The sequence below is a fragment of the Methylobacterium nigriterrae genome, from assembly GCF_037106235.1.
Classification (GTDB): Bacteria; Pseudomonadota; Alphaproteobacteria; order Rhizobiales; family Beijerinckiaceae; genus Methylobacterium; species Methylobacterium nigriterrae.
On record NZ_JBAWTG010000040.1, the window covers coordinates 1 to 51,673 of the forward strand.

49 protein-coding genes and 1 tRNA gene are annotated in these 51,673 nt (G+C 71.2%); 32 read left to right on the forward strand and 18 right to left on the reverse strand.

What is annotated here, in order from left to right; genetic code table 11:
* Window positions 1–67 precede the first annotated feature (67 nt).
* The 4 genes from WDW90_RS41245 to dinB form a co-directional block, all read right to left on the reverse strand.
* The gene (locus WDW90_RS41245) at window positions 68–373 is read right to left on the reverse strand and encodes a hypothetical protein (RefSeq protein ID WP_488803312.1); all 306 of its coding nucleotides are present in this window, start codon (window positions 371–373) and stop codon (window positions 68–70) included.
* A complete protein-coding gene (locus WDW90_RS19815) occupies window positions 370–1,266 on the reverse strand; it encodes a HamA C-terminal domain-containing protein (protein ID WP_336489178.1) in 897 nt (298 codons plus the stop codon). Before WDW90_RS19815 ends, WDW90_RS41245 begins: the two co-directional genes overlap by 4 nt.
* Before the next feature lie 479 nt (window positions 1,267–1,745).
* Entirely contained in the window at window positions 1,746–2,030 is a 285-nt protein-coding gene (locus WDW90_RS19820) for a hypothetical protein (RefSeq protein WP_336489179.1), read from the reverse strand.
* 102 nt (window positions 2,031–2,132) lie between these two features.
* Window positions 2,133–3,251 (reverse strand): DNA polymerase IV, encoded by a 1,119-nt coding sequence (gene dinB / locus WDW90_RS19825; protein WP_336489180.1) that lies wholly within the window; start codon window positions 3,249–3,251, stop codon window positions 2,133–2,135.
* 180 nt (window positions 3,252–3,431) lie between these two features.
* On the opposite strand from dinB, the gene WDW90_RS19830 reads away from it, so the two are divergent.
* From WDW90_RS19830 to WDW90_RS19845, 4 genes are all read left to right on the forward strand, one after another.
* A complete protein-coding gene (locus tag WDW90_RS19830) occupies window positions 3,432–4,595 on the forward strand; it encodes a dimethylmenaquinone methyltransferase (RefSeq protein ID WP_336489182.1) in 1,164 nt (387 codons plus the stop codon).
* Window positions 4,596–4,789: 194 nt separating this feature from the next.
* A complete protein-coding gene (locus WDW90_RS19835; RefSeq protein ID WP_336489183.1) occupies window positions 4,790–5,047 on the forward strand; it encodes a DUF6489 family protein in 258 nt (85 codons plus the stop codon).
* A gap of 394 nt (window positions 5,048–5,441) precedes the next feature.
* Window positions 5,442–5,702, forward strand: a complete 261-nt coding sequence (locus WDW90_RS19840) for a DUF6894 family protein (RefSeq protein WP_336489184.1) — start codon at window positions 5,442–5,444, stop codon at window positions 5,700–5,702.
* 157 nt (window positions 5,703–5,859) lie between these two features.
* A complete protein-coding gene (locus WDW90_RS19845) occupies window positions 5,860–6,201 on the forward strand; it encodes a hypothetical protein (RefSeq protein ID WP_336489185.1) in 342 nt (113 codons plus the stop codon).
* A 116-nt stretch (window positions 6,202–6,317) separates the two neighbouring features.
* Here the strand turns inward: WDW90_RS19845 and WDW90_RS19850 are convergent, their stop codons facing one another.
* Window positions 6,318–6,593, reverse strand: coding sequence for a hypothetical protein (locus WDW90_RS19850; RefSeq protein ID WP_336489186.1), 276 nt, complete (start codon window positions 6,591–6,593; stop codon window positions 6,318–6,320).
* A 103-nt stretch (window positions 6,594–6,696) separates the two neighbouring features.
* Entirely contained in the window at window positions 6,697–7,395 is a 699-nt protein-coding gene (locus tag WDW90_RS19855; protein ID WP_336489187.1) for a DJ-1/PfpI family protein, read from the reverse strand.
* Window positions 7,396–7,451: 56 nt separating this feature from the next.
* On the opposite strand from WDW90_RS19855, the gene WDW90_RS19860 reads away from it, so the two are divergent.
* The 3 genes from WDW90_RS19860 (at window position 7,452) to WDW90_RS19870 (ending at window position 10,932) form a co-directional block, all read left to right on the forward strand.
* Window positions 7,452–8,471: a GlxA family transcriptional regulator gene (locus WDW90_RS19860; RefSeq protein WP_336489188.1), complete on the forward strand. Its 1,020-nt coding sequence runs from the start codon at window positions 7,452–7,454 to the stop codon at window positions 8,469–8,471.
* A gap of 193 nt (window positions 8,472–8,664) precedes the next feature.
* The gene (locus WDW90_RS19865; protein ID WP_336489190.1) at window positions 8,665–9,540 is read left to right on the forward strand and encodes a trypsin-like serine peptidase; all 876 of its coding nucleotides are present in this window, start codon (window positions 8,665–8,667) and stop codon (window positions 9,538–9,540) included.
* Between the two features lie 738 nt (window positions 9,541–10,278).
* Window positions 10,279–10,932, forward strand: coding sequence for a cell wall hydrolase (locus WDW90_RS19870; RefSeq protein WP_336489192.1), 654 nt, complete (start codon window positions 10,279–10,281; stop codon window positions 10,930–10,932).
* A 42-nt stretch (window positions 10,933–10,974) separates the two neighbouring features.
* Here the strand turns inward: WDW90_RS19870 and WDW90_RS19875 are convergent, their stop codons facing one another.
* Window positions 10,975–11,277 (reverse strand): hypothetical protein, encoded by a 303-nt coding sequence (locus WDW90_RS19875; RefSeq protein ID WP_336489193.1) that lies wholly within the window; start codon window positions 11,275–11,277, stop codon window positions 10,975–10,977.
* Window positions 11,278–11,395: 118 nt separating this feature from the next.
* Complete coding sequence (locus WDW90_RS19880) at window positions 11,396–11,896, reverse strand: PRC-barrel domain-containing protein (RefSeq protein ID WP_336489194.1); 501 nt, start codon at window positions 11,894–11,896, stop codon at window positions 11,396–11,398.
* Window positions 11,897–12,174: 278 nt separating this feature from the next.
* On the opposite strand from WDW90_RS19880, the gene WDW90_RS19885 reads away from it, so the two are divergent.
* The 3 genes from WDW90_RS19885 (at window position 12,175) to WDW90_RS19895 (ending at window position 14,059) form a co-directional block, all read left to right on the forward strand.
* Window positions 12,175–12,465 (forward strand): GlsB/YeaQ/YmgE family stress response membrane protein, encoded by a 291-nt coding sequence (locus WDW90_RS19885; RefSeq protein ID WP_336489195.1) that lies wholly within the window; start codon window positions 12,175–12,177, stop codon window positions 12,463–12,465.
* A gap of 125 nt (window positions 12,466–12,590) precedes the next feature.
* On the forward strand, window positions 12,591–13,580 hold the full coding sequence (gene lipA, locus WDW90_RS19890) for a lipoyl synthase (protein ID WP_336489196.1): 990 nt from the start codon (window positions 12,591–12,593) through the stop codon (window positions 13,578–13,580).
* A 14-nt stretch (window positions 13,581–13,594) separates the two neighbouring features.
* Window positions 13,595–14,059, forward strand: a complete 465-nt coding sequence (locus WDW90_RS19895; RefSeq protein WP_336489198.1) for a type II toxin-antitoxin system RatA family toxin — start codon at window positions 13,595–13,597, stop codon at window positions 14,057–14,059.
* On the opposite strand, the gene WDW90_RS19900 is transcribed toward WDW90_RS19895, so the two are convergent.
* From WDW90_RS19900 to WDW90_RS19910, 3 genes are all read right to left on the reverse strand, one after another.
* Window positions 14,038–15,282 (reverse strand): FAD-dependent oxidoreductase, encoded by a 1,245-nt coding sequence (locus tag WDW90_RS19900; protein WP_336489199.1) that lies wholly within the window; start codon window positions 15,280–15,282, stop codon window positions 14,038–14,040. The genes WDW90_RS19895 and WDW90_RS19900 overlap by 22 nt on opposite strands.
* Before the next feature lie 114 nt (window positions 15,283–15,396).
* Window positions 15,397–15,897, reverse strand: a complete 501-nt coding sequence (locus WDW90_RS19905; protein ID WP_336489200.1) for a CinA family protein — start codon at window positions 15,895–15,897, stop codon at window positions 15,397–15,399.
* A gap of 22 nt (window positions 15,898–15,919) precedes the next feature.
* A complete protein-coding gene (locus WDW90_RS19910; RefSeq protein WP_336489201.1) occupies window positions 15,920–17,206 on the reverse strand; it encodes a bifunctional 2-C-methyl-D-erythritol 4-phosphate cytidylyltransferase/2-C-methyl-D-erythritol 2,4-cyclodiphosphate synthase in 1,287 nt (428 codons plus the stop codon).
* A 215-nt stretch (window positions 17,207–17,421) separates the two neighbouring features.
* Here WDW90_RS19910 and dusB point away from each other — a divergent pair, with 215 nt between their 5' ends.
* From dusB to ntrC, 3 genes are read left to right on the forward strand one after another with little or no spacing between them, the layout of a single operon-like run.
* Window positions 17,422–18,471 (forward strand): tRNA dihydrouridine synthase DusB, encoded by a 1,050-nt coding sequence (gene dusB, locus WDW90_RS19915; protein ID WP_336489202.1) that lies wholly within the window; start codon window positions 17,422–17,424, stop codon window positions 18,469–18,471.
* Complete coding sequence (locus WDW90_RS19920; protein WP_336489203.1) at window positions 18,468–19,622, forward strand: two-component system sensor histidine kinase NtrB; 1,155 nt, start codon at window positions 18,468–18,470, stop codon at window positions 19,620–19,622. The genes dusB and WDW90_RS19920 overlap by 4 nt, the downstream gene beginning before the upstream one ends.
* A 4-nt stretch (window positions 19,623–19,626) precedes the next feature.
* Window positions 19,627–21,093: a nitrogen regulation protein NR(I) gene (ntrC, locus tag WDW90_RS19925; RefSeq protein ID WP_336489204.1), complete on the forward strand. Its 1,467-nt coding sequence runs from the start codon at window positions 19,627–19,629 to the stop codon at window positions 21,091–21,093.
* A 27-nt stretch (window positions 21,094–21,120) separates the two neighbouring features.
* Here ntrC and WDW90_RS19930 read toward each other — a convergent pair whose 3' ends face one another.
* The gene (locus tag WDW90_RS19930) at window positions 21,121–21,699 is read right to left on the reverse strand and encodes a diguanylate cyclase (RefSeq protein ID WP_336489205.1); all 579 of its coding nucleotides are present in this window, start codon (window positions 21,697–21,699) and stop codon (window positions 21,121–21,123) included.
* Between the two features lie 490 nt (window positions 21,700–22,189).
* On the opposite strand from WDW90_RS19930, the gene WDW90_RS19935 reads away from it, so the two are divergent.
* From WDW90_RS19935 to WDW90_RS20000, 14 genes are all read left to right on the forward strand, one after another.
* Window positions 22,190–22,828: a division plane positioning ATPase MipZ gene (locus tag WDW90_RS19935; protein WP_336489206.1), complete on the forward strand. Its 639-nt coding sequence runs from the start codon at window positions 22,190–22,192 to the stop codon at window positions 22,826–22,828.
* On the forward strand, window positions 22,812–23,153 hold the full coding sequence (locus WDW90_RS19940; RefSeq protein WP_336489207.1) for a ribbon-helix-helix domain-containing protein: 342 nt from the start codon (window positions 22,812–22,814) through the stop codon (window positions 23,151–23,153). The genes WDW90_RS19935 and WDW90_RS19940 overlap by 17 nt, the downstream gene beginning before the upstream one ends.
* Window positions 23,154–23,574: 421 nt before the next feature.
* Window positions 23,575–24,906 (forward strand): septal ring lytic transglycosylase RlpA family protein, encoded by a 1,332-nt coding sequence (locus WDW90_RS19945; RefSeq protein ID WP_336489208.1) that lies wholly within the window; start codon window positions 23,575–23,577, stop codon window positions 24,904–24,906.
* Between the two features lie 222 nt (window positions 24,907–25,128).
* On the forward strand, window positions 25,129–26,331 hold the full coding sequence (locus WDW90_RS19950) for a D-alanyl-D-alanine carboxypeptidase family protein (RefSeq protein WP_336489209.1): 1,203 nt from the start codon (window positions 25,129–25,131) through the stop codon (window positions 26,329–26,331).
* Window positions 26,332–26,342: 11 nt separating this feature from the next.
* Entirely contained in the window at window positions 26,343–27,035 is a 693-nt protein-coding gene (tmk, locus tag WDW90_RS19955) for a dTMP kinase (protein ID WP_336489210.1), read from the forward strand.
* Entirely contained in the window at window positions 27,025–28,095 is a 1,071-nt protein-coding gene (locus WDW90_RS19960; RefSeq protein ID WP_336489211.1) for a DNA polymerase III subunit delta', read from the forward strand. Before tmk ends, WDW90_RS19960 begins: the two co-directional genes overlap by 11 nt.
* Before the next feature lie 83 nt (window positions 28,096–28,178).
* Window positions 28,179–29,750 (forward strand): methionine--tRNA ligase, encoded by a 1,572-nt coding sequence (gene metG / locus WDW90_RS19965; protein WP_336489212.1) that lies wholly within the window; start codon window positions 28,179–28,181, stop codon window positions 29,748–29,750.
* A gap of 187 nt (window positions 29,751–29,937) precedes the next feature.
* Complete coding sequence (locus tag WDW90_RS19970; protein WP_336489213.1) at window positions 29,938–30,726, forward strand: TatD family hydrolase; 789 nt, start codon at window positions 29,938–29,940, stop codon at window positions 30,724–30,726.
* 43 nt (window positions 30,727–30,769) lie between these two features.
* Window positions 30,770–31,579, forward strand: a complete 810-nt coding sequence (locus WDW90_RS19975) for an MBL fold metallo-hydrolase (RefSeq protein ID WP_336489214.1) — start codon at window positions 30,770–30,772, stop codon at window positions 31,577–31,579.
* A gap of 304 nt (window positions 31,580–31,883) precedes the next feature.
* A complete protein-coding gene (locus tag WDW90_RS19980; protein WP_336489215.1) occupies window positions 31,884–34,334 on the forward strand; it encodes a sensor histidine kinase in 2,451 nt (816 codons plus the stop codon).
* Window positions 34,331–35,701 carry a nitrogen assimilation response regulator NtrX gene (gene ntrX, locus WDW90_RS19985; protein WP_336489216.1) on the forward strand — a complete coding sequence of 457 codons (1,371 nt, stop codon included), beginning with the start codon at window positions 34,331–34,333 and terminating at the stop codon, window positions 35,699–35,701. Before WDW90_RS19980 ends, ntrX begins: the two co-directional genes overlap by 4 nt.
* A gap of 219 nt (window positions 35,702–35,920) precedes the next feature.
* Entirely contained in the window at window positions 35,921–36,175 is a 255-nt protein-coding gene (gene hfq / locus WDW90_RS19990; protein WP_336489218.1) for an RNA chaperone Hfq, read from the forward strand.
* Between the two features lie 105 nt (window positions 36,176–36,280).
* Window positions 36,281–37,705 (forward strand): GTPase HflX, encoded by a 1,425-nt coding sequence (hflX, locus tag WDW90_RS19995; protein ID WP_336489220.1) that lies wholly within the window; start codon window positions 36,281–36,283, stop codon window positions 37,703–37,705.
* A gap of 98 nt (window positions 37,706–37,803) precedes the next feature.
* Window positions 37,804–38,994: an adenylate/guanylate cyclase domain-containing protein gene (locus tag WDW90_RS20000; RefSeq protein ID WP_336489222.1), complete on the forward strand. Its 1,191-nt coding sequence runs from the start codon at window positions 37,804–37,806 to the stop codon at window positions 38,992–38,994.
* 37 nt (window positions 38,995–39,031) lie between these two features.
* Here WDW90_RS20000 and WDW90_RS20005 read toward each other — a convergent pair whose 3' ends face one another.
* Genes WDW90_RS20005 through WDW90_RS20015 form a run of 3 tightly spaced genes read right to left on the reverse strand, consistent with a single transcriptional unit; the run spans window position 39,032 to window position 42,841 of the window.
* Window positions 39,032–41,260, reverse strand: coding sequence for a xanthine dehydrogenase family protein molybdopterin-binding subunit (locus tag WDW90_RS20005; RefSeq protein ID WP_336489223.1), 2,229 nt, complete (start codon window positions 41,258–41,260; stop codon window positions 39,032–39,034).
* Window positions 41,253–42,350: an FAD binding domain-containing protein gene (locus tag WDW90_RS20010; protein ID WP_336489224.1), complete on the reverse strand. Its 1,098-nt coding sequence runs from the start codon at window positions 42,348–42,350 to the stop codon at window positions 41,253–41,255. Before WDW90_RS20010 ends, WDW90_RS20005 begins: the two co-directional genes overlap by 8 nt.
* Complete coding sequence (locus WDW90_RS20015; RefSeq protein ID WP_336489226.1) at window positions 42,347–42,841, reverse strand: (2Fe-2S)-binding protein; 495 nt, start codon at window positions 42,839–42,841, stop codon at window positions 42,347–42,349. Before WDW90_RS20015 ends, WDW90_RS20010 begins: the two co-directional genes overlap by 4 nt.
* A gap of 260 nt (window positions 42,842–43,101) precedes the next feature.
* On the opposite strand from WDW90_RS20015, the gene WDW90_RS20020 reads away from it, so the two are divergent.
* The 4 genes from WDW90_RS20020 (at window position 43,102) to WDW90_RS20035 (ending at window position 49,218) form a co-directional block, all read left to right on the forward strand.
* The gene (locus WDW90_RS20020; protein ID WP_336489228.1) at window positions 43,102–44,256 is read left to right on the forward strand and encodes a sensor histidine kinase; all 1,155 of its coding nucleotides are present in this window, start codon (window positions 43,102–43,104) and stop codon (window positions 44,254–44,256) included.
* A gap of 168 nt (window positions 44,257–44,424) precedes the next feature.
* Window positions 44,425–45,504 (forward strand): efflux RND transporter periplasmic adaptor subunit, encoded by a 1,080-nt coding sequence (locus tag WDW90_RS20025; protein ID WP_431311082.1) that lies wholly within the window; start codon window positions 44,425–44,427, stop codon window positions 45,502–45,504.
* Window position 45,505: 1 nt separating this feature from the next.
* Complete coding sequence (locus tag WDW90_RS20030) at window positions 45,506–48,691, forward strand: efflux RND transporter permease subunit (protein ID WP_336489229.1); 3,186 nt, start codon at window positions 45,506–45,508, stop codon at window positions 48,689–48,691.
* 56 nt (window positions 48,692–48,747) lie between these two features.
* The gene (locus WDW90_RS20035) at window positions 48,748–49,218 is read left to right on the forward strand and encodes a hypothetical protein (RefSeq protein ID WP_336489231.1); all 471 of its coding nucleotides are present in this window, start codon (window positions 48,748–48,750) and stop codon (window positions 49,216–49,218) included.
* A gap of 330 nt (window positions 49,219–49,548) precedes the next feature.
* Here the strand turns inward: WDW90_RS20035 and WDW90_RS20040 are convergent, their stop codons facing one another.
* Window positions 49,549–49,713 (reverse strand): hypothetical protein, encoded by a 165-nt coding sequence (locus WDW90_RS20040; RefSeq protein WP_336489232.1) that lies wholly within the window; start codon window positions 49,711–49,713, stop codon window positions 49,549–49,551.
* Between the two features lie 389 nt (window positions 49,714–50,102).
* Here WDW90_RS20040 and WDW90_RS20045 point away from each other — a divergent pair, with 389 nt between their 5' ends.
* Window positions 50,103–50,489, forward strand: a complete 387-nt coding sequence (locus WDW90_RS20045) for a group III truncated hemoglobin (RefSeq protein WP_336489233.1) — start codon at window positions 50,103–50,105, stop codon at window positions 50,487–50,489.
* A gap of 242 nt (window positions 50,490–50,731) precedes the next feature.
* Here WDW90_RS20045 and cobF read toward each other — a convergent pair whose 3' ends face one another.
* Together cobF and WDW90_RS20055 are read right to left on the reverse strand one after the other, a co-directional pair.
* Complete coding sequence (gene cobF, locus WDW90_RS20050) at window positions 50,732–51,490, reverse strand: precorrin-6A synthase (deacetylating) (RefSeq protein ID WP_336489234.1); 759 nt, start codon at window positions 51,488–51,490, stop codon at window positions 50,732–50,734.
* Between the two features lie 87 nt (window positions 51,491–51,577).
* Window positions 51,578–51,654 (reverse strand) — tRNA-Met (locus tag WDW90_RS20055).
* Window positions 51,655–51,673: the final 19 nt, after the last annotated feature.

A 51,673-nucleotide genomic window follows, 5' to 3' on the forward strand; every position in this document is an offset into this window, starting at 1 on the left:
CCGTCATCGACACCGCCCGCCTCGCGGGGGCCGACACCTTCGCCACCATCCTCAAAACCATCCGCGCCTAATCCCGCCGACAAAGGCGTGGGTAATTACGAGCAAGCTCGTCTCGCCAATTGTCGGGCTCCTGCATATAGGGGTGAAGGCCGGCCTCTCTTGCCATTGCATCGATCATTCGTCCGATGCCACGAAGAGCTTTCTCAAACTCCCTTCGACGATCCACTAACCGAATTATAAGGTCGCGTCCTTCCACTATCTCTGTTGAAGGATTCTGATAAAAGTTGGCAATCGATCTGACAAGCTTGAAGATATCATCGCCTTTCTGTAAGTCAACTTCAGTAATTCGGTCCCGCATCTCGTGGTAGTTCATAGAAAAGCTTGCACCTTGTTATTAACGGCTTGCTCGACTTTTTCCTTATCGTCCATAGGAACAAATATACATACGACTTTAACATTGATTGGAATACGAGATCGAAAGTATGATTGCAAGCTTATTAGCTCTCTATTAATTTCCGAAATATAGGATTCAGTTCTGGAATTCGTTCTAAACGTCGCTGGATAGTCACAAGCAATGCAAATCGGGATAACTAATCTCTCAACGATGCGATCGAGCGAAGTTTCGTCCGCAAAAAGCCACGTAAGCGCTTCCGCATAACTTTCGGTTGCCTCAATCTTAGGCCCTACCAGCGCTTTCATTTCTTGAAGAAAGTCATCGCTCCAAAGTGGCTCAATGCTCTTTAAGGCTTTATAGCGAGCGTCATTTAGATCGGAATAGAGCTTCGCCTCTCCCAGCCATAACTCCAACTCGTCAGAATGCTCATTATGCAATATATGAACAACGTCAACGCTTGTGACACTGTCGTTAGTTCTCATCTTATAAAATAAGCGAGCGACTATCGGTGTCGTATTAAATTCTTGCCTGCAAACTGCGTGAAGTAATATTTCGCCTACTTCTCCTCGCTTGTCCGGTTCACCCGTATCAAAGAGTCTCCTACAAGATTGCGCAAGCGTCTTATGAGGCTCGTGGAGCATTGCAAGCCGCTCTTTAGGCCGCAGAGCAACATCTGGAAGCCAATCGAACACGTGATCAGCAAGACGCTTGTAGCGCCAGTTTCCCCGCTCAAAATCGGGGCACAAGGCGATCGCGACGGGGTCGGAGTCTGAACCGCAAATCCGTTGCAGAAGGCGGGTCGGTATTGGGATGCTTTCCGGGACGGGTGCCACTGCTTTTGGGCCATTCCTCTGGGGTTTACGCAGCGTCACGACAATGGCGTCGCAGGCACAGGTTGTAAAGCTTTCGGGCTGGTGAGGCGTTTCTCCAACACACCGCGAAGCCGTATTTAATGGGAGAGAGTCAGGGGAGACACTGACCGGTTATAGCGCTCACACCATCTGGCGCCTCTTTCTCAGACGGCTGCGCTACCGGCGACTGCCCCATCAGGGTGCACCGTGGGGTGACGCTCCAATGTGACAACCTTGTGCGTAACAGCAGAGGGGATTTCCCCGCCATGTTACGCTGGTCTCAAAGGGTCTTGGACCTTGGAGTGAAACACGGAAAGGTGATCCACACCTGAGGCCCGCGGCGACGGGAGGGCCGCGGGCCCTCCCGGGCGGGGACCCGCCGAGCCTTCGGAGCATGCTGCGCGACAGCGGCAACGGCTTTTCGCTCCAAGCATGCTCTCGCTCGCTCGATCGATCATGTTGTCTGCGTTCTGACCGATCCGGTCGAGACGCAGCCTGATCTAGTGCGCGCCGGAGCCGTGGCCCTTGCCCTTGGCGCCCGGCGAGGCGCCCGAGCCCGCGTCGGTCGCGCCGGTGCTGTTGGCGGTGCCCGAGCGGCTCATCCCGCCGGTCGAGGGGCCGCTGCCGGCAGCGCCCGGCGAGGAGCCCGAGCCCGCATCGTTCGGGCCGGTGCTGTTGACGGTGCCGGAGCGGCTCGTGCCGGATCCGGAGGATCCGCCCTCGGCCGCGAGGGCGGCCGTGCCGAGGACGAGGGTGCCGGCGAGGGCGAGGGTCAGGGCCTTCATGGTGGCTCTCCTTGGTGGCTCTTCTGGCATGTCCCCCCTCATGGACCACGCCAACGCGGGCCTTCCGGGCGCCGTTCCGCCGCCCGCCGCGATCGCGCGCCGTCAGATCGCCAGCCCGAGCTGCCGCGGCGCCTCGGCCGGGCCGTGATGCAGCGCCGAGAGCGAGATCCCGATGAGGCGCACGCTCCGGCGCAGGGGAAAGACGTCGCGCAGGATCGCGAGGCCGATCCGCTCCAGGCCGTCGCGGTCGGCGACCGGGGCGGTGAGGGAGCGGGCCCGGGTGATCTGCTCGAAATCCGAGAACTTCACCTTGAGGGTCACGGTGCGCCCGCTCATCTCCCGGGCGAGGCAGGCCGCCCAGACCTTGTCGAGCAGGGGCGAGAGGCGCGCGGCCAGGGTCTCGTAGTCGGTCGCGTCGTCCGCGAAGGTGGTCTCGGCGCCGATCGACTTGCGGACCCGGTGGGCCCGCACCGGGCGCTCGTCGATGCCGCGGGCGACCGCGTGGTAATAGGCGCCCGCGCTCCCGAAATGGGCGGCGAGCTCCTCGAGCGAGCGCGCCTTGAGGTCGCGGCCCGTGAGGATGCCGAGCCCCTTCATCCGCGCCTCGGTGACCGGGCCGACCCCGTGGAAGCGGCCGATCGCCAGCGCCTCCACGAAGGCCGGGCCCATCGCCGGGGTGATCACGAAGAGCGCGTCGGGCTTGCGGAAGTCGGACGCCACCTTGGCCAGGAACTTGTTGTAGGAGACCCCCGCCGAGGCCACGAGCCCCGTGCGCGCCCGGATGGCGGCCCGGATGGCCCGGGCCACCGCGGTGGCGGTGGGAAGCCCCTGCAGGTTCTCGGTGACGTCGAGATAGGCCTCGTCGAGGGCGACCGGCTCGATCACCTCGGTATGCTCGGCGAAAACCGCCCGGATCTCCTCCGAGATCGCCCGGTAGACGTCGAAGCGGGGCTTCACGAAGACGAGGTCGGGGCAGAGCCGGCGGGCGGTGAGGGAGGGCATGGCCGAGCGCACCCCGTAGGCCCGCGCCTCGTAGCTCGCCGCCGCCACCACGCCGCGCTCGCGCGAGCCGCCGACCGCGATCGGCCGGCCGCGCAACCCTGGGTCGTCCCGCTGCTCGACCGAGGCGTAGAACGCGTCCATGTCGATATGGATGACCTTGCGGAGAAGCGCGGCCGGGGCGCGGCCGGGGGGTGGGTCCGGAGGTTGGTCCGGTGTCATGGCGCGCCCTGCCGTATCATGCCTTCGCGTTCATGGAATGTTCCGACATTCAACCTCCCGAGGCGGCGGTCAACCCCGCCCGGCCGGCGATCCACCGCCGTTCCGCCGGCCGCCCGGACTCGCCGTCGGGAGCGGGCTGCCCCATAAGGCCCCGGCCCCCGACCCCCCGAGGACCCAATCGTGATCGTCACCCAGCTCACCCACCACGACCTCGACGGCTACGGCGCCTCGACCGTCGTCGGCGCCTTCACGGAGGTCGCCCGGATCATCCACATCCCGCGCTACTCCGATGTCGGCCCGCTGGTCGAGGCGGAGCTGAAGCGCCTCGACCGGGCCCGCGAGCCGGAGGCGCTGATCATGACCGATCTCGGGCTCGAGGCGGTTTCCGTGAAGTTCATCAAGAGCTTCGCCGCCCTGAACCGCCGCCGGGAGGCGGGCGCGCGCCATCGCCTGATCGTGCTCGACCACCACGCCTCCTCGATCGATCAGCTCGGCGTGCAGGGCCTCGAACCCTCGCCCGATGCCGGGATCGCCGGCCTGCGCCGCTTCGATCTCGGGGATGCCGACATCACCGTGCTGATCGACCAGGACCGCTGCGCGACCCGGATGGCCTACGAGCACCGGGCGCTGTTCGCGACGCGCGAGGCCGGGGCCGATCTCGACCGCGACCTGCGGACCCTCGTCGGGGCGGTCGACGCCCTCGACCTCTGGAAGAAGGAGCGGGACGCCTTCGCGGGGGGCCTCGCCCTCGACGAGGTGTTCTGGGACAACGTCGCCACCCTCGTCCCCCTCGGCCATCCCTGGCACGACCGCTTCGTCGGCGATCTCCTGGTGGCGGTCGCCGCGCTCCTGCGCGAGGGCGCGACGCCGGCGGCGGTCGAGGCGCGGGTCGGCGCCATCCGGCTCGGCCTCGTCGACGCGCTGATGGCGGGCGATCCCGAGGACGACCCGGCGCTCACGACCCGCATGCGGGTCGCCCGGGCGCTCGCCCGCTCGGACGACCTGTTCCATCGGCTCTCGGACGGGACGCTCCTGTCGTTCGGGCTCGATTCCGGCACCTTCCAGCGGGTGTCGGACCTCGTCATGGCGGGCGGCCGGGCGCGTCGCGTCGTCAACGTGCAGCGGGTCGGCACGCTCTCCTTCCGGTCGAATGACGAGACGGCCCTCGAGGGCGCCCGCCGCTTCCGCGGCGGCGGCCACAAGGACGCGGCCGGCGGCAAGCTGCCCGGCGGCTCGGCCGTCTCGCTCGCCGACGCCGTCGCGCAGGTCGAGCCGGTCCTGAACCCGCCACCGCCGGACCCGGCCGCCAGCCCCTTCGCGGCCCTGAAGAACTGGAAGGGATAGGGCCGCGGCGACCGAGGCGACCGGCCGGCCGCATCCGCGCGGCGTTTGCCGGGGAGGGGGCCTTCCCGAGGGCTGCGCACCCCGCTCCCTTGACGCGGCCGCAGCCCTTCTCCAGCAGATCAGAGCCCGGAACGGCCGGACCGGGCAGGCGGCGCTGCCGAGAGCGCATCACGGCCGCAGGGAGGTCCATTGCCATGAAGGTCACCGTGGAAGTCGACTGCACGCCCCTGGAGGCGCGGCAGTTCTTCGGTCTCCCGGACGTCCAGCCGATGCAGGCGGCCGTTCTGGCGGAGATGGAGCGGCGCATGCTCGCCGACCTCGATCGCTTCTCGCCCGAGGCCCTTCTCAAGAGCTGGATGTCCCTGACACCGCGCGGCGCGGAGCAGGCGCAGGAACTGTTCCTGAACCTGTTCCGTCAGGGCTTCGGGGGCGGAAAGCCGCCGGGCCAGTAAGGCGCCGCGCGTCGTGCGGGCCGCTTCGCAGAAATACAACCAGAAGGGGATTTTCCTAAAAGCATCTCGTTATAGGCGAGTGCGCTGAGACACACGGCAGGCTTCGATGTCGCGGGCAACATGTACTTTGGTACAGGCCGAGGGCGTCTTCCGGCGGGTGCCGTGCCGCGACGTGCCGGCTAAACGACTGGCAGCGCTGAGCAAAAGAGAGTAGTCGTGCCTATGCTCAAAATTGCAGGCGATACTCGCAGGCTCGGGACCGTACTAACGCGTACGTTGTATAGTCGTTGATTTATTGTGTCCTGCTGCTTACCTAGCCGGGCTGCGAGGTGATTCTTGGGGCGTTCGCAGGCCGTCAATTCCTCAGCTTTAACTGTTCTTAGGGTTTTATTCGATGGCGCGGTACTTCTTTGACGTGCATGATCCTCGGCTGTCCGCTTATGACGGCGAGGGGGTGGATTGTGCCGATCGGGCAGCGATTTCCGACGAGGCGCTCCGGGCGCTGTGCGAGATCGCGGCCGATCAGCCCCAGCGCTACGTCGGCCAGAAGCTCCGCATCATCGTGCGCGACGACGAGGACCGGGTCGTCATGACGGCCTCGCTCGGCCTCACGACGGCGTGGCATGCCGGGGAGGGACAGGCCGAGGCCGCCTAAGGGCCCGTCGCCGAACGTCCGATGACGCGAGGCCTTGCCCGGCTGAGGCGGTACGGCGGGCGCTTCGAGACAGGCTCGGAATCGGCGTCGACATCCGCCCGCACCGCGCGCTAAGTCGTCCGGATCGATGCTCCCCGTCCGCCGGATGACGTGAACCTTGGCCGAGCCTGTCCCCAACGATTGGGCGTCCGTCTTCCACAGGGTCGTCGTCTCGCTGATCCTGGGACTGCCCTTCGGCGGCCTCCTGTTCGCCGCGACCGGGCTTGTCCTCGCGATCTGGTCGGGCGACCCGATCCTGCAGCATCCCCTCGCCCTCGCCCTGCGCACGGCTCTCGCCGCCGTCGCCTACACCCTGCTTGGCGGCTTCGCCTGGACGCCGGAGACCGGCTACCACAGCCTGCATGCGTGGTACGCGGCCGGGATCGTCCTCACCTTCGTCCTGCTGAGCAAGCCCTGGCGGCGAGGCGCCGACGCGCGTCGCCCGCGCCCGACCGCCTAGATCATGCTGCGTTTAGACCGAATCGGTCCAAACGCAGAAAACATGATCGATTCGATCAGTTAGAGCATGCTTCGAGCGAAAAGCCGTTGCCACTTTTTCGCGGCATGCTCTAGCGCCTACTCGATCCCGAGGCTCGAGAACATCAGCACCTTCCGTTCCAGGTCGAAGGTGGTGTGCCGGCTGATCTTGAACAGCTTCAGGAGCGGCTCGAGATCCTCGGCGTCCGGCTCCATGATGTACTCCTCGACCCCGTTGTCGAGGATGAGCTGCAGCGTGAACAGACCCTCCTCGCCGCGCTGCCGCTCCTGCCACGACGCCTGAATGTTGGTGACCTGCCGCACCTGGAAGCCGCGGCCCTGCATCCCCGCCTGAGGCTGACCCTGATCGGCCATGATCCCACTCCCTGATTGCTCCGCCCGGATGCGCCCCGGGCCGTCCGCCCGGGAACCCGGCCCTTGCCCTTCACGGGGGCAACCCGACGCCGAGGGCCGCAGTTCAACCGCGCGCGTCGCTGTGCGGATCGTGGCGGGCGATCTCCGCCAGGATCGCCTCGCGTGCCCGCCGGCCGGGTGCCAGCCGTGCGCGGGCCGCGGCCAGGACGGGGGCGGAGGCGTGCTCGGGCCGCCCGGAGCCGAAGGGCGGGGCGGGCGCGTATTCGAGAGCGAGGCCCGCCGCCTCGGCCTCGACCGGTCCGACGAGCTCGACAGCGAGCGCGAGGGCGAAGTCGATGCCGGCGGTGACGCCGCCGCCGGTGACGAGGTTGCCGTCTCGCACCAGGCGACCCTGCGTCGGGATCGCCCCGAAGGCCGGCAGGAGATCGTGGACGCCCCAGTGGGTCGTGGCGCGGCGTCCCCGCAGGAGGCCGGCCGCGCCGAGCACCAGTGCGCCCGTGCAGACCGAGGTGACGAGGCGCGCCTGTGCCGCCTGCGCGCGCACGAAGGCGAGGGTCGGGGCATGCGTCAGGAGCGCGTCGACGCCCCTCCCGCCCGGAACGCAGAGCACGTCGAGGGCGGGGCAATCCGCGAAGGTCACGGTCGGGGCGAGCGTCAGGCCGGTCGAGGCGATGACGGGCCCGGGGCGCTCCGCCGCGAGGTGGAGGCGCGTGCCGGGCAGCGAGGCGAATACCTCGTAGGGACCCGTCAGGTCGAGCTGCTGCACGTCGGGGAAGAGAAGGAAGCCGATATCGAGGGTCATGCCGTCACCATTCGCGGTTGGACAGCCCGAACGTATCGGCACACAATCCGGCCGAGATGCCATCGACCCCTCGCTTTCGGCCAAATGCGCCGCGCTCCGTCGAGATCCTGGCCTTCCCCGACGTGCAACTCCTCGACGTCGCGGGCCCGCTGCAGGTCTTTGCCACCGCCAACGACCTCGCGGGACGCGGCGGGACCCGGCCCTACGAGACTCGGGTCGTCGCCGAGGCCGGCATCGGCGTCACCGCCTCGGCCGGCCTCGGCCTCGGCGCGGAGCCCCTCACAGCGCCCGACGCGCCTCTCGACACCCTACTGGTCCCGGGCGGTCCCGGCATCGACGCGGCGGCGCGGGCGAGCGTCCTGCGGGACTGGGTGCGGCGGCGCGCCGCGTCCGCCCGGCGGGTCGTCTCGGTCTGCACCGGCGCCTTCCTGCTCGCCGAGACGGGCCTCCTCGACGGGCGGCGGGCCGTGACCCACTGGACCCGCTGCGCGGCCCTGGCCGAGCGCTACCCCGCCGTCACCGTCGAGGCGGATCCGATCTTCGTACGGGACGGGCCGGTCTGGACCTCGGCCGGGGTCACGGCCGGCATCGATCTGGCCCTCGCCCTGGTGGAGGAGGATCTCGGCCGGGCGGCGGCGCTCGCGGTGGCGCGCCATCTCGTCGTCTTTCTCAAGCGGCCCGGCGGCCAGGCCCAGTTCTCGACCGCGCTGGCGCTGCAGGAGCCCCGGGGGCCGGCTGAGGACCGGCCGGAGGATCGCTTCGCGCGTCTCAACGCCTGGATCACGGACCATCTCGCGGGAGACCTCTCCGTGCCGGCGCTGGCCGCCGAGGCCGGCCTGAGCCTGCGCAGCTTCAGCCGGCATTACCGCACATCGACGGGACTCACGCCGGCCGAGGCCGTCGAGCGGCTGCGCGTCGAGGCTGCGCGGCGCTTCCTCTGCGACACGCGGCTGCCCCTGAAGCGGATCGCCGCGCGCTGCGGCTTCGGCTCGGAGGAGACGATGCGGCGCAGCTTCCTGCGCCTGCTCGGCGTGACCCCCCAGGATTATCGCGCCCGGTTCTCGGCCGGGTCGTGAGATTCCGCCCCCCGGCTCATTCGGGTTAGCGACCCGGAACGGCGGCGAGCATGCCTTGCCAAGGGCTCGGCCCGGGACACATGGTCCCGCATCCGGGCCGCCGAGAGGGCGGATTTTCGCCCTCCTGCCCGGGCAGAGAGGCTGGGCCAAGGTTCGCGCACGCCCAGCGGCCCGCGCGTAGGAAGGACAGGGGATGCGGCCTTTCCGGAACGATCCCAGAGCGCGCCGCGCCGTCGCGGAGTGCCTGCGCGCGGCCTTGCTCGCGGCGCTCGCCGCGCTGCCGGCCGCCGCCCGCGCCGAGGAGATGCGTTTCGACCCCGCGCAATGGCCGTTCACCGCCATCGGCAAGCTCAACGTGGTCACCGGCCCGGGCAGCCGGCAATTCTGCACCGCGACGCTGATCGGCCGGCGCCTCGTGCTCACCGCCGCCCATTGCCTGTGGGACCGGGCCCGGCAGCGCTGGGTCGAGCCGGAATCCGTGCACTTCGTGGCGGGCTACGCGGAGGGCGAGTACCTCGCCCACTCGGTCGGCAGCGCGGTGCGCAAGCCGGCCGACTACGCCTATGCCTATGGCACGAGCCGGCCGAACATGCCGGGGGATTGGGCGCTGATCGAGCTCGCGAGCCCGATCGCCATACGGCCCCTCGACCTCGAGCACCTCGCCGCGCCGGACGATCCGCGCAAGCTGCGGCTCGACATCCGGCGGGCAGGCTACCGCCGGGACAATTCCCAGATGATGAGCGCGCAGGACAGGTGCGCGGCGCGCCTCACCGAGGGTGGCGCTCCCCTCCTCGTCCACGATTGCCGGGCGATACCGGGCGAATCCGGCTCTGCCCTGATGCAGGTCGAGGACGGCAGCCCGAAGGTGATCGGCGTCCTCGTGGCGGGCCCGCGGCCCGGCACTCCGGCAGGACCCTCCTTCGCGGTGCCGACGAGCGCCTTCCTGGCCGCCGCCGAGGACATCCTGCAGCGCCAGGGCGAGGCCCCCCGGACGAAAGGCGGCGCGAGCGCGGCCAAGGCGGTCGAGAAGCGTGCCGACGGGAGCAGCGACGGGACGGTCCGTCGCTGAGGTCGGCCGAGGCCTCAGCCGCTCGCGAGGGGCGAGGGCGCTTTCGGCCTGGTGCAGATCAGGACCAGCGACAGCACGAAGTCGACCCCCCTTCGCGGTCACCGTGCGCAGCATCACCCCGGTGCGCCGGTTGAGACGCAGGGTCTCGTCGGGGCGCCTGCAGGCGGCCGAACCCGGGCGTTGCCCGTCCGGCCGACAGGCGAAGCGCGACACCGCGCTGTTCGACTCGTTGATCAGGACGAGGCTCGATCCCTTCGGGTCGAGGGTGACCGAGACGACCTTGCCCTCGACCGCGTCGACCGCTTCGGGGCTGCCGTCCTTCAGGACCGTGGTGGCGCCCTTGGTGACGCAGCGGAAGCTTTCCGCCCCGGCCGGGACGGGAGCGAGAAGCGGGAGAGCCCCGGCCAGGGCGGCCGCGAGGATTGCGGGGGGAATGGCTCGGTGGTGCAAGCGAAGGCCCCTGATTCGCCGGGCGCCCGCGGGTGCGGGCAAGGCCGGGCGATAGACACGATCTCCCCGCCCCCTGCTAGAACAGAATGGCAACACCGCGGTCCCCCGTGCTCGCAAAGCACCGGCGCGTCAGGCTGTTAGCGCTCTTTGGCTCAGTGCTTTGGGCAGCACCGTAGTGATTCTGAAAGTCTTACCCCGTACCACGCAGGCTATTGCCGATTTGCCATCAAGCTTGGCTTGAGGCATCAAGGCCATAACGACGCGAAGTGCGTGACAAAGTGGGGCTGCATGCCGGGCATTCTGGGCAAGGGCACGATTGCTGTTCTGAGTCTGATCATCATTTTGCCCGAATTGGGCGCTTGCGGCCTGCGCTCCAATACTGACCTGACCACGGGATCGATCGGCCACAAGGCGTTGGCCAGCGCCACGCCGGCCGACCGCGAATGCCTCGCCCGCGCCATGTATTTCGAGTCGAACCGCACGGACGAGGACGGTCTCCTGGCGGTCGGTACCGTCGTGATGAACCGCCTGGAGGCGGCGGCCTACCCGGACCGGATCTGCGACGTGGTGGGCCAGCCCCGGCAATTCGCGACCGGCGTGCTCACGAAGCCGCTGCGTGCGCAGGACCGCCCGCGGGTCGAGCAGATGGCCGACGCGGTGCTGGCGGGCGAGCGCCACGCGAAGGTCGGCCGCGCGATGTTCTTCCACACCGCCGGCCGCCGCTATCCCTACGGCAACATGCACTACGTGGCGCTGGCCGGCGGCAACGCCTTCTACGAGAAGCGCGGGCAGGGCGCACCGGAGGCGGCACCTGTCATGACGGTGGCCGCGCCGACGGCGCTCGCGACGCCCGAGATCACGGCCAGGCAGACGGTCCTCAACGAGCCCGCCCGCAACATCTGCCGGGTTGCGGCGGCGCCCGGGCTCAGCCGCGGCGGCTGAGCCGGAGGCGGGGCGGGCAGCCAGCACCCGCCCGGTCGAGCCTCAATCGCCCGGCCGCTCCCCCTCCGCTCCGGCCGGCTGCTGCAGGCTGTTGCGCCGGGCCGCCTGCGCCATCCGGATCAGCTCGCGGGCGGTGAGGCCGCGCGGCGGCTGAGGCGTGGGATCCGGTCGTGCCGTGGCCGGCGCCCGGGCTGATCCGCTCGTGCCGATGCGCAGGTCCCGGCCACGCATGGCCTGCCGCAACCGAACCGCCTTCCGCAACGCCGTGACCATCACCGCTCCCGTGCAAATCAGTGAGCGCCAGGGTAGCCAAGCGTGGCCGTTCGGGAAATTCTTGAAGAGCATCGGCGCCGCCCTAGCGCCGGCATCCCGGGATCCGATGATGCCGGGCTCCGGCATCGACAACGAGGCCCGCGCGGGCAGGGCTTGCGCGCGGGCCGTGGCGAGATCCGGACCGGATGCGTCAGGACTTCTTCTTCGAGTACTCGAAGGCGGGTGCGCTCTTCAGCTCCTCCTTCGAGGTGTTGAGGAGGGCGCGCAGCTTGTCGTCCTTCTTGGAGAGGGTGATGCTCGCCGGGCTCACCGCCACGTAGCGCTCGCCGATGCCCAGGAAGCCGCCGACGCCGATGATCACGGCGTGGATGGTCTTGCCGTCGAGGATGACGAAATCCTCGATCTCGCCCACCGACTCGTTGTTGTTGTTCGAGACGTTGAGGCCGATGAGCTTCGAGGTCAGGGTGTCGGCGGGCTGGGTCGTGATGAACTGCACCTTGGCGGTGGCGGTGTCGGCCATCTTCATGCCGCCCTCGCTCACGGCGGCGGCGGAGGAGGAGTTCGGCGAGGGCGAGGCGGTCGCCGAGGGCGCGGCCGGAGGCGTGGCGGCGGGCTTCGTTCCCTCCTGGGCCAGAGTGAGGCTCGGGATGCCGATGACGAGCGCGGCGGCGAGGATGGATCTGATGGTCAAGGGCCTGTCCCTCTCGTGATGCCTGCGGCGCCGGCCATCCGGCGCCCGAATGCCGCTTGTAACGGCAGCCGTCGCGGCAGGGTTCCGACCGCCCTGCCCGCGCTCCAGGCAACCTGCGCGCGCTCGAGGCACCGGCGCGGAATTCGTCGTCCGCCCTCGGCTCCGGGCCCTTGGCTCCGGGCCCTTGGCTCCGGGCCCTTGGCTCCTGGCCCTGGCGCGATACCTTACCGCCCCGCACGCGCCGCCTGTCGCGGCCGGACGGGAGAGGGGGGCAAGGCATGGACGGTCAGGTCTACGGTGCGCTCGGGCAGCCGGGCGTGGGATTCCTCATGGCGATCGTCATCGGAGCTCTGGCGGGCTGGCTCGCCGAGAAGTTCACCTCCGCCGACATGGGGTTGCTCGCCAACATCGTCATGGGCATCCTCGGCGGCCTGCTGGGCAACTTCCTGGCCGCCAAGCTCGCGATTCCCGTCTACGGATTCTGGCGCAACCTGATCTCGGCCACCGTCGGGGCGATCATCATCATCACGATCTACCGGGCGATCCGCGGCCGCAGCCTGCGTTACTGACGCGGCCTTTCGTGTCGCGACCCGCGGTCACGCCGGTTTGCGGGGAGCGAGCCGAGGGCTTAAGTCAGGCCTCGTGCGCGCCGCTGCCGGCGGGCGCTCCTTCCGCTTCGTCGCACCGGTGTGGCATGGCCGTCGTCCTCGATCTCCTGAAGAACGATCCCCGGCCGGCCGGCCCGGTCCGCCTGCGCCATCCCGAGAAGGCGCACCGGCCGGACCAGCCCGTCCAGGCCAGGAAGCCCGACTGGATCCGCGTCAAGGCGCCGGGCTCGCCGGCCTACGCCGAGACCCGCGCCATCGTGCGCGAGCACGGCCTCGTCACGGTCTGCGAGGAGGCCGGCTGCCCCAATATCGGCGAGTGCTGGGAGAAGCGGCACGCCACCTTCATGATCATGGGCGACACCTGCACGCGGGCCTGCGCCTTCTGCAACGTGCGCACCGGCCTGCCCGGCGCCCTCGATCCGGACGAACCGGAGAACATCGCCGACTCGGTGGCCAAGCTCGGCCTGCACCACGTCGTCGTCACCTCGGTCGACCGGGACGACCTCGCCGACGGCGGCGCCGAGCACTTCGCCCGGACGATCCGCGCGATCCGGCGCCGGAGTCCCGGCACCACGGTCGAGATCCTCACCCCCGACTTCCTGCGCAAGGACGGGGCGCTCGAGGCCGTGGTGGCGGCCAAGCCCGACGTGTTCAACCACAACCTCGAGACGGTGCCGGGCAACTATCTCACCGTGCGCCCGGGCGCGCGCTACTTCCACTCGGTGCGCCTGCTGCAGCGGGTGAAGGAACTCGATCCGGCGATCTTCACCAAGTCGGGCATCATGGTGGGCCTCGGCGAGGAGCGGAACGAGGTGGTGCAGCTGATGGACGACCTGCGCTCGGCCGACGTCGACTTCCTCACCGTCGGCCAATACCTGCAGCCGACGAAGAAGCACCACGCGGTGGTGCGCTTCATCCCCCCCGACGAGTTCAAGGCCTACGAGACCACCGCCTACGCCAAGGGCTTCCTCCTCGTCTCGGCGACGCCGCTCACCCGCTCCTCGCATCACGCGGGCGAGGATTTCGCCCGGTTGAAGGCGGCGCGGCTCGCCCGTCTCGCCCCGACCCACGCCTGAGACGAACCCTCCCGATGCCGTCCTTCCGGATCACCCGCGCGGTGCGCCACAGCCCCGAGCAGATGTACGACCTCGTCGCCGACGTGGAGCGCTACCCCGAATTCCTGCCCCTCTGCGAGTCGCTGCGGATCCTGCGCCGCCAGGACGGGCCGGCCGAGGACACCCAGATTCTCGTGGCCGAGATGGGGGTCGGCTACAAGGCAATCCGCGAGCGCTTCACCACCCGGGTCAGCCTCGACCGGCCGAAGCTGCGCATCACGGCCGAGTATATCGACGGGCCGTTCCGCCACCTGGAGAACCGCTGGGCGTTCAAGCCGGGCGCGCAGGGCGGCTGCAATGTCGAGTTCTTCATCACCTACGAGTTCAAGAGCTTCGCCCTCGGGCTCCTGATGGGGAAGATGTTCGACAAGGCGTTTCGCAAGTTCACCGATGCCTTCGAGAGCCGGGCCGACCGCGTCTACGGCGGCGCCACCGCCTGAGGCAGGGGCACCTCCGCCACGGCGACGTGCTCGGGGCGGAAGCCGAGGCCGACGAGCCGGGCCGGCAGGCGCTGCAGAGGCGGGACGCGGTCGAGCAAGCGCAGGGCGAGCGGCGGCCTGAGCGGGGTGCCCGCCGTGTCGAGCACCCGGGCGATGACCCGGTTCTGCACGAGGCGCTGCAACCCTTGCGTCCATCGGGTCGGCGGCATCCGGCGCGCCTGCACGCGGGCGAGGTCGGCCTCCGCCGGGCGCCCGGCCTTGAGCGGCGCGGTGAGGAGGTTCGCGGCCGCGACGGCATCCTGGATCGCGAGGTTGATGCCCACGCCCCCGAGAGGCGACATGGCGTGGGCCGCATCCCCGATGCAGAGCAGGCCCGGCCGATGCCAGCGCTTCAGCCGGTCGACCCGCACGGTCAGGAGCTTGACGCAATCCCAGTCCCGGATCTCCCCGACCCGGTCGCGCAGGAACGGCGCGAGCGAGGCCACCGCCTCGCGGAACTGCGCCAGCCCGAGCGCCCGAAGGGCCGCGTCGCCGCCCTTCGGGACGACGAAGGCGCATTGCCAGTAATCGCCCCGGTCCAGGGTGACGAGGATGCGCCCGCGCCCGAAGCGCCCGGCCGTGGCGTCCGTGTCGCGCGGATGCCGGGGAAGGCTGAACCAGAGCACGTCCATCGGCGCGCCGTAATCCTGCGGCTCGAAGCCGGACCGGGCACGGACCAGGGAATGGCGCCCGTCCGCACCGATCACGAGATCGGCGCTCACCTCGAGAAGGCCGCCGGGCGTGCGCGCCCGCACCCCCGTAACCCTGGCGCCCGCCTCGATCAGCTCGATCGCCTCCGCCTCCATGAGCAGGCGGAAGCCCGGATAGCGGCGCCCGCGCTCGGCCAGGAAGTCGAGGAAATCCCATTGCGGCATCAGGGCGATGAAGCGGTTCCGGGTCGGCAGGTGCCGGAAGTCGGCCACCCGGAAGCTCTCCGTGCCGACGACCGCGCTCAGCGTCGCGACCTTGCGGTGGGGCAGGGCCAGGAAGGCGCGGCGCAGGCCGAGCTCCTCCATCACGTCGAGGGTGGAAGGATGGATGGTGTCGCCGCGGAAGTCGCGCAGGAAGTCGGCGTGCTTCTCCAGCACCGCCACGGTGAGGCCGGCGCGGGCGAAGAGCAGGCCGGCCATCATCCCGGCCGGTCCGCCGCCGACGATGCAGGCCTGCACGGAGAGCCTGTCCATGGTCCGGCCTCCCGATCGGGACGCGCAGTCTACACCGCGCGAGCCCCGATTGGGCACCCCCGGGCGCGTCGGCGGGCGTACGCAAGACGCGCCGGACCCCGCGCCCGGGAGGGCCTACCCGGCCCGTAGAGCGGCTTCGAGCAGCCCGAGCGCGTCTGCCACGGCCCGGGCGCGGATCTCCGACCGGCCGAGATCGCCGTAGCGGCGCTCCAGGTGCCGGACCGGCGCATCGCGCGAGGCGAGGCCGAAATGCACGAGGCCGACGGGCTTCTGCGCGCTGCCGCCGCCGGGACCCGCGATGCCGGTGACGGCGACCGCGACGTCGGCGCGGGACGCCGCGAGCGCGCCGCCCGCCATCGCGCGGGCGACCAGCTCGCTCACCGCGCCGTGCGCCGCGACGAGACCGGCCGGCACACCGATCGCCTCGCTCTTGGCCTCGTTCGAGTAGGTGACGAAGCCCCGCTCCAGCACGGCGGACGAGCCCGGCACCGCGGTGATCAGGCCGGCGACGAGGCCGCCGGTGCAGGATTCGGCCGTGGCGAGCCTGCGTCCCGCCGCGGCGTAGGCCGCGACGAGCGCCTCGGCGCGGGCGAGAAGGGCGGGATCGTCGATCATCGGCCCGTCATGGATTCCGGCCTCAGCCCTGCCGCATGGCCGTCTCGGCCTGCGCGTCGAGCGGGGTGGCGCTCTCCTCCTCGGGCAGCCGGACCGTGGCGGCGGCCTGCGCGGCGAGCCCCTCGGCGCGGCCGACGAAGCCGAGCTTCTCCGTCGTGGTCGCCTTGATCGAGACGCAGGAGAGCGGCACGCCCGCGATCTCGGCGATGCGCGCCCGGATCGCCTCCCGGTGCTGGCCGATGCGGGGGGCCTCCGCCAGCACCGTGACGTCGAGATGGTCGATGCGTCCGCCCCGCGCCCGCACCAGCGAGACGGCATGCGCCAGGAACTGGTCGGAGGCGGCCCCGCGCCACCGCTCGTCGCTCGGCGGGAAATGCGTGCCGATGTCGCCGTCCGCGATGGCGCCGAGCAGCGCGTCGGTCAGGGCGTGGAGCGCCACGTCGCCGTCCGAATGCGCGAGCACGCCCCGGTCGGCCGGAATGCGCACGCCGCCGAGCCAGATATGGTCGCCCGTCGTGAAGGCGTGCACGTCGAAGCCGGTGCCGAGGCGGGTGACGTACTGGGTCATGGCGGGACTCCGGGTGGCCGGCCCGAAGGCGCGATCCGCCTCGATCAGGTCGGCAGGCTGGGTGATCTTGCGATTGCGCGGGCAGCCCTCGAAGGTCACGACGGACAGGCCCGCCCATTCGGCGAGGGCGCCGTCGTCGGTGAAGCCGTGGAGGTCGGCCTGCGCCGCCGCCCGGTGCGCCGCGAGGAGGGCGGGGAAGGCGAAGGATTGCGGGGTCTGCACGGCGCGGAGCGCCTCCCGCGGCGGGGTCTCGCGCACGCGGCCGATGCCGGGCGCCTCCTCCTCCACGATTTTGATCGTGTCGCTGACCGCGATCCCCGGCACGGCGGCGCCGTAGTCGCGGCCGGCCGCGATGGCGCGGTCGATCAGGCCGAAATCCACGAAGGGCCGGGCGGCGTCGTGCACGAGGACGAGATCCGGGGCGCCCGCGCGGTCGAGAGCCTCGATGCCCGCATGCACCGATTGCTGGCGGGTCGACCCGCCCGTCACCGGCTCGGCGAGCTTGGCGCTGACCCGGGGGTCGAGGTCGGCGAGGCATTCGGCGTAGAAGGCGGCCGCGTCGGGCGCGATCACGGGCTGGATCCGGGCGATCGCGCCGTGCGCGCCGAGCGCGGCCAGCGTGCGCGTCAGGACGGCCTGCCCACCGACGCGGCGATACTGCTTGGGCATGCCGCCGCCGATGCGGATGCCGCGACCCGCCGCGACGATCACCGCGGCAACGCTCAACGCGGTGCTGGACATGGAACTCTCGGACCCGCACGTCTCGCGGCATCCCGGGAGCGGATGCCGTCTTTACGCCGGGCAAGGGTGCGACGGTTTCGGAAATCCTGGCGAATCGCCGCGGCCCGCCGCACCTGACCGCCCGGGAACGCCCGTCGTTTAAGCGGGGCATGAACCGAAATCAAATCGCGCGGGCGGCTTGCGTCCGGCCCGCTTTTGTCTATTTGTTGGGCAGAATGATGACTGACCATTATTTGAGCGTTGCGCGCTCGGGGGCGGCGGGGGCCGTTGCGGAGGATGCCGGCCCGCCGGTGCTGCTCGCGCCGCTGTCCGGGGTCACCGACCTGCACATGCGCCGGATCGCCCGCCGCCTCGGGGCGAGCGCCGTGGTCTCCGAGATGGTGGCCGCGGCCGAGTTCGCCCGCGGCGAGAACGAGGCGCGCCTGCGCGCCGAGGGCAGCGGCGTGCATCCCCACGTGGTCCAGCTCGCCGGCTGCGCCCCGGCGCCCATGGCGGAGGCGGCGCGTCTGTGCGAGGCGGCCGGCGCCGACATCATCGACATCAATATGGGCTGCCCGGCCAAGAAGGTGACCGGCGGCGAGGCGGGTTCGGCGCTGATGCGCGACCTCGACCACGCCACTCGGATCCTCGCTGCCGTGCGGGACGCGGTGCGGGTGCCCGTCACCCTCAAGATGCGCCTCGGCTGGGATCACGCCAGCCTCAACGCCCCGGATCTGGCCCGGCGGGCGCAGGCGCTCGGCTTGTCCGCCGTGACGGTGCACGGCCGCACCCGGCAGCAATTCTACACGGGCAGCGCCGACTGGCCGGCGATCCGATCGGTCGTCGAGGCGGTCGCGATCCCGGTCATCGCCAACGGCGATATCGGCAGCTTCGACGAGGCGCGGGCCTGCCTCGCCGCCTCGGGCGCCGCCGGCGTGATGGTCGGGCGCGCCGCCATCGGCCGGCCCTGGCTCGTCGGGCAGATCGCGGACGGACTCGCCGGCCGCCCGGTGCGGTCGCTCGCGCGGGCCGAGCGGGCCGCGATCGCGGCCGAGCATTACGAGGGGCTGATCGATCTCTACGGCGCCGCCATGGGCGTGCGCCACGCCCGCAAGCACCTCGCGGCCTACGTGGACGAGGCAGGGCGGATCCGCCCCGCCCTGAATGCCGCCGACCGCACGCGGCTTCTCACCACGCACGACCCGGGCACGGCGCTGGCCCTGCTGCGGCGCGCCTTTCTCGAGCCCGCGGGCGGCTCCGCGGCACCGATCGAGGAGGCGGCATGAGCGGCGAGGGGGGGATGGGCCGCGAGTCCAACGGGCGGGGGAGGGGAGCGCCGACCTCCGAGGCCGTCATCAACGCCCTGCCGCTGCCCGTGCTGACCATCGGGGCGGACGAGCGCATCCTGCACTGCAACCACGCCGCCGAGAGCTTCTTCGACCATTCCGCCCGGCTGATGCAGCGGCGGCGCCTGCGCGACATCATCCCGTTCGCCTCGCCGATCATCGCGCTGGTGGCTGAGGTGCGGCGCCGGCGGGCGAGCGTCAGCGAGTACCGGGTGGAGCTGACGCAGCCCCGCTCCGGCCAGGAGCGCAGCGTCGACGTGTTCGCGACCCCGCTCGGGGACGAGGGCGAGGCGGTGGTGCTGATGCTTCAGGAGCGCACCATCGCCGACAAGATGAACCGCCAGCTCACCCACCGGGGCGCGGCGCGCTCGATGATCGCGCTCGGCGCGATGCTCGCCCACGAGATCAAGAACCCGCTGGCCGGCATCCGCGGCGCCGCGCAGCTCCTCGAGCAGTCCGGCGCCGAGGAGGACCGGGTGCTGACCCGCCTCATCTGCGACGAGTCCGACCGCATCGTGCGCATCGTCGAGCGGATGGAGCTGTTCGGCGACGAGCGGCCCGTCGAGCGCGGTCCGGTCAACGTCCACGGCGTACTCGACCAGGTGAAGCGATCCGCGCAGTCGGGCTTTGCCCGTCACATCCGCTTCGTGGAGAACTACGATCCTTCCCTGCCCCCGGTCCTCGGCAACCGCGACCAGCTCATCCAGGTGATTCTCAACCTCGTGAAGAACGCGGCCGAGGCGATCGGGGCCGATACGGTCGACGGCGAGATCACGCTCTCGACCGCTTTCCGCACGGGGCTGCGCCTGCAGATCCCGGGCTCGCGCGAGCGCGTGAGCCTCCCCATCGAGGTGGCGGTGCGCGACAACGGCCCGGGCGTCACCGCAGAACTTCTGCCCGACCTGTTCGACCCTTTCGTGACCACCAAGACGCAAGGGTCCGGCCTCGGTCTTGCATTGGTCGCCAAGATCGTCGGCGATCATGGGGGCATCGTCGAGTGCGATCCCGTGCCCCGCCGCACCACCTTCCGCCTTCTCCTGCCCATGTCGAGCGCCCGGGACGGGCGCGAATCGGTCGTGGAGGCCGAGTAAGTTCATGCCCAACGGCCACATCATCGTCGCGGACGACGACGCCGCGATCCGCACCGTCCTCAACCAGGCCCTGTCGCGGGCGGGCTACGAGGTCCGCTCCACCGGCAATTGCGCGACCCTCTGGCGCTGGGTGGCGCAGGGGGAGGGCGACCTCGTCATCACCGACGTGGTGATGCCCGACGAGAACGTGTTCGACCTCCTGCCCCGCATCAAGCGCGTGCGGCCGGAGCTGCCGATCATCGTGATGAGCGCGCAGAACACCTTCATGACGGCGATCCGGGCCTCGGAGCGAGGCGCCTACGAGTACCTGCCCAAGCCCTTCGACCTGAAGGAGCTGATCGCGATCGTGGGCCGCGCGCTCTCTCGGCCGCGTGGGGCGCCGGCGCCCGGCGCGGGCCCCGAGAACGAGGATATCCCCCTGGTCGGGCGCTCGCCCGCCATGCAGGAGATCTACCGCGCGCTCGCGCGCCTGATGCCGACCGACCTCACGGTGATGATCACCGGCGAGTCCGGCACCGGCAAGGAGCTCGTCGCCCGGGCGCTGCACGATTACGGCCGCCGCCGCACCGGGCCGTTCGTGCCCGTCAACATGGCGGCGATCCCGCGCGATCTCATCGAGTCGGAGCTGTTCGGCCACGAGAAGGGGGCCTTCACGGGCGCGCTCTCGCGCTCGGCGGGCCGCTTCGAGCAGGCGGAGGGCGGCACCCTCTTCCTCGACGAGATCGGTGACATGCCGATGGAGGCGCAGACACGCCTGCTGCGCGTCCTGCAGCAGGGCGAGTACACGACGGTCGGCGGGCGCGTGCCGATCAAGACGAACGTCCGCATCATCGCGGCGACGAACAAGGACCTGCGGGTCTCGATCCAGCAGGGCATCTTCCGCGAGGACCTGTTCTTCCGCCTCAACGTCGTGCCGCTGCGCCTGCCGGCCTTGCGCGAGCGCGCCGAGGACGTGCCAGACCTCGTGCGGCACTTCTTCGTCCTCGTCGAGCGCGAGGGCCTGACCCGCAAGACCCTCGACGCGGACGCCATGGAGCGGCTCAAGCGCTACCGGTGGCCCGGCAACGTGCGCGAGCTCGAGAACCTCGTGCGGCGGCTGGCCGCGCTCTACCCGCAGGAGACGATCACCGGCCCGGTCATCGAGGCCGAGCTCGACACGCTGCCGCTCGCCCAGTCCGCGCCGGCCCAGCCGGGCCACGCCGCCCGCAGGGGAGGCGGCGAGAGCGAGACCCTGTCGGGCGCCGTCGAGCGGCACCTCTCGGAGTATTTCTCGGGCTATCGCGACACCCTGCCGCCGCCCGGCCTCTACCATCGCATCCTGCGCGAGATCGAGGGGCCGCTGATCGGCGCGGCGCTGGCCGCGACCCGCGGCAACCAGATCCGTGCCGCGGAACTCCTCGGGGTCAACCGCAACACCCTGCGCAAGAAGGTGCGCGACCTCGACCTGCAGGTGTTCCGCACCGCCCGCTGAAGGCGGGCGGACCGCCCGCCGGGCGCCTCAATGCCGGCGCGCGGCCCGGCCCGTGCGCAGGTGCTCGGCGAGCTCGAACCCGATCGCGATCATCAGCCCGTCGACGAGCTTCGTCAGCGCCGGCCGGTTGAGGCCGTCGGCGAGGCCCCGCATCGCGATGGCGTGCTCGGCCATGCGATTCACGAGGCGCTCGGCCTGCTGCAGGTTGGCGGTCCGGGCCTCGGTGAGATCGAGGGCGATGCCGCAGCCCCGCACCGCCCGCCCCGAGGCGTCGTGCGCGATGCGCCCGCGCATGAGCAGGCTGCGCCTGTCCCTGCGCGTGCCCAGGGTCCGGAACTCCGCCTCGAAGGGGCCGCCGGTCTCGCCGGCCGCGTGGAGATGGCCCTCGATCCGGCCGCGGTCGCCCGGATCCATCCGCTCGAGCAGGGCGGCCAGCGGGATTCCGGACGATGCCCGCTCCGGGTCGATCCCGAGCAGCCGCGCAAGGGGAGCCGTGAGGGTGAGACGGTCCGCCCAGAGATCGTGCATCCAGGCGCCCACGAAGCCGGACGCCTCGAGAGCAGCCTGGAGTTCGGCGAGAGCGCGCGGGATCGGGGCATCATCCATGGGAACCCTCGAGCAGCGCCGGAGACGACCCGCGCCCGATCGGGTTGTTAATCTGAGGTTGCGGCAACGCTCTCAAACGCCGGACTTGCCGCGGCAGAATTAGAGGAAGGCGCCGTAGAAGGAAAGGGCAATACTGAATTCGGATCGAATTCTGGCAACCTAAGATCTATCTATCGGCGGATGCGCGGGAAGCGAACCTCGCGCCGCCGCGACAAGGGACCCGCCGAGTCACGCCCTGATCGGGCCCGAGCGGCCCGTCACGGGATCCGGGCATGCCGCGATCCCGGGCTTAACGCCTCGTTAACCATGATCGGCGAAACCGGGATCGCAGCATCCTTGGGTCACAGGACGAGGGCATCCCGTCGTCCCGGGATCCTGGGACAGGACGGTCGCGGCCTCGCCGACGCTCCGGCCGTTTTGTAACCCTAAGTTGATCATCCAACCGTCGCCGCAGCGGTGGTTGCATGAGTCGCCAGCAAGGGACGCCAGGATGAAAGCCATCACGTTCGTCACCCAGAAGGGGGGCAGCGGCAAGAGCACGCTCTGCATCTCGCTCGCCGTCGCCGCGCAGGAGGCAGGCCGCTCGGTCTGCATACTGGAGATGGACCGGCAGGCCACGATCAGCGACTGGCTCGACCACCGCACCGCCGAGGGGCCCGAGGTGGCCCAGATCGACGCCACCCAGATCGACGCCGTGATGGCGCAGCTTCGCGACTCGGCCTACGACTACGTCTTCATCGACACGCCGGGCGTCGATTCCACCGGCACCCTCTCGGCGATCCGCGCGGCCGATCTCTGCATCATCCCGTGCCGGCCGACACCCGCGGACCTGCGGGCCTTCAAGCCGACGCTCGCCGCCATCTACCGGCTGGAGAAGAAATTCGCCTTCGTGCTGAACCAGACGCCGCCGCGCTCCTACCGCATCCGCGACGCGGCCGACGGCCTCGCGGTTCTCGGCGTGCTGCCGGACGTCAACATCGTGGCCCGCACCGACCACCAGGACGCGATCGGCCTCGGCCAGGGCGTCACCGAGTTCAACCCCAAGGGTCAGGCCGCCGCCGAGGTGCGCAAGCTCTGGACCTGGATCGAGAAGCGGACACAGGTGGCCAAGCATGTCAAAGCCGCCTAAGCTCAGCCTCGCCTCGATCGTCGCGGCGGCCTCCCCGGCCAAGCCAGCCCCGGCCAGGCCGGCCGCCTTGCAGGGGCCGCCGACAGCCGAGATCGTGCAGCTCGACCTCGCCCCGGTGCCCGCGCGCCGGCCGAGCGCCACCCTCAAGCAGCGCGCCCGGCAGATGTCGGTCTACCTGGAGCCGCCGGTCTACGACCAGTTGCGCGACCTCGCCTATGCCGAGCGCACCAAGATGCATGCGCTCATGCTCGAGGCCCTGGACCTCCTGTTCAAGCAGCGGGGCGCCAAGTCCATCGAGCAGCTGAACGAGGCCGACCCGCGCTGACGCGGGATGGACGCGCGGAAGCGCCGGTGCCGCCGGTTGCAGAAAATGCGTTTCGAGAGAATGAGTTGCGGCCCTGAGCTGAGAAACCTCCTGAGACGATCGGAGCTCGCCTGACGCGGCGGTCGCGGCCGGGCGCGGCCCGCCGCGCCCGGGCCGCTCGTCAGCGGCATTTTTCGATTTTTGCCAAAGGCGTTGGGGACCGTCCTTTATCCTCCTCCGCAATCGCTCCGGCGCCCCGGAAGCGCAGGATCGGCGCGTCCCGTCGTCCTTCGTTCAGGCTTCCTTTACGTCGTCGCGACAATTCTCGGGCCTCCCGCTCCGGGGCGCCCGCTCGGCGTTCCGTATCCGCGGGATCCGCCCGGCCGTGCTCACCCGCGCCGGGGCCGGTCTGTGGCGTACGCGGTGGGCCCGAGTGGTTGGAATGGCGCGTTCGACGAAGGCCGGGATACCGCACCTGCGCGCGCTCCCGCTCCGGCGCATCCTGGCGGTCTCGGCGATCGCGCTGGCGACCGCCAATTGCAGCACCGGCCCGCAGAAATTCGCCGGTTCGTCCTCCGGCAACGGCATCGATCCGAAATACGGGGTTAGGGCGAGCCCGCGCCTCTACAACGAGGGCGACGTGATTCCCAAGGGCGGCGGCCGCCGCTTCTCGGGCAAGCCCTACGTGGTGGCCGGGCGCACCTACGTGCCCCGCGAGGATGCGCGCGGCTACGTCCGTGAGGGCCTCGCCTCCTGGTACGGCAGCGCCTTCCACGGCCGCCAGACCGCCAACGGCGAGGTCTTCGACCGGCACTCGATCGCGGCCGCCCACCCGACCCTGCCGCTGCCGAGCTACGCCCGCGTCACCAACACGGCGAACGGGCGCTCGATGATCGTGCGCGTCAACGACCGCGGCCCCTATCACGCCGACCGGGTCATGGATGTCTCGGAGGCGGTGGCCGAGGCGCTGGAGTTCCACCGTCGCGGCACGACGCGGGTGCGGGTCGAGTATGTCGGCAGGGCCTCGGTCGCCGGCAGCGACGACCGCAAGCTGATGGCGACCTTGCGCACGGACGGTCGCCCGGCCGCGATCGGCGGGCGCAGCCCGATCATGCTCGCCGATCTCGGCCCCGACGCGCAGGAGAGCGCCGAGCCGCTGTCCCGCGCGCGGGCGCCGCTCGCCTTCCGGCCGCGCGAGGAGGCGCCCGAGGAGGTCCCGGCGCCCCGCCAGCCGCATCCCGCTCCCGTCTTGGTGGCGAGCGCCGCCGTCGCGGTGCCGGCCGCACTCCAGCCCACCGCGCAGCGCGGTGCTCCCTTCCGGCCGGCGCCGCTCGCACAGGCGCATCCCGGCGGCCCGGCCCAGGTCGCGGCGGCCAAGCTCGCGCCGTCGCGAAGCGAGCCGCTCAGCCTTGCGCCCCCGACGCGGGTCGCGGGCCTCAACCCGGTCCGCGCCGCGCCGCTCCGCGCCGACCCGCGACAGGCGTTCGCGACGGCGTCGGGCACGGTCCCGGCAGGAATGCGCTCTCCGGGCCGCGCCGCTCCGATCATGGCCGCCGCGCAATCATCGGTGCCGGCGGTCAAGGGTGGCCCCGGGCCGGGACCGAAGGGTGCCGCGCCGGTCCCCGCCATGATGCCCGCTTCCGCCAAGCTCGCCATGGCGCGTCTTGCCGGCGCGCCGGCAGCTGCCGGCAAGGCGCCCGGTCCTTCCGCGCACCCGGCCTCCGCGCCCGCCAAGCCGTCCCGGCCGCGCTCGCGCCTCGCCGAGGTCAACTGAGTCCACGGCCGCGTCCCCGACGTTGCCGCGTCCGCGGGGGGCAGCCTCCGCGGTCCGGCGCGGGCCGTCACGCCACGCTGTCGCGACGTGCGGCCCGGCGCGGCGAACTTGCATTCGATCTGGCGGGCAAAGCGCTGTAGGGTCTCGCTTTGCGGGGCGTTCAGGGACGGGCGCCGCCAGGCTCAGCAGGCCGAGGCGGACCGGCGGTTTTCGAGGGTGACGATGCGTGTGAGATCCATCCGGACGGCCGTCGCGGTCCTGTCCTGCCTCGGCCTCTTCGCGCTGCCGGCCGCCCGGCCCGCGCGGGCCCAGAATTTCCAGACCTCCGCGCCCCACGCCATCCTGATCGACGCGGATTCGGGCTCGGTGCTGTTCGAGAAGGCGGCCGACGAGCCCTTCTCGCCGGCCAGCATGGCCAAGCTGATGACGACCGAGATCGTGTTCGATGCTCTGAAGTCCGGCCGCCTCACCATGGATTCCGAGTTCACGGTGACCGAGGACGCGTGGCGCCGGGGCGGGGCGGGGGGCGGCGGCTCCTCGATGTTCGCCCAGGTCAACAGCCGCATCAAGCTGTCGGACCTGCTGCGCGGCCTCATCGTGCAGTCGGGCAACGACGCCGCGATCACCATCGCGGAGAACATGGCGGGCTCGGAAGAGGCCTTCGCCGGCATCATGAACCAGAAGGCCAGGGAGCTCGGCCTGACGAAGTCGGTCTTCCGCAACGCGACGGGCTATTCCGCCCCCGACCAGAAGGTGAGCGCGCGCGACCTCGCCAAGCTGTCGATTCACCTGATCGAGACCTACCCGGACCTCTACAAGATCTTCGCCGAGCGCGAGTTCACCTGGAACAAGATCAAGCAGCAGAACCGCAACCCGCTGCTCGCCCTCGACATCGGGGCGGACGGGCTCAAGACCGGCTATCTCGAGGAATCGGGCTACGGCCTGACGGGCTCGGCCGTCCAGAACGGCCAGCGCCTCGTGATGGTGGTGAGCGGCCTCAAGACGGCGCGCGACCGCGCCTCCGAGGCGCGCAAGCTGATGGAATGGGGCTTCCGCGCCTTCGAGCCGCGCCAGGTCTTCGCGGCCGGCGAGACCGTGGCGGAGGCGTCGGTCTTCGGCGGCGAGAAGGGCAGCGTGCCGCTCGTGGCGCGCAAGCCCGTGCGCCTTCTTCTGCCGCGCGGCTCCGGTGAGCGCATCAGCGCGCGCGCCGTCTACCAGGGCCCGCTGGCGGCCCCGGTCGAGCAGGGCCGTGAGATCGGCCGGCTGCGCATCATGCGCGGCGACGCGGTCGCCCTCGACCAGCCCCTCTACGCGGGCGAGGCGGTCGGGGCCGGCACGATCCCGCAGCGCGCCCTCGACGCCGCTCTCGAAGTCGGCACCGGCCTGTTCCGGCGCGCCTTCAGCAAGGCCGGCAATCCCTCGTGAGGCAATCCCTCGTGAGGCCTGCCCCGCCGCGCGGCGTCTTCATCACCTTCGAGGGCGGGGAGGGCGCCGGCAAGTCGACCCAGCTCGGCCGCCTCGCCCGGCACCTGCAGGAGCGGACCGGCCGCACGGTCGTGACCACCCGCGAGCCCGGCGGCTCGCCCCGCGCCGAGGAGATCCGCACGGCGCTGCTCGCGGGCGTCGCCAAGCGCTACGGATCCTTCGCCGAGGCACTGCTGTTCACGGCGGCCCGGATCGATCACCTCGACCGGCTGATCCGCCCGGCGCTGCGGCGCGGCGAGATCGTGATCTGCGACCGCTTCGCGGATTCGACCCGCGCCTACCAGGGGGCGGCGGGCGGGCTCGAGGCCCGGACCGTGCGGGCGCTCGAGCGCGTTGCGGTCGGTGAGACGCGGCCCGACCTCACCCTGATCCTCGACCTTCCGCCCGAGACCGGCCTCGCCCGCGCGCGCGCGCGATCCAGCGAGACGGGGCCCGACCGGTTCGAGGCCGAGGCCCTCGACTTCCACGCCCGGCTGCGCGCGGGCTTCCGGGCGATCGCCGAGGCCGAGCCGGAGCGCTGCGCCGTGATCGACGCCGACCGCGGCGCCGACGCGGTCGAGGCCGAGATCCGCGCCGTCGTGGCGGCGCGCCTGCCGGACCTTGTCCCGGCGGAGCCGGGGGAGGGCCGCCACAATGCCGCCTGAGCGGGCGCCCGACGATGTCGAGCCGGGGGACCTCGCCGAGGTACCGCGGCCCCGCGAGGCGTTCCGCCTCGTCGGCCACGCCGCCGCCGAGGCGGCCTTCCTCTCCGCGCTCGGCGCCGGGCGCCTGCACCATGCCTGGCTGATCGGCGGGCCGCAGGGCATCGGCAAGGCGACCCTGGCCTACCGGGTGGCGCGCTGGCTGCTGGCCAATCCCGACCTGCCGGCGCCGGGCGCGCTCCCGGAGCGTCTCGACGTCGACCCGGGCCATCCCGCCGCCCGCAAGGTCGCGGCCCTCTCGCACCCGAACCTCGTGGCCCTGCGCCGGCACCGGATGCCCGGCGCCAAGACCCTGCCGACCCGAATCCCGGTCGACGCCGCCCGTCGCGCCCTCGACCTGTTCGGCGCGACCGCCGGCAACGCGGGCTACCGGATCTGCATCGTCGACAGCGCCGAGGACCTGAACCCGAACAGCGCCAACGCCCTCCTGAAGATGCTGGAGGAGCCGCCGCCGCGCTCGCTCTTCCTCATCGTCAGCCATGCGCCGGGCCGCCTCCTGCCGACGATCCGCTCGCGCTGCCGGGCGCTCACCCTGCGGCCCCTGAGCGAGGGGGAGGTGGCCGCGGTGGTCTCGGGCTTCCCGGCCCCGTTCCGCGCGCCCGACGCGGAGGCGCTCGCGCGGGCGGCGAGCCTCGCCGAGGGCTCGGTGGCACGGGCCGTGGCGATGCTCGATCCCGTCACCCTCCGGCTCGTCGGCGAGGTCGAGGCGCTCCTCGCCCGCCTCGACGCGCCGGATTGGCGGCGCATCCTGGCGCTCGCCGAGACGCTCTCGGCCCGCGAGGCGGACGCCCTGTTCGAAGCGAGCCTCGACACCGTGTTCCGCTTCGCCTCGGCCGAGCTCGACCGGCGCCGGGCCGAGCCGCCCGCTCGCCTTGCGGCCCTGGTCGAGGTGTGTGACAAGCTCGCCCGCGCCGCCCGGGAGGCCGCGACCTACAATCTCGACCGCCGGCCCCTCGTCCTGTCCCTGTTCGGGGACCTTGCGGGCGCCGTGCGGGCGGCCTGAGATCCGACAAACCTCCGATCCTGTGATCCCGTCATCCCGGGATCGGGGGCGCCCATGAACCGCGTATCCGGGGAACTTCCACCGTGACGGCCCACAATCCGGCGCAAGGCCGATTCAGCCTCACCACCGCGATCTCCTACCCGAACGGCGCGCCCCATATCGGCCACGCCTACGAGGTGATCGCCACCGACGCCATCGCCCGCTTCAAGCGCCTGGACGGCTGCGACGTGCTGTTCTCGACGGGCACGGACGAGCACGGCCTCAAGATCCAGCAGACGGCGGCGCGCCAGGGCACCACGCCGCGCGCGCTCGTCGACGAGATGTCGCAGAAGTTCCGCCTGATGGCCGAGGCGCTGAACTGCAGCCACGACCGCTTCATCCGCACCACCGAGCCCGAGCACTACGCCGCCGCGCAGGCGATCTGGCGGCGGATGCGGGAGAACGGCGACATCTACCTGTCGAAATACATCGGCTGGTACTCGGTGCGCGACGAGGCGTGGTACGGCGAGGACGAGACCGAGCTCGGCCCCGACGGGACGCGGCGCGCCCGGGCGACCCAGACCCCCGTCGAGTGGACCGAGGAGGAGAACTACCTGTTCCGCCTCTCGGCCTACGGCGACAAGCTGCTGGCCCTCTACGAGTCCCAACCCGACTTCATCGGCCCCGAGACGCGCCGCAACGAGGTCGCGAGCTTCGTGCGCCAGGGCCTCAAGGACCTCTCGATCAGCCGCACCACCTTCGACTGGGGGGTGCCGGTGCCCGACGCGGACGGCCACGTCATGTATGTCTGGGTCGACGCGCTGACGAACTACCTGACCGTCTGCGGCTTCCCCGACGAGTCCGACCCGCGCTGGCGCCACTGGCCGGTCGACCTCCACGTCATCGGCAAGGACATCGTCCGCTTCCACGCGGTCTACTGGCCGGCCTTCCTGATGTCGGCGGGGTTGCCGCTGCCGCGGCGCGTGTTCGGCCACGGCTTCCTGCTCTCGAAGGGCGAGAAGATGTCGAAGTCGCTCGGCAACGTGGTCGACCCGATGGACCTGATCACCACCTACGGCGTCGATCAGCTCCGCTACTTCGTGCTGCGCGAGGTGCCCTTCGGCGGCGACGGCAATTACAGCCACGAGGCGATCATCGGGCGCATCAACGCGGACCTCGCCAACGACCTCGGCAACCTCGCCCAGCGCTCGCTCTCGATGGTGGCCAAGAACTGCGACGGGGCGGTGCCGCGGCCGGGCTCCCTGACGGAGGCCGACCGGGCGCTCCTCGCCTCGGCGGACGCGCTGCCGGAGCGGGCGCGGGCCGCCATGCGGGACCTCGCGCTCCACACGGTGCTGGGCGAGATCTGGGCCGTCGTCGGGGACGCGAACCGCTACTTCGCGGGCGAGGAACCGTGGAAGCTCCGCAAGACCGATCCCGAGCGGATGGGGACGGTCCTGTACGTCACGCTCGAGACCCTGCGGGCGGTGGGCATCCTCGTGCAGCCCTTCGTGCCGACGGCGGGCGCGGCGCTGCTCGATCTGCTCGCCGTCCCGCCGGATGCCCGCATGCTCGGATCCGTCGGCGCGGCGAACCGCCTCGCGCCCGGCACGAGCCTGCCCGCGCCGGCCCCGATCTTCCCCCGCTTCGTGGAGCCGGAAGCGCCGCCCGCCTGAGACAGTCGTTCCCTGCCCCCTGCAGGGAGGGGAGGGATGGTGCCGGAGGCACCGCCCGGGATCCATCCGGCCCCCAGCCCCGGTCCCTCCCGCAAGGGAGAGGACGGCCCTCACAGACCGACAATCCATCCTGATCGCCATCCTGATCGCCATCCTGATCGCCATCCTGATCGCCATCCTGATCGCCATGCTGATCGACAGCCACTGCCATCTCGACTTCCCGGACTTCGCCGCCGACATCGCGGGCGTCGTCGCGCGCGCGGAGGCCGCGGGGGTCGCGCGCATGCTCACGATCTCGACGCGCGTCGCCAAGGCCGACACCTATCGGGCGATCGCGGAGGCGCATCCGCAGGTCTGGTACACGGTGGGCACCCACCCGCACGGGGCGGCCGAGGAGCCGGACGTGCCGGCCGGGACCATCGCGGCGCTGACCCGTCATCCCCGCTGCATCGGCATCGGCGAGGCGGGGCTCGACTACCATTACGACGACGCGGCCCCGGAGGCCGTGCAGGAGCGGGTCCTGCGCGCCCATATCGAGGCCGCCCGGGCCACGGGCCTGCCCCTCGTGATCCATTCCCGCGACGCCGACGAGCACATGGAGGCGGTGCTCGCCGACGAGATGCGCAGGAGCCCCTTCACGGGCGTGCTGCACTGCTTCTCCTCGGGCCGCCGCCTCGCCGAGGCCGGGGTCGAGCTCGGCCTGTACGTGTCCTTCTCCGGCATCGTCACCTTCCGGCGCTCGCACGATCTGCGCGACATCGCCCGCGCCGTGCCCCGCACGCGCATCCTGGTGGAGACCGACGCGCCCTTCCTGGCCCCGGAGCCGCACCGGGGCCGGACCAACGAGCCCGCCTACACGGCCGATACGGCCCGCTCGCTCGCAGCGACGCTCGAACTGCCCGTCGCGGATCTCGCCGCGCTCACGACCGCGAATTTCCACCGCCTCTTCACCAAGGCGGAGGCCGGGAGAGCATGACAGGACCGGCCGCGGTCGGCTACCAACCGGGCGGGAGGTCCGGATGGCGACGCTGACCCTGCGCATCCTCGGCTGCGGCTCGTCCGGCGGCGTGCCGCGCGTCGCCTATGGCTGGGGCGCCTGCGATCCGGGCGAGCCGCGAAACCGCCGCCGCCGCTGCTCGATCCTGGCCGAGCGGCGGGACGGCGCGGGAGACGGGACGACCACGCTCCTCGTCGACACGTCGCCGGACCTGCGCGAGCAGCTCATCGATGCGGGCGTCGACCGCCTCGATGCGGTGCTGTTCACCCACGCCCACGCCGACCACACCCACGGCATCGACGACGTCCGGCCCCTCGTGATCCACATGCGGCGGCGCATCCCGGTCTATGCCGATGCCCTCACCCGCAACCTGCTCGAGGCCCGCTTCGGCTACTGCTTCGCCACGCCCCCCGGCAGCGCCTACCCGCCGATCCTCGACATGAACGACCTCCTCGCGGGCGAGACGGTGACGATCGACGGGCCGGGTGGTCCGCTCGCGGCGCAGCCCTTCGCCATGGAGCACGGCAACGAGGCGGCCCTCGGCTTCCGATTCGGCCAGGCCGCCTACGCGCCCGATGTCAGCGTGATGCCGGAGACGAGCAAGGCGCAGCTGCGCGGCCTCGATCTCCTGATCATCGACGCGCTGCGCGAGACCCCGCACCCGACCCATTACTCGGTCTCGGACGCGCTCGCTCTCATCGAGGAGGTGACGCCGCGGCGCGCCGTCCTGACGAACCTCCACACCGATCTCGACTACGCGACGCTCGCCCGCAGATTGCCCGCGCATGTCGTGCCGGCCCATGACGGCCTGAGCCTCACCGTGGACCTCTGAAGGAGGCCCGGCCAGCGCCCCCTCCAGGTGTCCCCTACGCCCCTCGGCGCCGAGGGTGCGTGCGGAGGAAGGGGCTCCCGCTGATCGAGCGGTCTGTGAGGCGCTCCCAGCAGACCGTCGGGCGATCCGGCCCGTCCACGGATCCGCCCCTGACCGGGCGCCGCAACGGCCGAGGATCGAGCTCCGCCGTATCCGGTCCGCCGGCTCGCGCGGGCTCTCAATCCTGCAATTGCCGGTCGCATTTTCCGCCCCGCGGGCCCGATTCGTATTAATTTCGCCACACTGTTGTGGCCCTGCATCAGGCATGCCGTTTTTGCGACGCTCACGGACAACGGGCACCCTGCCGGAGGGCTCCGGCAGGACCGCCGCTCCCCTGGACGGACCGTCGGTGGCCGACGGCCTCGCGCCGAACGATCCGGTCGCGGAAGCGATCCGGCCCGGGCCGCGCGGCCCGGGCTGGATCGGCGCGGCCGTGGTGGCCACCGCCCTCGTCTCGGCCATCGCCACCTTCCTGATCCTGGCCGGCGTGATCCGGGTGACGCCGACGCCGGGGATCGGCGTGATGCTGCTCGCCATCAACGTCTTCCTGGTCCTCAGCCTCGTCGTGGTCATCGCCTGGGAGGCGAGGGTCTTCCTGCATGCCCGCCGCGCCAACGCCGCGGTGGCGCGGCTGCACACCCGTATCGTCGGGTTGTTCAGCCTGATCGCGATCCTGCCGACGATCCTGCTCGCCGTCGTCGCCTCGGTGACGATCGATCGCGGCCTGTCGCTCGGCTTCACCGACCGGGTCCGCGACGTGGTGCTGAAATCCGTGGAGGTGGCCGACGCCTACCAGGAGAACCAGTGCCAGAGCCTCGCCCGCGAGATCCGCATCCTCAACGACGACCTGACCCGCGCCCGGCCGAATTTCGATGTGAACCGCGACTGGTTCGAGAGCTTCCTGACCACCCGGGCGACCAATCTGGGGCTGCCGGTCGCGCAGATCATGCGCGGGCCCAACGAGGTCGTGGCGCGCGCCAAGATCGACATCCTGAAACAGACGCGCCTGCCCTCGGCGGCCGCCTTCGAGGACGCCGCGAAGTCGAACGACCCGATCTGCCTGCTGCCGACGGAGGGCCGCGTCTTCGCCGCGCTCCTGCGCATGCCGGCCTACGACGACGCGGTGCTCCTCGTGCAACGCGAGGTGAGCCAACTCGCCATCGACTTCCCCGGCGTGTCGCGGGCGGCGGCGGCCGAGTACCTGACCTACGATTCGCTCAAGCGGTCGATTCAGATCACCTTCGCGTCGGTCTTCGTGCTGATCGCGCTGATCGCGCTGCTCTCGGCCGTCTGGTTCGGGCTGAACTTCGCCAACCGCTTCGTCGCCCCGATCCGCCGCCTCATCAATGCCGCCGACCAGGTCGCCTCGGGCAATTTCTACGCCCAGGTGCCGGCCCGGAAGGCCGACGGCGACCTCGCGCATCTCGGCGAGAGCTTCAACAAGATGACGCAGGAACTGCGCCGCCAGCATGCGGGCCTCACCGCCGCGAGCGACCTGATCGACCGCCGCCGCCGCTTCACGGAGGCCGTGCTCTCGGGCGTCTCGCCGGGCGTCATCGGCGTCGATGCGGGCGGGCTCGTCACCATCGCCAACCCCGGGGCCGAGCGCATGCTCGGGCTCGGCGGGGACGCCCTGGTCGGCCGGTCGCTCACCGAGGCGGTGCCCGAGCTCGCACCCCTCCTGCCCGAGGGCCGCCAGCGGGCCCTGCAGCAGCAGCAGATCCAGCTTACCCGCGACGGGCGCGAGCGGACCGTCACGGTGCGGGTCACGAGCGAGCAGGCGCAAGGGGACGCGCGGGGCTTCGTGGTGACCCTCGACGACATCACCGACCTCGTCTCGGCCCAGCGCACCTCGGCCTGGGCGGACGTCGCCCGCCGCATCGCCCACGAGATCAAGAACCCGCTCACCCCGATCCAGCTCTCGGCCGAGCGGATCCGGCGGAAATACGGGAAGGTGATCATCACCGACCGCGAGGTCTTCGACCAGTGCACGGCGACGATCGTGCGCCAGGTGGACGAGATCAAGCGCATGGTCGACGAGTTCTCGTCCTTCGCCCGCATGCCCAAGCCCGCGATCGCCGAGCACGACCTCACGGAGATCGCCAAGCAGAACCTGTTCATGATGCGGGTGGCCCATCCCGACCTCGACTTCGCTTTCTCGGCCAGGGGCTTCGAGGGCGGCGAGCGGGTCACCGCGGCCTTCGACATCCGGCTCCTGTCGCAGGTCCTCACCAACATCCTCAAGAACGCCGTCGAGGCGGTCGCGGCGGTGCCGGAGGCCGAGCTCGGCAAGGGCCGGGTCGACCTCGCCCTGAGCATCGACGACGCCTTCGCGGTGATCGAGGTCACCGACAACGGCAAGGGATTCCCCGCCGAGGGGCGCCAGCGCCTGCTCGAGCCCTACATGACGACCCGCGAGGGCGGCACCGGGCTCGGGCTCGCCATCGTCAGCAAGGTGCTGGAGGAGCATGGCGGCGGGATCGAGCTGAACGACAACCCGGCCGGACGGGGCGGCCGCGTGCGGATGCGCGTGCCCCGCGCCCTCGCCCGCGAGGATGCGCCCGCGCAGTTGCCCGCGGAAGGGCCGGCAACGGCGCCCGCGCGCCGGGACGAACCGAACGAGAGCTTGGGCGAGAGCCCCGGCGGACGAGTGGAGAAGGGCGCCGCGCGGACGGCCCCCCAGAACGCGGAGATGCTGCCGGAGATGCTGCAATGAGCGCCGATATCCTGATCGTCGACGACGAGGCCGACATCCGGGACCTCGTGGCCGGCATCCTCGACGACGAGGGCCACCGCACCCGCACCGCGGGCAGCTCCGACGACGCGCTGGCGGCGATCGAGGCACGCCGCCCCCATCTCGTCTTCCTCGACATCTGGCTGCAGGGCTCGCGCCTCGACGGCCTGCAGGTGCTCGACCTGATCAAGGCGGGCCACCCGGACCTGCCGGTGGTGATGATCTCGGGCCACGGCAACATCGAGACCGCGGTCTCGGCCATCAAGGCGGGCGCCTACGATTTCATCGAGAAGCCGTTCAAGGCCGACCGCCTGATTCTGGTCGCCGAGCGGGCGCTCGAAGCCTCCCGCCTCAAGCGCGAGGTCAAGGACCTGAAGGCGCGCTCGGGCCAGGCGAGCCGGCTCGTCGGCGGGTCCGTGGCCGTCAACCAGTTGCGCCAGACCGTGGAGCGCGTGGCGCCCACGAATGCCCGCGTGATGATCTCGGGTGCGCCGGGCTCCGGCAAGGAACTCTCCGCGCGCACCCTCCACGGGGCCTCGGGGCGCGCCAACGGACCCTTCGTGGTCATCAATGCGGCCACGATCACGCCGGAGAACATGGAGGCCGAGCTCTTCGGGGTGGAGGCCGGCGAGGGCCGGGTGCGCCGCGTCGGCGCGCTGGAGGAGGCCCATGGCGGCTCCCTCTACATCGACGAGGTCGCCGACATGCCCCGGGAGACGCAGAACCGCATCCTGCGGGTTCTGGTCGATCAGAACTTCCAGCGGGTGGGCGGCACCACCCGGGTGCACGTGGACGTGCGCATCATCTCCTCCTCCTCGCGCGACCTCGCCGAGGAGATCGCGGGCGGGCGCTTCCGGGAGGACCTGTTCCATCGCCTCTCGGTGGTGCCGATCCGGGTGCCCTCCCTGTCCGAGCGCCGCGAGGACGTGCCGGAGCTGATCTCGTTCTTCATGGACCAAATCTCGGCCGCCACCGGCCTGCCGCGCCGCCGCATCGCCGAGGACGCGATGGCGGTGCTGCAGTCGCACGACTGGCCGGGCAACGTCCGGCAGCTGCGCAACAACGTCGAGCGGCTGATGATCCTCACCCACACCGACCCGGAGCAGGAGGTCACCTCGGAGATGCTGCCCTCCGAGATCGGCGCGCTCGTGCCCACCACGCCGAACGGGGCGGGCGGCGAGAAGCTGATGAGCCTGGCGCTGCGCGAGGCGCGCGAGATCTTCGAGCGCGAATATCTGATCGCGCAGATCGCGCGGTTCTCCGGAAACATTTCTCGCACGGCCGAATTCATCGGGATGGAGCGCTCGGCGCTGCACCGCAAGCTGAAGTCCCTCGGCATCGGTCCGTGAGCGGCGGCGGATGGGACACGGTCAACGGCGGCCTCGGCGCAGCGCTCCCCTTGCATCGCGCCCCTTGCATCGCGACGCGAATTGAACCTGTAATGCGTCCGGCCGAGGTTGCGCACCCTCCGACCCGGCACGGACGATGTGGTGCCCAACGATCGGAATCCGCCCATCAAGGCAGGCGCCGGGAGGGCGGGCGCCGGGACAATCTAAGGATAAGAAGAAATGGCGGGCGAACGCGCACAGAACCTGCAGGACACGTTCCTCAACCATGTCCGCAAGAACAAGATCCCGCTCACCATCTTCCTCGTCAACGGGGTGAAGCTGCAGGGCGTGGTGACCTGGTTCGACAACTTCTGCGTGCTCCTGCGCCGGGATGGGCATTCGCAGCTCGTCTACAAGCACGCGATCTCGACGATCATGCCGGGCCATCCCGTGCAGCTCTTCGAGCCGGACGAGACCACGGCCGACAAGGCCTGACCGCGGCCTCGTCGGATTCGGTGCGGCGGCCGGGCCCCGTGCCCTTGTCTGTCGCCGGCAAAGACCCATTGTCCTGAGAGATCGGGACACTGGCACGCAGGCTTCATGAGCGAGACGATCCTCCCGGGCGAGGCCCGGCTTCAGGCGATGGCCGCCCCCGAGGGCGAGATCGCGGCGGCCACCCATACCCTCGTCGTCGGACCCTACCTGACCCGCGCCGGCGCCGCCCAGGCCTCGGGCGCGGCGGAGCGCCTGTCGCCGCGCTCCACGGCCGCGCGCCTCGACGAGGCGGTGGGGCTCGCGGCCGCCATCGACCTCGACGTCGCCGAGGCGATGGCGCTCAGCCTGCCCAGGATCCGGCCCTCCACCTATCTCGGCAAGGGCCGGGTGGAGGAGCTCTCGGGCCTGGTCAAGGCGAGCGAGATCGGCCTCGTGGTGATGGATTGCGCCCTCTCGCCGGTGCAGCAGCGCAACCTCGAGAAGGCCTGGGGCGCCAAGGTCATCGACCGCACCGGCCTGATCCTTGAGATCTTCGGGCGGCGCGCCTCGACCCGCGAGGGGCGCCTGCAGGTGGAGCACGCGCACCTCGCCTACCAGAGGAGCCGCCTCGTCCGCTCCTGGACCCATCTCGAGCGCCAGCGCGGCGGATTCGGCTTCCTGGGTGGCCCCGGCGAGACCCAGATCGAGGCCGACAGGCGCCTGATCCAGGAGCGCATGACCCGGATCGAGCGCGACCTCGACGCGGTCACCCGCACCCGCGGCCTGCACCGGCAGAGCCGGGCGCGCGTGCCGTACCCGATCGTGGCGCTCGTCGGCTACACGAATGCCGGCAAGTCGACCCTGTTCAACGCGCTCACCAAGGCGCAGGTGACGGCGCAGGACATGCTGTTCGCGACCCTCGACCCGACGGCGCGCGCCACCAGGCTGCCGCACGGGGAGACCGTGATCCTGTCCGACACGGTCGGCTTCATCTCGGACCTGCCGACGCCCCTCATCGCGGCCTTCCGGGCGACGCTCGAGGACGTGATCGAGGCCGACATCCTGCTGCACGTGCGCGACGTCTCCCACGGCGACACCGAGGCCCAGGCCGAGGACGTGGCGCAGGTGCTCGAGGAGCTCGGCATCGAGACCCGCGCCGACCGCATCATCGAGGTCTGGAACAAGGCCGACCTCCTCGACGAGGCCGAGCGCACGCGGCTGCTCAACCTCAGCACCCGCAACGGCGAGGCGACCCGCAGCGACCGGGACAGCGAGGCGCCGGTGCTCGTCTCGGCGCTGACGGGGGAGGGGCTCTCCGCCCTTGCAGGCCGGATCGAGGCCCGGATCGCCCGCAGCCGCTCGACCTTCGCCGTCGTGCTGCCGCCCGAGGACGGTGCCGCCCTCAACTGGCTCTACGAGAATGCCGAGGTGCTCGACCGGCGCATGGAGGAGGGCGGCACGCTCCACCTCGCGATCCGGATCGCGCCCGAGAAGGAACCCCGCTTCCTCAACCGCTTCGGCGGCGCCCGGCGCCTGAGCCGGGTCGGGTGATCGGGGGGCCCGCTCTCCGGGAGGGGCGACCGCCGCGGCATGCACCCGCGGACGAGACGGGAGTCCTCCGGCGGCTGCGAGCGACCTCCGCTGGGCGGATGCTGGCGCTGCAGACCGTCATCGTCCTCGTGCTGTTCATGGCGGCGCAGGTCTATGACGGGTCGCTGCACGCGCTGAGCCACTGGTTCATCCTGGCGAGCTACGCGGCCGGGGCCGTCGCGGTGGCGCTCGCCGGGCGCGACGCAGGCCGGCGCACGGAGGCGCTCGCCTGGGGTGAGACCGGGCTCAATGCGGGGCTCGCGGTCTACGTCATCGTCGAGCACATGCTGGCGGGGGCCGGCGCCGTCGACGACGCGTCCGACGCGGTGAGCCAGCTTCCGGCCTTCCTGCTCCTGCTGCAGACCGGCCTGCGCATGCGGGTCCGCCACACGATCGTGTTCTCGGGTCTCGTCACGCTCGCCTGGGGCGGCGCGATCCTGCTCGGCCTGCTGCGGCCGCACGGCTTCCTGGGGCCCCACGTCACGCTGTCCGATCAGGTGCCCGGGCTCCTCACCTTCATGGCCGCGAGCCTCGTGGTGATCGACGGGGTGCGTCGCCTCAAGGACGCCGTGGCGACGGCGCTCAGGCTCGAGCACGAGCGCACCCTGCTGGCCCGCTTCGTGCCCGGCAGCGTCGCGGTCGACCTCGCCCACGAGGGCGGCGTCGGCACGGTGCGCAGCCGCCACGCCTGCCTGATGGCCCTCGACATCCGGGGCTTCTCGGCGCTCACCCGCGAGCAGCCGCAGGACGAGGTGGTGCGCGCCCTCCTCGACGTGCGGGCGCTCGCCCACGCGGCGGTGACGGGCCACGGCGGCATCGTCGACAAGTACGTGGGCGACGGTGTGCTGGCCCAGTTCGTGGTCGGGGCGCCCGGCGCGCAGGCCCGGGCGGCGCTCGCCTGCGCGCGCACGATCCTGGCCCGGCTGTCCGACCTCAACCGCGAGCGGCGCGGGCAGGGCCTGCCCGTGCTCCGCCTGATGGTGGCCCTCCACGCGGGCGAGGTTCTGGTCGGCGTGTTCGACGACGGGCTGCGGGCCGAGTTCACGGTGCTGGGCCCGGCCATGAACGCGCTCGCGCGCATCGAGACCCGTGCCAAGGCGGCCAATCTCGCGCTCGCGGCCTCCGGGGATCTCGTGAGCCTGCTCGCGGCCCCGGAGCAGGCACGCCCCTTGCCGGATTCGGAGGGCGGCGGCGGAGCAGCGGGACCGGCGCTCTACGCCCTCGCGGTGCCGGACGCGGCGGCCGAGTAGGGCGATGGTGGATCGCCGGGCCGAGCCCGGCGCGCCGTCAGCCGAGCAGCTTGTCCAGCGTGATCGGGATCTCGCGCACCCGCACGCCGGTGGCGTGCCAGACCGCGTTGGCGATGGCGCCGGCGGTGCCGGTGATGCCGATCTCGCCGACGCCCTTGATGCCGAGGGGATTCACGTGGCTGTCCTCCTCGGGCACCAGGATCGCCTCCATCGCAGGGATATCGGCATTCACCGGCAGGCGGTACTCGGCGAGGTTGTTGTTGAGGAAGCGGCCCGTGCGGGCATCCATGGCGGCGTGCTCGTGGAGCGCGAAGGACACGCCCCAGATCATCCCGCCGTAATACTGGCTGCGCACGAGCCGCGGATTGACGATGCGGCCCGCCGCGAAGGCGCCGACGAGGCGGCTCACCCGGATCTGGCCGAGATCGGGGTCGACCAGCACCTCGGCGAAGACGGCGCCGTGGGCGTGCATGGCGTGGGTCTTCCGGGCGGCCGGGTCGGCCGCGCCCGTGCCCCTGGCCTCGACGCTGGCGCGACCGGCGCGGCCCAGGATCTCGGAGAAGCTCTCGGATCTCGACGGATCGTCGCGCCGCGCCAGCCTGCCGTCCTGCGCGGTGACGCCGGCATTGCCGGCCCCGTAGAGCGGCGAGGCGGGATCGTTGACGGCGAGCCCCGCGAGCGCCGCGAGCGCGCCCTGCGCCGCGTTGTGGAGCGCCATGCCGGCGGTGGCGGTGGCGGTCGAGCCGCCCGCGAGCCCGCCGTTCGGCAGCCGGTTGTGGCCGATGCGCAGCGTCACGGATTCGAGCGGGAGCCCGAGCCCGTCGGCCGCGATCTGCGCGAGGCTCGTCCAGGCGCCCTGGCCCATGTCGTGCTGCGCGGTCTCGACCGCGGCGCTGCCGTCGGCTTGGATCTCGGCCCGGGCCTCCGCCTGGAACATCGAGGCCGGGTAGGTCGCGGTGCCCATGCCCCAGCCGACGAGGAACCCGTCGGCATTGCGCATCTGCCGCGGCGCGATCGGGCGCGAGGCCCAGCCGAAGCGCTCGGCCCCTTGCGCGTAGCAGTCCCGCAGGGCCTTCGATGAGAAGGGTTTTCTCGAGATCGGTTCGACCTCGGCGTAGTTCCTCAGGCGGAGCTCGAGGGGATCGAGGCCCAGCTCGGCCGCGAGCTCGTCGAGGGCGCTCTCGATCGCGACGCTGCCCGAGGCCTCGCCCGGCGCCCGCATGAAGATCGGGGTGGCGATGTCGACCCGCACGGCCTCGTGCGTCGTCGAGAGGGCAGGGGTGGCGTAGAGATTGCGCGAGATGATGCCGGAGGGCTCGACGAAATCGTCGTAGCGGCTCGTCTGGGTCAGCGTGTGATGGTCGTAGGCGGTCAGCGTGCCCTGCGCGTCGGCCCCGAGCGTCAGGGTCTGGCGCGTTGCGGCCCGGTGGCCGACGGGGCCGAACATCTGCTCGCGGCGCGTCACGAGCTTCACGGGCCGCCCGACCAGGCGGGCCGCCATGATGCCGAGGAGCTGGGGCGGGGTGAGAAGCGCCTTCGAGCCGAAGCCGCCGCCGAGATAGTGGCAGACGATGTGGATGTTGGCGGGCGGGATGCCGAACAGGGCGGCGATCCGGCCGGTCGCCATCGCGAGGGCCTGCGACGGCGTGTAGAGGGTGAGGTGATCGCCCTCCCAGACCGCGACCGCGGCGTGCGGCTCAAGCGCGTTGTGGTACTGCGCGGCGGTCTCGTAAGTGGCCCCGATGCGCGTCGCCGCCGCCGCGAGGCCCTCCGCCACGTCGCCGTAGCCGGCCCGGGTCGGGGCGCCGGGCCCCACCGCCTCCGGCACGAAGGGTTCGCCGTCGAGGCCGATCCGCGCGGGCTCGATCGCGTAGCGGGGCGCGAGGAGCCGCGCGCCCTCTGTGGCCGCCTCCAGCGTCTCGGCGATCACCACGGCGATCGGCTGGTTGGCGTAGCGGACGCTGTCGTCCTGCAGCAGCTCCATCCGGAAGGCGAAGGGGCCCTCCTTGGCGTCCGGCGACTGGGCGAGCTTCGGGGCGTTCTCGGGCGTCATCACCCGCACGATCCCGGGATGGGCCTCGGCCGCCGCGACGTCGAGGCCGGTGACGCGCCCGCGCGCGATGGCGCTCACCGCCATCACGGCGTGCAGCATGCCGTCCGGGCGGAAATCGGCCGCGTAGCGGGCCGCGCCCGTGACCTTGTCGGGGCCGTCCCGCCGGGCGAGGTCCCGGCCGATGGAGGCGCCGTGGCGGCTGCGCTCAGGCATGGGCGGAGGCTCCGGCATTCCGGGAGATGGGGGAGGGGCTTCCGGCGAAGGCACTTCCGGCGAAGGCACTTCCGGGCAGCGCGGGCACGCGCTCCGGGCTGCCCGCGAGGGCGAGCCGGAATGCCCGCGCCACGACGCGGCGGGCGAGCTCGATCTTGAAGCCGGTCGCCTCACCCGAGGGTGCGGCACCCTCGAGGGCGGCCTCCGCCGCCTCCCGGAACGCCGCCTCGCCGGGCTCGCGGCCGGCGAGCAGCGCTTCCGCCCCGCGCGCCCGCCAAGGCTTCAGGGCGACGCCGCCGAGCGCGATGCGGGCCTCCCGGATCCGGCCGCCGTCGAGGGCGAGCATGGCCGCCGCCGAGACCAGCGCGAAGGCGTAGGAGGTGCGCTCGCGGACCTTGAGATAACGGGCATGGGCCGCGAAGCCCGCAGCCTCCGGCGGCAGGCTGACCGCGACGATGAGCTCGCCGGGCTCCAGCACCGTGTCGCGCTCGGGCGCGTCGCCCGGCAGCCGGTGGAACTCGGTGAGCGGCACCGCGCGGTGCCCGCCCGCGCCCGCGATCTCCACGACGGCGTCGAGGGCGGCGAGCGGCACGCAGAGATCGGAGGGTTGGACCGCGATACAGGCATCGCTGAAGCCCAGCACCGCGTGGAGCCGCGTCGCGCCCCCGATCGCGGCGCAGCCCGCGCCCGCCTCCCGCTTGTTGCAGGCGCTCGCCGGGTCGTAGAAGTACGGGCAGCGAGTGCGCTGCATGAGGTTGCCGCCGGTGGTCGCAGCGTTGCGCAGCTGCGCCGAGGCCCCGGCGAGGAGCGCCTCGGCCACGGCCGGGTAGGCCCGGGCGAAGCCGATGTCGTGCGCGAGATCGCTGTTGCGCACGAGCGCGCCGACGCGCGTGCCGCCGTCGGGCAGGGCCTCGATTGCCGACAGGCCCGGGATGCGGGTGATGTCGACGAGCCGGGCCGGCGTCGCGAGCCCGCCCTTCATCAGGTCGAGCAGGTTGGTGCCGGCGGCGAGGTAGGCCGCCCCCGGCCCGGCTGCCGCCGCGACCGCCTCCGAGACGCTGCCGGCGCGGGTGTAGTCGAACCGTTTCACGCGGCGTCCTCCCCCCGGCCCGTCATCTCGGCCTGGGCGGCGAGCACCGCCTCGGTGATCCCCGCATAGGCGCCGCATCGGCACAGGTTGCCGCTCATCCCCTCGCGCACCCGCTCGGGATCGCTGCCGGCCTGACCCTCCCGGATCAGGCCCACCGCGCTCATGATCTGTCCCGGCGTGCAGAAGCCGCACTGGAAGCCGTCATGGGCGATGAAGGCGGCCTGGACCGGGTGCAGCCGCCCTTCCGGCGCCAGTCCCTCGACGGTGACGATCTCCGCCCCGTCGAGGCTCACCGCGAGCGCGAGGCACGCGTTGACGCGCCGCCCGTCGAGCAGAACCGTGCAGGCCCCGCACTGGCCGCGGTCGCAGCCCTTCTTCGTGCCCGTCAGGTCGAGCCGCTCGCGCAGGAGATCGAGGAGGGTGACGCGCGGGTCATCGAGCTCGATCGCGCGCGCCGACCCGTTCACGGTCAGCGTGATGGGGATTCTCATGCGGGCTCCGGGCTTGGCCTGAAGGGTCGGCCTGAAGGGGGACTCGCCTGTCTGGAACCGTTTCAAGTAGCTCGGCGGGCCGATGTGGCCATGGGGCCGCGTCTTCCGTTCACGGCCCTGTGAAGTGGTCGTGAAGCATCGGCCGAACGCGGCGGCTTTCCCGAGCCGTAACGGCGCCGCTGCCCTCATCCTGCCGCTCGGAACCGGCAAAGCCCCTGGCGGCCGCTGACTCGCAGTCCGTATCGAGACGATCCCACCGCATGCCTGCCCGCCTCCCAGAGAGCCGCTCCGCGGATCTGACGATCCGCCTGCATCAGCAGGCCATCCTGTCCGAGTTCAGTGTCGAAGCCCTGCGCGGCGACGACATCGACCGCCTGCTGCAGCGGGCGGCGGAGCTGTGCGCGGAAGGGATGGGCGCCGAGTTCTGCAAGGCGCTCGAGTATCTGCACACCGAGGACATGCTCCTCGTGCGGGCGGGCGTCGGCTGGGGCCCGGAGGTGATCGGCAAGGCCCGCATCGGCGCCGACCTCGCCTCGCCCGCGGGCTTCGCCCTGAAGACCGGGCGCCCGGTGATCTCGAACCATCTCGAGAACGAGACGCGCTTCCGCACGCCCCAGCTCATGGCCGAGCACGGCATCCGGCGGGCGATCAACGTTCTGATCGAGAACCGCGAGGGGGCATTCGGGGTCCTGGAGGTGGACGACAGCCGCGAGGGCATGTTCGAGGAGGCGGACATCGCCTTCATGCAGGGCTTCGCCAACCTCCTCGGCGGCGCCATCGAGCGCCTGCGCACCGAGGAGCTCCTGAGGGCGGCGCTCGCCCGGCAGGACTTGCTGGCGCGGGAGATGAGCCACCGGGTCAAGAACAGCCTCACCATCGTGGCGAGCCTGCTCGCCCTCCAGGCCAAGGGCTCGGAGAGCGAGGACGTGCGCAGCGCGCTGATCGACGCGCGCACCCGCGTCGAGGCCATCGCGGGCGTCCACGACCAGCTCTGGCGCCATTCCGAGCCCGGCGACATCGACCTCGCGCTGTTCCTCGGAACGCTCTGCGCGAATCTCCAGAGCGGTGCGCCGCATCACCGTCTCGTCTGCACGGCCGATCCCGTCCATGTTCCGGCCGACCGGGCGATCCCCTTCGGCCTCCTCGTCAACGAACACGTCACGAACGCGGTCAAGTACGCCTACCCGGACGGCGGCGAGATCCGGATCCGGAGCGAGCGGGCGGGGGATCGCCTCGTTCTCGACGTGGCCGACGACGGCGTCGGGCTGCCGGCGGATTTCGACATTGCCCAGGCGTCGCGCAGCCTCGGAATGCGAGTCGTCAAGAACCTCGTGCGCCAGCTCGGCGGGAGCCTGACGATGCCGCGGGGCGGGCAGGGGACCCGCTTCCGCATCGACATGCCGCTGACAGGATAGGGGCATGCGCGTTACGGAGTGGAAATCGGCGTGCGCGAGGACGGTGTCCGGGTAGATTCGGCATCGAAACACGGGCAATAACGGCAAGAGCGCGCATCGGAACCGCTTGAAGGCGCGGATGGAGGGGAGGCGGCTTTGGTCCAGCGGCGTCGGCGCCCCACCCTCCTCCTGTTGCTCGTCGTCCTGGCGGTCGTCCTCGCCGCCGCGGCCTTCACGGACGGCGCGGCGCCCTATCTCGCGGACATGCGCGAGCGGGCCAATCCCCTGCTCGCGGAGTGGCGCGCCCGCGTCGCTCCCGTGCAGGCCGAGCGCCCTCACCTGCCGGCCGCCCGCACGGCGATCGAGGATGGCCGCACGGTGGTGCGGCTCAAGCCGGAGGAGCGGTCTCGCCTCGGCCTCGAGACCGCGCGCGTCGAGGCCAAGGCCCATCGCGAGGAACTGCAGGCTTTCGGCAGCGTCCTCGACCTCGCGCGCGTCACCGAGCTCACCAATTCCTACGCCAGCGCCAGGGCGCAGCTCCAGACCGCCCAGGCCCGGGCCGAGGTCTCCCGCAACGCCTTCGTGCGGGCCAAGAGCCTCGGACCCTACGCCACGACCGTGCAGGTCGAGACGACGGAGGGCACCTACCAGACCGACCAGGCTGCCCTGATGGCGGCGGAATCGCAGGTGCGCACCCTCGCGGCCACCGCCCAGCAGGAATGGGGGCCGGTGATCGGCAAGGCCATCGTCGAGCGCTCGCCGATCGTGACCCGGCTGATCGAGCGGACGGACTTCCTGATGCAGGTCACCCTGCCGCCGGGCGAGACCCTGAAGGGCCTGCCCGCGGCCGCCTTCGCGGAGGTGCCGCCCCAGTCGAGCCGGGTGGCGCTCCGCTTCGTCTCGCCCGCGACCCGCACCGACCAGCGCATCCAAGGCCAGAGCTTCTTCTACATCGTGGCCGGCGACAGCGGCCTGCTGCCCGGCATGAGCACGCTGGCCTTCGTGCCGGCCGACCGCACCGTGACGGGCGTTCTCGTGCCGGAGGATGCGGTGGTGCACTGGCAGGGTGGAACCTGGGTCTACCGGGGGCTTGCCGAGAATGCCTTCGTGCGCCACCCGATCAAGTCGGGTCCGCCGATGTCGGACGATGCCTACGTGGTGGAGGACCTGGCCGGCGGGACCGAGATCGTGCTGAGGGGGGCGCAGGCGCTCCTCTCCGAGGAGATGAAGAGCCTGCTGCAGGTCTCTGGCGGCGCGGACGACGACTGAGGTGGAGACCTCTCCGTCCGGGCCGCAGGCGGTCCTCGTCGCCTTCGCCGTCCGCTTCCGCGGGGTCGTGCTGGCGCTCGCGCTCGCGGTGCTGGGCTTCGGCCTGATGACGCTCGGCGACGCCAAGTACGACGTCTTCCCGGAATTCGCCCCGCCCTCCGTGGTCATCCAGACGGAAGCCCCGGGCCTCAACCCGGAGCAGGTCGAGGTTCTGGTGACGCAGCCGATCGAGGTCGCGGTCAATGGCCTGCCGGGCATCGAATCCTTGCGATCCTCCTCGATCCAGGGGCTCTCCGTCATCACGGCGGTGTTCGGCGCCGGCAACGACATCTACCGGGTGCGCCAGCTCGTCACCGAACGCCTCACGGCGCTTGCCGGTCGCCTGCCGCAGGGCGTGATGCCGCCCGCCATGACGGCGCTCACCTCCTCGACGAGCACCGTGCTCCTCGTCGGGCTCGCCTCGGAGCGGCGATCCCCGATCGACCTGCGCACCATCGCCGACTGGACCGTGAGGCTGCGGCTCCTCGCGGTGCCGGGGATCGCGCAGGTCTCGGTCTACGGCGGCGGCGTGCGCTCGCTGCAGGTGCAGGTGCGTCCGAGCGACCTGATCCGCTTCCGGATCGGCATCAACGACGTGCTGATCGCGGCCCGCAAGGCCACCGGCGTGCGCGGCGCCGGCTTCGTCGACACGGCCAACCAGCGCATCGTGCTCCAGACCGAGGGGCAGTCGCTGACGCCGGCGGAGGTGGCCCGCACGGTCCTCGTCAACGAGGGCGGAGCGAGCGTGGTGCTGGGCGACGTGGCCAACGTCGTCGCGGCTCCCGAGCCCCCGATCAGCGCGGCGCTGATCGACGGCAAGCCCGGCGTGCTCCTGATGGTCGGCGCGCAGTACGGCGCCAACACCCGCGAGGTCACCGCCCGCGTCGAGGCGGCCCTCGACGACCTGCGCCCGGCCCTCGAGCGGGAGGGCGTGACGCTCCGGCCGGACCTGTTCCGGCCCGCGAACTTCATCACGATCGCCAACGACAACGTGCTGCGGGCCCTGGCGCTCGGCGGCTTCCTGGTGATCGTGGTCCTGTTCGCCTTCCTGTACGATTGGCGCACCAGCGTGATCAGCGCGGTGGCGATCCCGCTCTCGCTGATCAGCGCCGTGCTGGCCCTCCAGGCGCTCGGCGAGAGCCTCAACACCATGACCCTCGGCGGGCTCGCCATCGCCATCGGCGAGGTGGTGGACGACGCGGTGATCGGCGTCGAGAACGTCGTGCGGCGCCTGCGCGAGAACCGGCGCCTCGGGCTGCCGCGGCCGGAGGGGAGGGTGGTGCTCGACGCGATCCTCGAGGTTCGCACGGCGGTGGCCTACGCGACCTTCGCGGTGCTCCTCGTCTTCCTGCCGGTGCTCGCGCTCTCGGGGGTGGCCGGACGCCTGTTCGGTCCCCTCAGCCTCGCCTACATCCTGGCGGTCGTCGCCTCGCTCGGCGTCGCGCTCACGGTGACGCCGGCCCTCGCCATGGTGCTGCTGACCGGGCGCCGCGACGCCGAGGCGCGCGACCCGCCGGTGATGCGCTGGTCGCGCGCGGCCTACAGCCGGCTCCTCGCCCGGCTCAACCGGTATCCGCGCCTCGTCATCGCCTCCGGCGTGCTGCTGACGCTCCTCGGCGCCGGCATCGCGCCCTTCTTCGGCGGCACCTTCCTGCCCGACCTGAAGGAGGGCCATCTGATCCTCCACATGGCGGCCGCGCCCGGAACCTCGCTGCAGGAATCGCAGCGCCTCGGCACCCGCATCACCGGGGAGTTGCTGCGCATTCCCGGGATCCGCTCCGTCGCCTCCCAGATCGGGCGCGCGGAGGCCGGCCAGGACACGGCGGGCACCCATTACAGCGAGATCCACATCGACCTCGAGGCCGGCCTCGACGGTGCCGGGCAGAAGGCGGTCGAGGCCCGGATCCGCGCCCTGATGGCGGGCTTTCCCGGAGCCGCCTTCTCGCTGAAGACCTTCCTGACCGAGCGTATCGAGGAGACGGTCTCGGGCTTCACCGCGCCCGTGGTGATCAACCTGATCGGGAGCGACCTCGACCGGATCGAGGCCGCCGCCCGCGAGGTGGCCAAGGAACTCGCCGAGGTGCGGGGGGCGAGCGACATCCAGCAGGCGTCCTCCGCCGGCCTGCCCCAGATCAACGTGTCCTTGCGCCCCAACGACCTGCGCCACTGGGGCCTCGATGCCATCGAGGTGCTGGAGGCCGTGCGCACCGCCTATCAGGGCGACGTCGTCGGCCAGTCCTACGAGGGCAATGCCGTCTTCAACGTCATCGTCATCCTGGATGCCGCGGTGCGGGCCCGGTTGACCGCGGTCGGCGACCTGCCCGTGCGCACGCCGAGCGGTACCTATATCCGCCTCTCGCAGGTCGCCGACATCTACGAGACCTCCGGGCGCTACCAGGTCCAGCACCAGGGCGCGCAGCGCGTTCAGGCCGTGACCGCGAATGTGGTCGGGCGGGACGTCGCCTCCTTCGTCGCCGCCGCCAAGCGCAAGATCGCCCGCGAGGTCCGGCTGCCGCAGGGCGTCTACGTCTCCTTCGCGGGATCGGCGGAGGCACAGGCGAGGGCGCGGCGCGACCTCCTCGCCTACTCGGCCCTTGCCGGGCTCGGCATCGTGCTGCTGCTCGCCGTGGTCACGGGCTCGCTCCGCAACCTCCTGCTGGTCCTCGTGAATCTCCCCTTCGCCTTCGTCGGCGGCGTCCTCGCGGTCTCCGCCAGCGGCGGCGTGCTCTCACTCGGCTCCATCGTGGGATTCGTGACCCTGTTCGGCATCTCCTTGCGCAACACCATCATGATGGTCTCGCACTACGAGCATCTCGTGAGCGTCGAGGGCCGCGCCTGGGACGGCGAGACGGCCGTCGAGGGCGCCGCCGACCGTCTCGTCCCGATCCTGATGACCTCCCTGGTCACGGGTCTCGGGCTCCTGCCCCTGGCGCTCGGGGCCGGCGAGCCCGGCCGCGAGATCGAGGGCCCCATGGCGATCGTGATCCTCGGCGGCCTCCTGACCTCGACCGTGCTCAATCTTCTGATCCTGCCGGCCCTGGCGCTGCGCTTCGGCCGGTTCGAGGCGGGTCGCTCGCCGGAGGGCAGGGGGCTCGGAACGGGGGCCGGGGAGGGCGCGCGGGCTCCCTGCCCGGCCTCACGGAAGTGAGATCCCCGTCGGCTGCGAAGCTGCTATGCGGGGCCGTACCATCGAAGGATCGCTTCATGCACTCGGCTTCGCTTCCGCTCCTCGTCCTCGCGGCCCTGCTCGTGCCGGGCCGCCCGGCTCTGTCGGACCCGAACCCGGACCAGCCGCCGGCCGCCCCGCCCGCGGTCCCCGCCCCCGCGCCGCAGACGATCCCGAATATCCCGCTGCTGCGGGTGGTGCCGAAGGGGGAGGCACGTCACATCGCCTTCTACACCGCGCTCAACCCGGATTGCTCCCCGATCGGCCCGGTCGTGATCCGCACCCTGTCGCAGCCTCGGCACGGGCGCCTGGCCTTCGACATGGCCGAGTCCTTTCCCCGCTATGCCCCGGGCTCGCCGCTCGCGACCTGCAACAGCCGCAAGGCACAGGGCCAGCGCATGACCTACGAGCCGGAAGATGGCTTCGAGGGGGGCGATACCTTCCGCATCCTGGTGATCAATCCCGACGGCATCGGCTACGAATCCGACGTGAAGGTCTCGGTGCGCTGAGCAGGCGCGGCCGGGCTCGTCCACCGCCCCCGGGGCCCGCCGAGGAATTCGCATAAGATATATTATGGAACTTGGATCATTCTTCGCCGTCCGGATCGGGCACGGATTGGACCCTGGCTTCGCCCAGATCCTTTCGCCCGGATCCCGGCGATGCGCATTCGAAGGCCGGTGTCGGGCAGGTGCGGTGCGACGGCGCGGGTTGATCGCGGGGATTCGAGATCTCGGGCGAGGGCCCCTGAGCCGCCCTGCCCCGTACGGCGGCCCGATACGGAGAAGGACCGCCTCGCGGCGGCCCTTCCGATCCGAGGCGATCGCGTCAGAGCGACCTCATCATTCCTTGTCGCCGCGGTGGACGCCCTTGTCGCGATTCTCCTTCAGGCGGCCGTCATCCGAATGCTGAACGCTGCCCTGATGCGGTGTTCCAGTATTCTTGCTGCTGTTACCATTGTTATTCTGCGTGTTGCGATCGTTGTTCTGCTGGTGATTGGTCGCCATTTCTAGTCTCCATTTTGCAGAACGACGCTGTCACGTCGCTGATCAAACAACATCTGCTGGCCGTGCAAGTTCCAATACGAATTTCGCCTCATTGCTATAGCCTCGTGCGACGCTTCGTCCTCTCGACAGCTCGCGTCAAGTGGCGCCCCGCGGCACGTCCCGATGCGGAGCACAAGCACGGTCAACAGGTTGCGTAGCTCTCGCGACGAGGGCCGAAGCGGCGGTCCTCGGACCCGGCATGCGGGCGCCGCACGGTTGCCCCGCTGGGCGAGGCCGGGCCGGGCGAAACGCCGCAGTCAGGCTCCGGGCGAGGGCGGACCGGGCGATCTCCCCTCCCCGACCCCGGCGGCATTCACATCCGATGCCGGGATCACCATGTCCGAGCCGCGATGCCCTGCGATACCCTCACCGAAGCGAGCCTGCAGACGTTTCTCGCCGCCTTCTACGCCAAGGTTCGGCGCGACGCCGTCGTGGGCCCGGTCTTCGCCCGCGCGATCGCCGACGAGGCGTGGCCGCGCCATCTCGCGGTGATCCAGGATTTCTGGTCGTCGGTGCTGCTGAAATCCGGGCGCTACAAGGGCAACCCGTTCGGCAAGCACGCCGCTCTCGGGAGCCTCGCGCCCGGTCACTTCGCGCGCTGGCTCGACCTGTTCGAGGAAACCGCCCGCGAGGCCTTCACGCCCGAGATCGCGGCCGTGTTGATCGAGCGTGCGCACCGCATCGGCGACAGCCTGAAGGCGGGCCTGTTCTTCCGGCCCGAGACCGCCGCGCCGTGAATCGGGGAGGGGGCGCCTCCCCTGCCCTGGCTCAAGCTGCAAGTTCCGCGATGCGATGGTCGACGGCTACAAGCCGTGCCCCGCCCGTCAGCGAAAGGCCTTGCCGGCGCCGGTCGGCAGCACGCTGAGATCGGTTGCGCCCTCCCCTGCATGGGGACGGCTCGGAGCTCATCAAGGCTCGCGCGCGGGCGGTCTCGGAGCGGCAGCGTGCCGGCGCCGAGGAGTCGCGGCCCGCGGCGCCCTCAAGCGTCCTCGGACCGGCGCAGGAGGTAGGTGTCCATGATCCAGCCATGGCGGGCTCGGGCCTCGGTCCGGACGCGGCGGATCTCGTCGGCGAGGGTGCCGAGACGGCCCGAGAGCAGGATCTCGTCCTGCGTGCCGAGATAGGCGCCCCAGTAGATGGTCAGGTCCGGGTCGAGATGGTCGAAGCGGGGATGCCCATCGAGCATCACGACCGTGCTGTCGGCCTGCGGCGGCAGGCCGTTCGCGATGGCCCGGCCTGTGGTGATGTGGACCGGGCCGCCGATCCGGTTCAGGGCGATCCGATGGCCCGCGGCGAGCGCCTGCACGCTGCTGATGCCCGGGATCACGTCGTAGGTGAAGGCGAGGCGGCCCCGCGCGAAGATGCGCTCGATGATCCGCAGCGTGCTGTCGTAGAGGGAGGGATCGCCCCAGACCAGGAAGGCGCCGCACTGGCCCTCCCCGAGCTCGCGGGCAATCATCGCTTCATAGAGGGCGGCCCGCGCCGCGTGCCACGCCTCGACGGCGGCGGGATAATCCGACGGCGTGCGGTCCCGCTCGGGATCCTGCGCCTCGACGATGCGGTGGGGACGCGCGATGAAGCGCTCGCAGATCTCGCGGCGCACGCGCAGCAGGCCGGCCTTCTCGCGGCCCTTGTCGAGAACGAACACGGCATCGACCGCCTCGAGCGCCCGCACGGCTTGCAGGGTGAGCTGCTCGGGGTTGCCCGTTCCGATGCCGATGACGCGGAGTCTGCGCACGCCTGTGGTTGTCTCCGACGCGCGCGGCCCGTCCGGTTGGGCCGGGCGGGCTGCTGCGTGTCCGTGGTTGGTCGTGTCAGCTGTATCTGGTTGCGGGGACAGGATTTGAACCTGTGACCTTCAGGTTATGAGCCTGACGAGCTACCGGGCTGCTCCACCCCGCGCCGGCGGCCGCGCTTGCGC

Coding starts and splice junctions, on each gene's coding strand:
- WDW90_RS41245 (WP_488803312.1), bottom strand. CDS start 373: ATGAACTACCACGAGATGCGGGACCGAATTACTGAAGTTGACTTACAG.
- WDW90_RS19820 (WP_336489179.1), bottom strand. CDS start 2,030: ATGAAGGCCCTGACCCTCGCCCTCGCCGGCACCCTCGTCCTCGGCACG.
- dinB (WP_336489180.1), bottom strand. CDS start 3,251: ATGACACCGGACCAACCTCCGGACCCACCCCCCGGCCGCGCCCCGGCC.
- WDW90_RS19835 (WP_336489183.1), top strand. CDS start 4,790: ATGAAGGTCACCGTGGAAGTCGACTGCACGCCCCTGGAGGCGCGGCAG.
- WDW90_RS19840 (WP_336489184.1), top strand. CDS start 5,442: ATGGCGCGGTACTTCTTTGACGTGCATGATCCTCGGCTGTCCGCTTAT.
- WDW90_RS19850 (WP_336489186.1), bottom strand. CDS start 6,593: ATGGCCGATCAGGGTCAGCCTCAGGCGGGGATGCAGGGCCGCGGCTTC.
- WDW90_RS19855 (WP_336489187.1), bottom strand. CDS start 7,395: ATGACCCTCGATATCGGCTTCCTTCTCTTCCCCGACGTGCAGCAGCTC.
- WDW90_RS19860 (WP_336489188.1), top strand. CDS start 7,452: ATGCCATCGACCCCTCGCTTTCGGCCAAATGCGCCGCGCTCCGTCGAG.
- WDW90_RS19865 (WP_336489190.1), top strand. CDS start 8,665: ATGCGGCCTTTCCGGAACGATCCCAGAGCGCGCCGCGCCGTCGCGGAG.
- WDW90_RS19870 (WP_336489192.1), top strand. CDS start 10,279: ATGCCGGGCATTCTGGGCAAGGGCACGATTGCTGTTCTGAGTCTGATC.
- WDW90_RS19875 (WP_336489193.1), bottom strand. CDS start 11,277: ATGCTCTTCAAGAATTTCCCGAACGGCCACGCTTGGCTACCCTGGCGC.
- WDW90_RS19885 (WP_336489195.1), top strand. CDS start 12,175: ATGGACGGTCAGGTCTACGGTGCGCTCGGGCAGCCGGGCGTGGGATTC.
- lipA (WP_336489196.1), top strand. CDS start 12,591: ATGGCCGTCGTCCTCGATCTCCTGAAGAACGATCCCCGGCCGGCCGGC.
- WDW90_RS19895 (WP_336489198.1), top strand. CDS start 13,595: ATGCCGTCCTTCCGGATCACCCGCGCGGTGCGCCACAGCCCCGAGCAG.
- WDW90_RS19900 (WP_336489199.1), bottom strand. CDS start 15,282: ATGGACAGGCTCTCCGTGCAGGCCTGCATCGTCGGCGGCGGACCGGCC.
- WDW90_RS19905 (WP_336489200.1), bottom strand. CDS start 15,897: ATGATCGACGATCCCGCCCTTCTCGCCCGCGCCGAGGCGCTCGTCGCG.
- WDW90_RS19910 (WP_336489201.1), bottom strand. CDS start 17,206: ATGTCCAGCACCGCGTTGAGCGTTGCCGCGGTGATCGTCGCGGCGGGT.
- dusB (WP_336489202.1), top strand. CDS start 17,422: ATGATGACTGACCATTATTTGAGCGTTGCGCGCTCGGGGGCGGCGGGG.
- WDW90_RS19920 (WP_336489203.1), top strand. CDS start 18,468: ATGAGCGGCGAGGGGGGGATGGGCCGCGAGTCCAACGGGCGGGGGAGG.
- ntrC (WP_336489204.1), top strand. CDS start 19,627: ATGCCCAACGGCCACATCATCGTCGCGGACGACGACGCCGCGATCCGC.
- WDW90_RS19930 (WP_336489205.1), bottom strand. CDS start 21,699: ATGGATGATGCCCCGATCCCGCGCGCTCTCGCCGAACTCCAGGCTGCT.
- WDW90_RS19935 (WP_336489206.1), top strand. CDS start 22,190: ATGAAAGCCATCACGTTCGTCACCCAGAAGGGGGGCAGCGGCAAGAGC.
- WDW90_RS19940 (WP_336489207.1), top strand. CDS start 22,812: ATGTCAAAGCCGCCTAAGCTCAGCCTCGCCTCGATCGTCGCGGCGGCC.
- WDW90_RS19945 (WP_336489208.1), top strand. CDS start 23,575: ATGGCGCGTTCGACGAAGGCCGGGATACCGCACCTGCGCGCGCTCCCG.
- WDW90_RS19950 (WP_336489209.1), top strand. CDS start 25,129: ATGCGTGTGAGATCCATCCGGACGGCCGTCGCGGTCCTGTCCTGCCTC.
- WDW90_RS19960 (WP_336489211.1), top strand. CDS start 27,025: ATGCCGCCTGAGCGGGCGCCCGACGATGTCGAGCCGGGGGACCTCGCC.
- WDW90_RS19970 (WP_336489213.1), top strand. CDS start 29,938: ATGCTGATCGACAGCCACTGCCATCTCGACTTCCCGGACTTCGCCGCC.
- WDW90_RS19975 (WP_336489214.1), top strand. CDS start 30,770: ATGGCGACGCTGACCCTGCGCATCCTCGGCTGCGGCTCGTCCGGCGGC.
- WDW90_RS19980 (WP_336489215.1), top strand. CDS start 31,884: ATGCCGTTTTTGCGACGCTCACGGACAACGGGCACCCTGCCGGAGGGC.
- ntrX (WP_336489216.1), top strand. CDS start 34,331: ATGAGCGCCGATATCCTGATCGTCGACGACGAGGCCGACATCCGGGAC.
- hfq (WP_336489218.1), top strand. CDS start 35,921: ATGGCGGGCGAACGCGCACAGAACCTGCAGGACACGTTCCTCAACCAT.
- hflX (WP_336489220.1), top strand. CDS start 36,281: ATGAGCGAGACGATCCTCCCGGGCGAGGCCCGGCTTCAGGCGATGGCC.
- WDW90_RS20000 (WP_336489222.1), top strand. CDS start 37,804: ATGCTGGCGCTGCAGACCGTCATCGTCCTCGTGCTGTTCATGGCGGCG.
- WDW90_RS20005 (WP_336489223.1), bottom strand. CDS start 41,260: ATGCCTGAGCGCAGCCGCCACGGCGCCTCCATCGGCCGGGACCTCGCC.
- WDW90_RS20015 (WP_336489226.1), bottom strand. CDS start 42,841: ATGAGAATCCCCATCACGCTGACCGTGAACGGGTCGGCGCGCGCGATC.
- WDW90_RS20020 (WP_336489228.1), top strand. CDS start 43,102: ATGCCTGCCCGCCTCCCAGAGAGCCGCTCCGCGGATCTGACGATCCGC.
- WDW90_RS20035 (WP_336489231.1), top strand. CDS start 48,748: ATGCACTCGGCTTCGCTTCCGCTCCTCGTCCTCGCGGCCCTGCTCGTG.
- WDW90_RS20040 (WP_336489232.1), bottom strand. CDS start 49,713: ATGGCGACCAATCACCAGCAGAACAACGATCGCAACACGCAGAATAAC.
- WDW90_RS20045 (WP_336489233.1), top strand. CDS start 50,103: ATGCCCTGCGATACCCTCACCGAAGCGAGCCTGCAGACGTTTCTCGCC.